Origin of the sequence: Nonlabens sp. YIK11 (assembly GCF_001413925.1) — a bacterium.
Lineage (GTDB): Bacteria > Bacteroidota > Bacteroidia > Flavobacteriales > Flavobacteriaceae > Nonlabens.
Genome location: NZ_LBMJ01000001.1, coordinates 576,717 through 634,387, shown reverse-complemented (window position 1 = coordinate 634,387; position 57,671 = coordinate 576,717). Strand labels below are relative to the sequence as shown.

Annotated in this window: 55 protein-coding genes and 1 tRNA gene (2 of these 56 cut by a window edge); 13 read left to right on the top strand and 43 right to left on the bottom strand. The window is 40.2% G+C overall.

Annotated features, from left to right (window positions below):
• Positions 1 to 915: the 5' portion of a phosphoribosylamine--glycine ligase gene (purD, locus tag AAU57_RS02920; protein WP_055411498.1), read on the bottom strand. Its footprint begins 357 nt before the window's first position; 915 of the gene's 1,272 nt are visible here — the first part of the coding sequence; the start codon lies at positions 913 to 915; the stop codon falls past the left edge of the window.
• Between the two features lie 125 nt (positions 916 to 1,040).
• Here purD and AAU57_RS02915 point away from each other — a divergent pair, with 125 nt between their 5' ends.
• Positions 1,041 to 1,331: a hypothetical protein gene (locus AAU57_RS02915; protein WP_055411497.1), complete on the top strand. Its 291-nt coding sequence runs from the start codon at positions 1,041 to 1,043 to the stop codon at positions 1,329 to 1,331.
• A 37-nt stretch (positions 1,332 to 1,368) separates the two neighbouring features.
• Complete coding sequence (locus tag AAU57_RS02910; protein ID WP_055411496.1) at positions 1,369 to 2,664, top strand: phenylacetate--CoA ligase family protein; 1,296 nt, start codon at positions 1,369 to 1,371, stop codon at positions 2,662 to 2,664.
• Here the strand turns inward: AAU57_RS02910 and AAU57_RS02905 are convergent.
• The 17 genes from AAU57_RS02905 to AAU57_RS02825 form a co-directional block, all read right to left on the bottom strand.
• Positions 2,661 to 3,440, bottom strand: coding sequence for a glycosyltransferase family 2 protein (locus AAU57_RS02905; RefSeq protein WP_055411495.1), 780 nt, complete (start codon positions 3,438 to 3,440; stop codon positions 2,661 to 2,663). The two genes, AAU57_RS02910 and AAU57_RS02905, sit on opposite strands and share 4 nt — an antisense overlap.
• Positions 3,441 to 4,832, bottom strand: coding sequence for an undecaprenyl-phosphate glucose phosphotransferase (locus tag AAU57_RS02900; RefSeq protein ID WP_231717757.1), 1,392 nt, complete (start codon positions 4,830 to 4,832; stop codon positions 3,441 to 3,443). It lies immediately after the preceding gene.
• Positions 4,795 to 5,784, bottom strand: a complete 990-nt coding sequence (locus AAU57_RS02895) for a UDP-glucuronic acid decarboxylase family protein (protein WP_055411493.1) — start codon at positions 5,782 to 5,784, stop codon at positions 4,795 to 4,797. The genes AAU57_RS02900 and AAU57_RS02895 overlap by 38 nt, the downstream gene beginning before the upstream one ends.
• 36 nt (positions 5,785 to 5,820) lie before the next feature.
• Positions 5,821 to 7,047 (bottom strand): WcaI family glycosyltransferase, encoded by a 1,227-nt coding sequence (locus AAU57_RS02890; RefSeq protein ID WP_055411492.1) that lies wholly within the window; start codon positions 7,045 to 7,047, stop codon positions 5,821 to 5,823.
• Positions 7,047 to 7,592 carry a putative colanic acid biosynthesis acetyltransferase gene (locus tag AAU57_RS02885; RefSeq protein WP_055411491.1) on the bottom strand — a complete coding sequence of 182 codons (546 nt, stop codon included), beginning with the start codon at positions 7,590 to 7,592 and terminating at the stop codon, positions 7,047 to 7,049. Before AAU57_RS02885 ends, AAU57_RS02890 begins: the two co-directional genes overlap by 1 nt.
• Before the next feature lie 95 nt (positions 7,593 to 7,687).
• On the bottom strand, positions 7,688 to 8,848 hold the full coding sequence (locus tag AAU57_RS02880; RefSeq protein WP_197275384.1) for a hypothetical protein: 1,161 nt from the start codon (positions 8,846 to 8,848) through the stop codon (positions 7,688 to 7,690).
• A 209-nt stretch (positions 8,849 to 9,057) separates the two neighbouring features.
• Positions 9,058 to 10,113, bottom strand: a complete 1,056-nt coding sequence (locus tag AAU57_RS02875; RefSeq protein WP_055411489.1) for a glycosyltransferase — start codon at positions 10,111 to 10,113, stop codon at positions 9,058 to 9,060.
• Positions 10,110 to 11,369 carry an O-antigen ligase family protein gene (locus tag AAU57_RS02870; RefSeq protein WP_231717756.1) on the bottom strand — a complete coding sequence of 420 codons (1,260 nt, stop codon included), beginning with the start codon at positions 11,367 to 11,369 and terminating at the stop codon, positions 10,110 to 10,112. The genes AAU57_RS02875 and AAU57_RS02870 overlap by 4 nt, the downstream gene beginning before the upstream one ends.
• On the bottom strand, positions 11,348 to 12,622 hold the full coding sequence (locus AAU57_RS02865; RefSeq protein WP_231717755.1) for an O-antigen polysaccharide polymerase Wzy: 1,275 nt from the start codon (positions 12,620 to 12,622) through the stop codon (positions 11,348 to 11,350). Before AAU57_RS02865 ends, AAU57_RS02870 begins: the two co-directional genes overlap by 22 nt.
• A 175-nt stretch (positions 12,623 to 12,797) precedes the next feature.
• Complete coding sequence (locus AAU57_RS02860) at positions 12,798 to 14,081, bottom strand: oligosaccharide flippase family protein (RefSeq protein ID WP_055411487.1); 1,284 nt, start codon at positions 14,079 to 14,081, stop codon at positions 12,798 to 12,800.
• A 33-nt stretch (positions 14,082 to 14,114) separates the two neighbouring features.
• Complete coding sequence (rfbD, locus tag AAU57_RS02855; RefSeq protein ID WP_082438519.1) at positions 14,115 to 14,963, bottom strand: dTDP-4-dehydrorhamnose reductase; 849 nt, start codon at positions 14,961 to 14,963, stop codon at positions 14,115 to 14,117.
• Positions 14,964 to 14,972: 9 nt separating this feature from the next.
• Positions 14,973 to 16,010: a hypothetical protein gene (locus AAU57_RS02850; RefSeq protein WP_055411486.1), complete on the bottom strand. Its 1,038-nt coding sequence runs from the start codon at positions 16,008 to 16,010 to the stop codon at positions 14,973 to 14,975.
• A 48-nt stretch (positions 16,011 to 16,058) separates the two neighbouring features.
• Positions 16,059 to 17,789 (bottom strand): DUF6909 family protein, encoded by a 1,731-nt coding sequence (locus tag AAU57_RS02845; protein ID WP_055411485.1) that lies wholly within the window; start codon positions 17,787 to 17,789, stop codon positions 16,059 to 16,061.
• Positions 17,790 to 17,862: 73 nt separating this feature from the next.
• A complete protein-coding gene (locus AAU57_RS02840) occupies positions 17,863 to 18,699 on the bottom strand; it encodes a diacylglycerol/lipid kinase family protein (RefSeq protein ID WP_055411484.1) in 837 nt (278 codons plus the stop codon).
• Positions 18,700 to 21,648 (bottom strand): sulfatase-like hydrolase/transferase, encoded by a 2,949-nt coding sequence (locus AAU57_RS02835; protein ID WP_055411483.1) that lies wholly within the window; start codon positions 21,646 to 21,648, stop codon positions 18,700 to 18,702.
• Positions 21,649 to 21,968: 320 nt separating this feature from the next.
• On the bottom strand, positions 21,969 to 23,474 hold the full coding sequence (locus AAU57_RS02830) for a GH3 auxin-responsive promoter family protein (RefSeq protein ID WP_055411482.1): 1,506 nt from the start codon (positions 23,472 to 23,474) through the stop codon (positions 21,969 to 21,971).
• Positions 23,474 to 24,334 carry a M23 family metallopeptidase gene (locus tag AAU57_RS02825; protein ID WP_055411481.1) on the bottom strand — a complete coding sequence of 287 codons (861 nt, stop codon included), beginning with the start codon at positions 24,332 to 24,334 and terminating at the stop codon, positions 23,474 to 23,476. Before AAU57_RS02825 ends, AAU57_RS02830 begins: the two co-directional genes overlap by 1 nt.
• A gap of 130 nt (positions 24,335 to 24,464) precedes the next feature.
• On the opposite strand from AAU57_RS02825, the gene tatA reads away from it, so the two are divergent.
• Positions 24,465 to 24,659: a twin-arginine translocase TatA/TatE family subunit gene (gene tatA / locus AAU57_RS02820; protein WP_055413647.1), complete on the top strand. Its 195-nt coding sequence runs from the start codon at positions 24,465 to 24,467 to the stop codon at positions 24,657 to 24,659.
• A gap of 86 nt (positions 24,660 to 24,745) precedes the next feature.
• Here the strand turns inward: tatA and AAU57_RS02815 are convergent, their stop codons facing one another.
• The 4 genes from AAU57_RS02815 to AAU57_RS02800 are packed head-to-tail and all read right to left on the bottom strand — an operon-like array spanning position 24,746 to position 29,279.
• Positions 24,746 to 25,585 carry a hypothetical protein gene (locus AAU57_RS02815; RefSeq protein WP_055411480.1) on the bottom strand — a complete coding sequence of 280 codons (840 nt, stop codon included), beginning with the start codon at positions 25,583 to 25,585 and terminating at the stop codon, positions 24,746 to 24,748.
• An 8-nt stretch (positions 25,586 to 25,593) separates the two neighbouring features.
• Complete coding sequence (locus AAU57_RS02810) at positions 25,594 to 26,562, bottom strand: DUF4837 family protein (protein WP_055411479.1); 969 nt, start codon at positions 26,560 to 26,562, stop codon at positions 25,594 to 25,596.
• A gap of 4 nt (positions 26,563 to 26,566) precedes the next feature.
• Complete coding sequence (locus AAU57_RS02805) at positions 26,567 to 28,063, bottom strand: LysM peptidoglycan-binding domain-containing protein (RefSeq protein WP_082438518.1); 1,497 nt, start codon at positions 28,061 to 28,063, stop codon at positions 26,567 to 26,569.
• 31 nt (positions 28,064 to 28,094) lie between these two features.
• Complete coding sequence (locus AAU57_RS02800) at positions 28,095 to 29,279, bottom strand: phosphoglycerate kinase (RefSeq protein ID WP_055411477.1); 1,185 nt, start codon at positions 29,277 to 29,279, stop codon at positions 28,095 to 28,097.
• Positions 29,280 to 29,356: 77 nt separating this feature from the next.
• Here AAU57_RS02800 and AAU57_RS02795 point away from each other — a divergent pair, with 77 nt between their 5' ends.
• Positions 29,357 to 30,484 (top strand): ATP-binding protein, encoded by a 1,128-nt coding sequence (locus AAU57_RS02795; protein ID WP_055411476.1) that lies wholly within the window; start codon positions 29,357 to 29,359, stop codon positions 30,482 to 30,484.
• An 80-nt stretch (positions 30,485 to 30,564) separates the two neighbouring features.
• The gene (locus AAU57_RS02790; RefSeq protein WP_055411475.1) at positions 30,565 to 30,972 is read left to right on the top strand and encodes a hypothetical protein; all 408 of its coding nucleotides are present in this window, start codon (positions 30,565 to 30,567) and stop codon (positions 30,970 to 30,972) included.
• Between the two features lie 116 nt (positions 30,973 to 31,088).
• On the opposite strand, the gene AAU57_RS02785 is transcribed toward AAU57_RS02790, so the two are convergent.
• Genes AAU57_RS02785 through AAU57_RS02770 form a run of 4 tightly spaced genes read right to left on the bottom strand, consistent with a single transcriptional unit; the run spans position 31,089 to position 37,768 of the window.
• The gene (locus AAU57_RS02785; protein WP_156339982.1) at positions 31,089 to 31,925 is read right to left on the bottom strand and encodes a class I SAM-dependent methyltransferase; all 837 of its coding nucleotides are present in this window, start codon (positions 31,923 to 31,925) and stop codon (positions 31,089 to 31,091) included.
• Between the two features lie 14 nt (positions 31,926 to 31,939).
• On the bottom strand, positions 31,940 to 33,811 hold the full coding sequence (gene mnmG, locus AAU57_RS02780) for a tRNA uridine-5-carboxymethylaminomethyl(34) synthesis enzyme MnmG (protein WP_055411474.1): 1,872 nt from the start codon (positions 33,809 to 33,811) through the stop codon (positions 31,940 to 31,942).
• Between the two features lie 2 nt (positions 33,812 to 33,813).
• A complete protein-coding gene (gene ybeY, locus AAU57_RS02775) occupies positions 33,814 to 34,233 on the bottom strand; it encodes an rRNA maturation RNase YbeY (protein WP_055411473.1) in 420 nt (139 codons plus the stop codon).
• On the bottom strand, positions 34,226 to 37,768 hold the full coding sequence (locus AAU57_RS02770; RefSeq protein WP_055411472.1) for a DUF4175 family protein: 3,543 nt from the start codon (positions 37,766 to 37,768) through the stop codon (positions 34,226 to 34,228). Before AAU57_RS02770 ends, ybeY begins: the two co-directional genes overlap by 8 nt.
• A 260-nt stretch (positions 37,769 to 38,028) precedes the next feature.
• Here AAU57_RS02770 and gltX point away from each other — a divergent pair, with 260 nt between their 5' ends.
• Positions 38,029 to 39,543 (top strand): glutamate--tRNA ligase, encoded by a 1,515-nt coding sequence (gltX, locus tag AAU57_RS02765; protein ID WP_055411471.1) that lies wholly within the window; start codon positions 38,029 to 38,031, stop codon positions 39,541 to 39,543.
• Between the two features lie 28 nt (positions 39,544 to 39,571).
• Here the strand turns inward: gltX and AAU57_RS02760 are convergent, their stop codons facing one another.
• Positions 39,572 to 40,204 carry a hypothetical protein gene (locus tag AAU57_RS02760; RefSeq protein ID WP_055411470.1) on the bottom strand — a complete coding sequence of 211 codons (633 nt, stop codon included), beginning with the start codon at positions 40,202 to 40,204 and terminating at the stop codon, positions 39,572 to 39,574.
• A gap of 69 nt (positions 40,205 to 40,273) precedes the next feature.
• Between AAU57_RS02760 and AAU57_RS02755 the strand changes: the two genes are divergently transcribed.
• Positions 40,274 to 41,257: an SPFH domain-containing protein gene (locus AAU57_RS02755; RefSeq protein WP_055411469.1), complete on the top strand. Its 984-nt coding sequence runs from the start codon at positions 40,274 to 40,276 to the stop codon at positions 41,255 to 41,257.
• Positions 41,258 to 41,337: 80 nt separating this feature from the next.
• On the opposite strand, the gene AAU57_RS02750 is transcribed toward AAU57_RS02755, so the two are convergent.
• From AAU57_RS02750 to AAU57_RS02735, 4 genes are all read right to left on the bottom strand, one after another.
• Positions 41,338 to 41,550, bottom strand: coding sequence for a DUF6327 family protein (locus tag AAU57_RS02750; RefSeq protein WP_055411468.1), 213 nt, complete (start codon positions 41,548 to 41,550; stop codon positions 41,338 to 41,340).
• On the bottom strand, positions 41,528 to 41,944 hold the full coding sequence (locus AAU57_RS02745; RefSeq protein ID WP_055411467.1) for a phage holin family protein: 417 nt from the start codon (positions 41,942 to 41,944) through the stop codon (positions 41,528 to 41,530). The genes AAU57_RS02750 and AAU57_RS02745 overlap by 23 nt, the downstream gene beginning before the upstream one ends.
• Positions 41,945 to 41,953: 9 nt before the next feature.
• The gene (locus AAU57_RS02740) at positions 41,954 to 42,325 is read right to left on the bottom strand and encodes a YtxH domain-containing protein (protein WP_055411466.1); all 372 of its coding nucleotides are present in this window, start codon (positions 42,323 to 42,325) and stop codon (positions 41,954 to 41,956) included.
• A gap of 293 nt (positions 42,326 to 42,618) precedes the next feature.
• Positions 42,619 to 44,304 carry a glutamine--tRNA ligase/YqeY domain fusion protein gene (locus AAU57_RS02735; RefSeq protein ID WP_055411465.1) on the bottom strand — a complete coding sequence of 562 codons (1,686 nt, stop codon included), beginning with the start codon at positions 44,302 to 44,304 and terminating at the stop codon, positions 42,619 to 42,621.
• Positions 44,305 to 44,551: 247 nt separating this feature from the next.
• Here AAU57_RS02735 and folB point away from each other — a divergent pair, with 247 nt between their 5' ends.
• Both folB and AAU57_RS02725 read left to right on the top strand, forming a co-directional pair.
• Complete coding sequence (gene folB, locus AAU57_RS02730) at positions 44,552 to 44,908, top strand: dihydroneopterin aldolase (protein ID WP_055411464.1); 357 nt, start codon at positions 44,552 to 44,554, stop codon at positions 44,906 to 44,908.
• Positions 44,909 to 44,993: 85 nt separating this feature from the next.
• Positions 44,994 to 45,064 (top strand) — tRNA-Cys (locus AAU57_RS02725).
• An 18-nt stretch (positions 45,065 to 45,082) separates the two neighbouring features.
• Here AAU57_RS02725 and AAU57_RS02720 read toward each other — a convergent pair.
• From AAU57_RS02720 to rnr, 5 genes are all read right to left on the bottom strand, one after another.
• Positions 45,083 to 45,982: a LysE family translocator gene (locus AAU57_RS02720; protein WP_082438517.1), complete on the bottom strand. Its 900-nt coding sequence runs from the start codon at positions 45,980 to 45,982 to the stop codon at positions 45,083 to 45,085.
• A gap of 69 nt (positions 45,983 to 46,051) precedes the next feature.
• Positions 46,052 to 46,723 (bottom strand): head GIN domain-containing protein, encoded by a 672-nt coding sequence (locus AAU57_RS02715; RefSeq protein WP_055411463.1) that lies wholly within the window; start codon positions 46,721 to 46,723, stop codon positions 46,052 to 46,054.
• Between the two features lie 75 nt (positions 46,724 to 46,798).
• The gene (locus tag AAU57_RS02710) at positions 46,799 to 47,179 is read right to left on the bottom strand and encodes a hypothetical protein (protein ID WP_156339981.1); all 381 of its coding nucleotides are present in this window, start codon (positions 47,177 to 47,179) and stop codon (positions 46,799 to 46,801) included.
• Between the two features lie 66 nt (positions 47,180 to 47,245).
• Positions 47,246 to 47,413 (bottom strand): hypothetical protein, encoded by a 168-nt coding sequence (locus AAU57_RS15190; protein WP_197275383.1) that lies wholly within the window; start codon positions 47,411 to 47,413, stop codon positions 47,246 to 47,248.
• Between the two features lies 1 nt (position 47,414).
• On the bottom strand, positions 47,415 to 49,616 hold the full coding sequence (gene rnr / locus AAU57_RS02705) for a ribonuclease R (RefSeq protein WP_055411461.1): 2,202 nt from the start codon (positions 49,614 to 49,616) through the stop codon (positions 47,415 to 47,417).
• Between the two features lie 812 nt (positions 49,617 to 50,428).
• Here rnr and rpiB point away from each other — a divergent pair.
• The 4 genes from rpiB (at position 50,429) to AAU57_RS02685 (ending at position 51,928) form a co-directional block, all read left to right on the top strand.
• Positions 50,429 to 50,857 carry a ribose 5-phosphate isomerase B gene (rpiB, locus tag AAU57_RS02700; protein WP_055411460.1) on the top strand — a complete coding sequence of 143 codons (429 nt, stop codon included), beginning with the start codon at positions 50,429 to 50,431 and terminating at the stop codon, positions 50,855 to 50,857.
• A gap of 4 nt (positions 50,858 to 50,861) precedes the next feature.
• The gene (locus tag AAU57_RS02695; RefSeq protein WP_055411459.1) at positions 50,862 to 51,140 is read left to right on the top strand and encodes a hypothetical protein; all 279 of its coding nucleotides are present in this window, start codon (positions 50,862 to 50,864) and stop codon (positions 51,138 to 51,140) included.
• 81 nt (positions 51,141 to 51,221) lie between these two features.
• Positions 51,222 to 51,482 carry a hypothetical protein gene (locus tag AAU57_RS02690; protein ID WP_055411458.1) on the top strand — a complete coding sequence of 87 codons (261 nt, stop codon included), beginning with the start codon at positions 51,222 to 51,224 and terminating at the stop codon, positions 51,480 to 51,482.
• 2 nt (positions 51,483 to 51,484) lie between these two features.
• Complete coding sequence (locus AAU57_RS02685) at positions 51,485 to 51,928, top strand: GNAT family N-acetyltransferase (RefSeq protein WP_055411457.1); 444 nt, start codon at positions 51,485 to 51,487, stop codon at positions 51,926 to 51,928.
• A gap of 17 nt (positions 51,929 to 51,945) precedes the next feature.
• On the opposite strand, the gene AAU57_RS02680 is transcribed toward AAU57_RS02685, so the two are convergent.
• The 7 genes in view from AAU57_RS02680 to AAU57_RS02650 are tightly spaced (at most 45 nt apart) and all read right to left on the bottom strand, a layout consistent with a single transcriptional unit that may run on beyond the window.
• Entirely contained in the window at positions 51,946 to 52,836 is an 891-nt protein-coding gene (locus AAU57_RS02680; protein ID WP_055411456.1) for a cation diffusion facilitator family transporter, read from the bottom strand.
• Between the two features lie 45 nt (positions 52,837 to 52,881).
• A complete protein-coding gene (arsB, locus tag AAU57_RS02675; protein ID WP_055411455.1) occupies positions 52,882 to 53,931 on the bottom strand; it encodes an ACR3 family arsenite efflux transporter in 1,050 nt (349 codons plus the stop codon).
• Between the two features lie 3 nt (positions 53,932 to 53,934).
• A complete protein-coding gene (locus AAU57_RS02670) occupies positions 53,935 to 54,540 on the bottom strand; it encodes a hypothetical protein (protein WP_055411454.1) in 606 nt (201 codons plus the stop codon).
• A gap of 10 nt (positions 54,541 to 54,550) precedes the next feature.
• Positions 54,551 to 55,048: a DUF6428 family protein gene (locus tag AAU57_RS02665; protein WP_055411453.1), complete on the bottom strand. Its 498-nt coding sequence runs from the start codon at positions 55,046 to 55,048 to the stop codon at positions 54,551 to 54,553.
• 11 nt (positions 55,049 to 55,059) lie between these two features.
• On the bottom strand, positions 55,060 to 55,392 hold the full coding sequence (locus AAU57_RS02660; protein WP_055411452.1) for an ArsR/SmtB family transcription factor: 333 nt from the start codon (positions 55,390 to 55,392) through the stop codon (positions 55,060 to 55,062).
• A 42-nt stretch (positions 55,393 to 55,434) separates the two neighbouring features.
• A complete protein-coding gene (locus AAU57_RS02655; RefSeq protein WP_055411451.1) occupies positions 55,435 to 56,448 on the bottom strand; it encodes an OmpA family protein in 1,014 nt (337 codons plus the stop codon).
• A protein-coding gene (locus AAU57_RS02650) for a S41 family peptidase (protein WP_055411450.1) crosses the window boundary here: on the bottom strand, positions 56,448 to 57,671 show its 3' portion. It continues 423 nt past the right edge of the window; 1,224 of the gene's 1,647 nt are visible here — the last part of the coding sequence; its start codon lies beyond the right edge, outside the window; its stop codon occupies positions 56,448 to 56,450. Before AAU57_RS02650 ends, AAU57_RS02655 begins: the two co-directional genes overlap by 1 nt.

Genomic DNA, 57,671 nt, shown 5'->3' with positions numbered 1-57,671 from the left:
CAGCGGTAGAACTACCTCAGTCTCTGGATCGCCCATTCTCACGTTATATTCAATCACTTGAGGCTCACCATCTACAATCATCAAACCAATGAAAATGAAGCCTTTATAGGTGATCTTTTCCTTTTTCAAGCCATCAACGGTAGGTTTGATAATGCGATCCTCAACCTTTTTCATCAAGACCTCATCTGCAAAAGGTACTGGAGAAATGGCGCCCATGCCACCAGTATTGAGACCTGTATCGCCTTCACCTATTCTTTTGTAATCCTTGGCCGTAGGCAAAACCTTGTAACTATTGCCATCTGTCATCACAAAGACGCTCATCTCTATACCATCTAGAAATTCTTCAATCACGACCTTGTTGGACGCCGCGCCAAATTTCCCACCAACAAGCATTTGCTCGAGGGATTCCTTAGCCTCATCTGCATCTGGGATGATCAGCACGCCTTTACCACCAGCAAGACCATCTGCTTTTAATACAAATGGTGGTTTGAGGCTGTCGATAAATTGCATTCCTTCCTTTAGTGTGTCTGCAGTAAAGCTTTGATATGCCGCCGTAGGCACCTTGTTGCGCATCATGAATTCCTTGGCAAACTCCTTGGATCCTTCCAATACCGCACCTTTTTTAGACGGCCCAATAACGTTGACGTGGTTGAGCTGCTCATCCTGCTGGAAAAAGTCATAGATACCTTCTACTAGTGGAGCTTCAGGACCAACGACTACCATTTCAATATCGAGTTCCAGCACTTTGGTCTTTATGGTGGCAAAATCAGTGACTGAGAAATCTAGATTGGTTGCCAATTGCGATGTACCAGCGTTACCTGGCGCGACGTAAAGTTTAGTAAGTAATGGACTTGCGGCAATGGATCTTGCAAAAGCGTGCTCGCGACCACCGCTGCCTAATATCAAAACATTCATAGGAAGGTTGTTAAGGTCGCAAAAATATAGAAAGCAGTTCGTAACTTAGAACCTAAGCCCGTGATATATTCGCAGGCAGTATAGAAAAACTACATGTCATTTTTAAACCACTAAAAATAACAACTATGATCTTGTATAGAAAAAGTCTGTTGAGAGCACTGCTTGCCGTTACCATAGTGCTTTCCATACCATTGATAGCGATGCAGTTTACTGCTGAGGTTAATTGGTCCCTATTTGATTTCGTTGTGATGGGATTGATGGTTTTTTGCCTGGTCATCGTCCTTGAATTTATAAGATCCCGATGGAGAAATAAAAAGCAACTGATTCCTTTTATCATATTAGCTCTAGCGGCCTTTCTATTGCTTTGGGCGGAGCTTTCTGTTGGGATTTTCGGATCGCCCATAGCTGGATCATAGACCAGATTCCCTAGATTTAGAAAAATTCAGATCACAAATGCCATTACCGCTGTTTAGAAAATCCCTGCAATGGCAAGGCTATGATTTGAAAAAGGCGCATCAGGTGTTGGAGACTTCTTTGAAGTGGACTCATGAGGATAGGTTAGGGCAAAGGGATCTTATTTTCAAGCACCACCTAAAAACCAACGCCTTTTACAATACACATGTCCAGAACAAAAGTGTTCCTTGGGAAGCACTGCCCATTCTCACTAAAGCAGATTTACAGCAACCGCTACACCAACGGCTTAGCAAAGGCTACTCGACCAAAAACGTTTTTAAAGGCAAGACCAGCGGTTCCAGCGGTCATCCATTCTCTTTTGCCAAAGACAAGTTTTGCCACGCCATGACATGGGCGGCTTTTGACCATGCCTACCAGCAACACGGCATCGACCTGGACCGCTCACTGGAAGCTCGGTTTTACGGCATTCCATCCAGCGGTTTGCCTCGATTGAAGGAGCAATTGAAGGATTTTGTGGGAAACCGGCACCGATTTTCCATTTTTGATATGAGTGATAGTGTGTTGAAGGGTTATTTAGATCGCTTTCGCGAAAGCGAATACCATTACATCAACGGCTATACCAGCAGCATTGTACTTTTTGCAAAATATTGCCAGCCACAAAATGTGGTTCTCAAAGAAATTTGTCCATCGCTGAAAGTGTGCATCGTCACTAGCGAAATGCTCTTTGAAGACGACCGAACCTTGCTAGAATCTGTACTGGGAATTCCAGTGATCAACGAGTACGGCAGTAGCGAGACCGGATTGATCGCCATCCAGAATGCAGATGGTGATTTTGCGCTTAACAACAAAACTCTTTTTATTGAGGTCGTAGACCATCAAAACCAACCTGTTCCAGATGGAACCGTAGGCAAGATTTTAATTACCGATTTGTTCAATAAAGCACACCCATTTATACGCTATGAGATAGGCGATCTAGGCAGCATATCAACTCATAATGGCATTCAAATTCTTGAGCAATTACAAGGTCGCACCAGTGACATCGCGAGATTGCCCAATGGTAAAGTCATCCCAGGACTGACCTTTTATTACGTCACTAAAAGTGTGATGAGCGACTCCAACAACGTCCTGGAGTTTATCATCATCCAGAAAGAAGCCTTGGTTTTTGAAGTGCAATATGTCGCGCAAAAAGAGCTCACCGCGCTGGAAAAAGAAAAAATCGCAAAGGCCATGGCTACTTATGCAGATGCTTCCATTGAAATTGTATTCACTAGAAAGGAGCGCCTGGACCGCAGTAAACGTGGTAAGTTGAAGCAATTTATGAGTGAGGTTTCCTAACCATTTATCTTGTGCCTCATTCTGTTTTTTACAAAAAACTGCTCAAAGAAAAACATTAGCATACACCAGCAGCTTTTCAGGAATCCGTAGCCTAGGTGATCTCGATACACGGCTAAGTTGTATTTGATCAAATCAAATTTTGAAGACGACAAACCATCTCCCAATCGGTAACTGGCGAGCGGTTCCTGGATGCCTATGGCAGGACCACCCTTTTTGAGAACATCCAGCCACATGGCCCAATCTTGTCGTTTTCGCATGTTGGAAATAGGGATTTTACCTATGACTTTTGCCTCGTAAATTCCCGTGAGATTTCCTAGATAGTTGGTTTTATGAAGCTTTTCAAAAGTCAATTTCTCAAAAACACGCTGGACGGCGATAGGTTTTGAAGAATGCTCATCAAAAATCTCATAAGCCGAATAACAGACAGACCTGTCGCTAGATTTCATCGCCTTTAACTGCGTCATTAGCTTATGGGGCTTCCATAGGTCGTCTGCGTCTAGAAAAGCGATGTAGCGGCCTGTAGCATGCTTTAAAGCTTCGTTGCGAGTGAAACCAGCGCCCATGTTGACAGGATTCTGTTGTACGATAAAGTTGATGTCTTGTTGTTGGTTTTGTTGGGAATACGCTTTCGCGAAAGCGTAACTACCATCACTACTCTGATCGTCTACAATTATAATTTCAATAGGCCGATAGTCCTGCTGCAGGATGCTATCCAGCGTCTGGTCTAGAGTTTTAGAGTTGTTGTAAACGGGAATGATGACAGAGACGAGATCCATCTAGTAGGCCTTTTCCTCACCGCTGAAGATGTTGAGTACGGTCCTGAAAATAATGCGCAGGTCCATCATTGTGCTCCAGTTCTCAATGTAATAAATGTCATTGCGCACACGGCCTACAATATCTTCATCGCTCTCGACCTCGCCACGGTAACCGCTTACCTGTGCAAGGCCGGTGATGCCAGGTTTTACAAAGTGGCGCACCATAAATTTATCGATACGCTCTGCATACATGTGCGTATGGCTCACCATATGCGGTCGCGGTCCCACGACACTCATATCGCCTTTTAAAACGTTGAAAAACTGCGGCAGCTCATCTATACTGGTCTTACGCAAAAACTTACCCATGTTAGTGATACGATGATCATTGCGCGACACCTGATGCAGGTGTGCCGTTTTGTTAGGCACCATGGAACGAAACTTATAGCACTCGAACTCTCTATAATCTAAACCATTACGTTTTTGCTTGAAAAAAACGGGTCCTTTGGATTCTAGTCGTATGAGAATGGCAAGTATAGGCGTGAGCCACGACAAAATCCCAATAATAACTACGAGTGAGAAAACGATGTCAAAGACGCGTTTTGCCAGCTGGTTAACTGGATCGTCAAAAGGGATCTTGCGTAAAGAAAGTATAGGTGTCTTGCCGTAGTAATCGTACTTGAGGTGTTTGGCAATAATGGTTTCTGGGTTAGGTAGGAATTTGAGGGTTCGCAGATTGTTATCGGCGTAATCTGTTAGTTCCAATAGTTCATCATTATTGAGCTCCTTAACGGAACAGAAAATCTCGTCCGTCTTGTTTTCTGAAATAAATTCTTTGATTTGGTCTAGATCAAATCCAGCAGATTTGACGTCAAACATGTTTTGGAGTATATAGCCAAAGTCAGGATGCTTCTCAAAAAACCTTCGCAATTCCTGAGTCTCTTTGTTGTCCCCAATGAGAATTATGTTGCGTAGGTTACCACCGAAATAGCTGCGGTAATTTTTGAAAACAAAATAGAGCACTATTTTTAAAATAGCGATGGTAGTAAAAACAGCACCTATGTATTTGAAGACATAACCGCTGGTACTATCGATCTGGTAATAGTATCCAAAAAAGGCGAACACCACCAAGATAAAAAACACCAATTGCTTAAATAGCTTACTGATGAGAGTTGCAACCTTTGTATTTCTATGTATTTGGTAGAATCCTAATTGCATGGACACCACGATCCAGCAAATTCCGATAAATATTGAAAAGGATAAGGTGTCAAAATTGGACTCAAAAAAGAAGGCAGATCCATAGATGATGATCGCCAGATCAATCATATATGAAATGGGCCTGATAAGACTGGAGTACCGGCCATCACGATAACTAAGGTTATCGTCTGCTATGCTTTCTAAAGTCTTTGTGTTCACTTTTTTTGAGTTCTTCTGGCGAGAGTTGTTTGAAATAGTCGTAAGTAAGCTTCATGCCTTCCTTGCGATCTACCTTAGGTTCCCATCCTAAAATTTCTTTGGCCCTTGCAATGTCTGGCTGGCGTTGCATAGGGTCGTCTTGCGGTAGTGGTTGATAGACTATCTTTTGGTCCGTTCCCGTCAATTCTATAATTTCCCGAGCAAAGTCCTTAATAGAGATCTCGTGTGGGTTGCCTATGTTCACTGGATCTGAATAATCACTAAGCAGTAACCTATAGATTCCTTCCACTTGATCGTCTACGTAACAAAAGGATCTTGTTTGGGATCCATCGCCAAATATGGTGATGTCCTCACCTCTCAAAGCTTGACCCATAAATGCCGGTATGACACGACCATCATTCAACCTCATCCTGGGACCATAGGTATTAAAGATACGCACGATACGTGTTTCTAAACCATGATATCTGTGGTAAGCCATAGTCATGGATTCTTGGAAACGCTTTGCCTCGTCATAAACACCTCGTGGCCCTATGGTGTTGACGTTACCGTAGTAGTCTTCAGTCTGTGGATGGACCAATGGGTCACCATAAATTTCTGATGTTGAGGCAATCAACAATCTGGCTTTCTTAGCCATGGCGAGACCCAATAAGTTATGTGTACCCAACGAGCCGACTTTCAACGTCTGAATGGGAATTTTAAGATAGTCTATAGGACTGGCAGGCGATGCAAAATGCAATATGTAATCAAGATTACCTGCTACATGGACATATTTGGAAACGTCGTGGTTATAGAATTCAAAATCTTCTCTAGGGAAAAGATGCTCGATATTTTTCAGGTCACCAGTAATGAGGTTATCCATGCCTATTACATGATAACCTTCCTTAATGAACCGATCGCATAAGTGTGATCCAAGAAACCCTGCAGCACCTGTAATGAGTATTCTTTTTTTCATAGAAAACAACGTCTAGTGTGTAAATATAGAGAATTGCTAAGGTACCAGCGAGGCTAGTTGATCAATCCACTGATCGAGTATTTGTGATCTAGAGAAATGTTTTTTGACATAGCTTCTGGCTTGCATGCCCATTTGATGAGGTACGTCTGGACGCTCCTTCCAGTTTAATAGGGTTGCGACAGCACCTTCTACTGTATAATCTGACGTGTAAACACCACCATTAGAATCCTCTAAGACATTGCGCACCTCAGATGCCGCGTTTCCCAATACTAGCGATGGCTTCCCGCTAGCCATCATGCCCAGTAGTTTTGACGGCATCACGGTGTCGATGACGTCTTCTTTTTGGAAGAGAAAATGGGCATCTGCGCTGGACAGTAGCCATGGCAGGTCTGCATAAGGAACTGGATCATAATAGTGAACATTGTCCAGTTGCACGTTTTCTTTGAGCCACTGCATTCTGGAACCGGCACCAACTACGATGATTTCAAAGTGTTGAGATGGTATCGCTTTCGCGAAAGCGAGGAAAAATTCCCAATCCTGCTTGTCTCCAACATTCCCGCTATATAAAAGTTTAAACTTTTTACTCTGTAAATAAGTGTGGTTTTCTCTGGAGTCATCTACCTGAAAGCTGGCTGGATCGATCCAGTTGGGCAGGTAATGGGTTGGGGTTTTGGTTTTTGATTGTAGCTTTTTGATCATGAGGTGGCTTATGGTACTCACCTTGGATGCCTTGTCCAGTATTGACTTTTCAATTTTGAACAGCTGTTTAAAAACTTGCTTCTTGCTCCCGCCAGAAACGCCAGATTGCAATGCGGCATCGAATTCAAAGTCTTGGATGTGGATCCAGTGTGGCACCTGGTGCTTACGCGCGTGCCTACCTCCTAAATATGCAGAAGTGGTAAACGGAATAATGCTGATGACAAGGTCTGTCTTTTTGATTTTTTGCAGATTGCGCCAGCTGCCATAGGTAAAGCTTAAGATATGTAATATGCGTTTTAAAAAGGTAGGAGTCGCTGGAACGTACTGTTTGTACCTATAAATGGTAATGGTTTCGTTCTGCTCGGCTAGATAATTTTCAGCAGTGTCATAAGGCTTCTGGATCTTCCATTGTGGATAGTAGGGCATCGCGGTAACCACATTCACATAAGCACCAGCTGCTGCAAATGCATCTACCATTTGGGTAGAATATAGCCCTATGGCCGTATCTTCTGGGGCATAGTTCAAGCCGATAAAAGTGATGGTTTTTCCCTCGAGTTGCATCATTATCGATCTTTAATCACAACTGCTGGCGATCCCATGCAAACTTTTCCTGATGGCAAGTTTTTAAAAACGCTGCTGCGCGCTCCTATCACCGTGCCACGGCCTATGGTCACTCCTGGTGCGACAAAGACGTCTGTAGCCAGCCAGCATTGATCTTCAATAATGATTTTATGACTGCTGATATCAAATGTGTGTTTGAAAGGATCATGAGTTCCCGTGCATATGTAGGACCGCTGCGAGATGACTACATCATCGCCTATCTCTATCTTTCCAAGACTGTACAGGTTCACCTCATCACCTATCCAACTATTGTGTCCAATGCTTATTTTCCACGGGAACTGAAATCTGGCAGTAGGTCTTACAATAACATTTCTTCCGATTTTAGCGCCAAAGGCCCTTAATAAAAACCTGCGCCAACCGTACATGAACTGCGGTGAGCATGCAAAGAGTGTGCTTTGTACAAGCCACCATAACTGTACCGTCAAAGCGCTTCTACCCCTAAAGTTAGTAGGTAGCTTGAATTGATCTAGTTTTTGGTAGGTGTTCAATTGCTTCGGCTTTTGCTCGTATCAAATGTAAATTTACATTGGTACGGTAACTAGGGTTTTCTGTTTTGATTGGGTTTGGAAGAAAAGTAACTGATTTAATTTACATTGACACAATCAAGCTGTTGAGGCTGATAGATTATCAGCTGGCTATTTAAGAATGCTCCACTAGAGTTGTTCAATTCCAGTATGTGCGATTCATTATTAGAAAACTGTAGCAGCGTGATTTCTTCACTATCATGCACCGTGAGATTATTTATATATGGATTCTTCACCTCAAATTCGATAGTAGATTCTTCAAGACTTGTTTCCTTTATTGGACCCCTAAATATGCTAATGTCTTCGTGTTTAAATGATATCTCTTTGTTAGCAGATGTGAAATCCTTGCCGCTTTCTCCTTTTCCCTGATATCCTGATTTATCGGCAAACACCTTAAACATGTAGGATTCATTTTTTACATCAATGTTGTAAAACTTGACCTTCCATACCTCATTCACAGGAGTAACAAGAGAGTTAAGTGATATTTTATTAATTGCTGGCCACCACTGTCCTGAAAAAGAGGATGGACGGGTCATTCTATATAATTCTGTTATTGCTACTGGTTTTTTACCGTCAATCCTTAGGTCTATTGTGCTACCTATTAAAATGCTATCCGGTTTTAAAACAACCTTGTTGCCAGTAAATTCAAATTTGATTTGATTTGATGATTTAATCTCGATGACCTTATGTGTTGATGGAAAATTCTTGTCTTTGTTAGCCGCTACTGCTTTAAATAGGCCTTCTAAAATTATATGCTCCAACAGTTGGTTTCCATAATCATTGGGATGGATGGTATCTTTCAATAAATCTTTGATGTTATATCTAGGGTTCAATTTTAAAAACTCTGCCCAGTATTTACGGACAGGAATGACTCCAAAGCCATATTTATTCGTCAGATCTCTAAGAACCTGTGATTCTCCATCTTGATAGATGTTGCGGCTTATTTGCTTTATACTATCCTCTTCATAGGAATAGTGATGGTCAAAAATCAAGACGTCACTGGTTAGTCGGGACTTGATATTGCATAGAATTTCTTCAAGATCTCCATTCTTCGTCCCGCCGTAGACATGAAAAATAAGTAGGTCAGGATATTCAGGATACAAGTCAAAATGAGCCGTTTTTTTCAATACGGGCGCCTGGTAACCTCCTATGGAGTTTTTAAGTATTTCAAAATTCACTCCTGGAAATCTTTCGTTTAATTTTTCTTCAATTCGCTCCATGTTTAATCCCGAAATTATAGACTGGCCATAAAATTGAATTTTAAACGGTCTATTATGAACGTCAATATCATTAAGTAAAGTAGAGCTCTGTTCAAGTCTAGTGGGTAATTGCTCGGATATTTCTATTGACGGGAGATTGAGGTTCTTAAAGGCCTGAGAATGAACAACGCCATACTGAATAAATAGTAGAAAAAGCAGCTTGTTTTTCATTATGACATAGATTGATAAAGAGATTTCCACATAGGACCAATAGCGTCCCAAGAATAATGCCTTATTACGAACTCCCTTAATTTCACTCCCATTTCGTTACGTTGTTGGTCGCCCAATTTTGATAATTCTTTTATAGATTGTGCCAATTCTTCTTTATCAGGATTTATTAAAACGCCTCCATTATTACTCCATTGCTTCAAGATACCGGTCTGATGGGTAGTGATGACTGGAGTAGCCATCATAGCTGCCTCTAAATTGACCATGCCAATCACTTCAGAGTAACTGGGAGCAACGAAAGCGTGCGCATCACGATACAACTGGTTTTTTTCACTGCCATGAACGGCACCTATGAATTTAATATTTTGATTACTATTAGAGGCATATTGCTTTTTGAGCCTATTGGAGTATTCATTTTCTTTCCCGGCAATTAGTAGGTCAAAGTTCTCAAGTTTCAGTTGTTCAAACACTTCCAGTAGCACGTCAAGCCCCTTCTTTGGATGAAGCCTGCCCAAAAATAGGAAATAGGGTTTTTTATGGCTAATTCTCTCTGGTAGAACCGGCGTGTCGATGGCGTTGGGAATACAAACTACATTAGATTTAGGAAATAGCTTTTGTAAATTATCTTGTTCGTCTGGTGTTATGGCATGTATGTAGTTCGCTTTCGCGAAAGCGGAACTTGTCAAAAGATTAAAGTAAAGTTTCTTTTTGAGTGTACCTTCCTTCCATAGCCACGGCTCGTACATACCATGTGGACTTAAGATGAATGGAATGTCGCTATTATGGGCAGTTGTTGCCGCTGTAAATTGTGCGTGCATCCAAACGCCATGAATATGGAAAAGGGAATCACACGGCAAGGCTTTGAGATGGTCTTTAAAGTCCCCTGAGTAAAGCCATGGCCCTTTGTTTTTGAAAGATTTTATATGGTAGTCTGCTGGATCTTTCTGTGTTGTTAGAATCGTCGATTGTGGGAAATGTCTGTGTAAGTCTTCAACTACCGTGCGTATGCCGCCGCTAGCCCTTGAAACATCCTCTGTCACGTGGTATACATTTCTCATGCTGACAATAGATTATCAAGAGGTTTATCGTCCTTATTTTTTGTCGAAAACTTGTAATCCAGCATCAAAAACAAATTAATGAATAGGGAAAAATAGAGCACACCATTTTCTCTTTCCAGAATGTTTTCAGATAACATTACAATACAATAAAACAGCAACGTGGCAATAAATAGGTGATTCTTTCTATTAAAGGCTCTTATCAAATGGTATAAAAGGAATATGCTAAATAAGGCGAGACCCAAATAACCAGCGTTTAGGATTATTCCCAGAAACTGGTTGTGAGAGTTGTAGCGATTTACTGCAAGAAAGGTTGCATTATCCTGATAGCACTGTATTAATTCTTCTTTACCATCACCTACTCCAAAGCCTAAAAAACCAGCCTCAGGCATTACTTGTGCGGCACACTGTAATATGGAAAACCTGATGTTTGTTGAATTTGTCAAATCTTCTTTAGTGTTTTGAATTTGAAGCAGTTCTGAAAAGCGTTCATTTACTTTGGGAACAAAAATTATAGTAGCAAGTATTCCTATGGCGGTCAACCCAAAAACCAGATATAAGCTTCTATTTTTAAACATAAATACCAAATACCCTGAAACAATTACAAGGGCAATGATTGGTCCTTTTTTAATTAGAATAAGTAAGAACGCAAGGAAAATTATATTAATGGTGATCAGTATTAATATCTTCTTTAGCTCTAAACCTCTCTGTACTAAAAACAAAGAAAAGATCATCGATATCCCAATATGCATGCTGAGATAAATAGGGTGAATTTTAAGCCCTGGTATATCAGACCTAATGATATTGACAAAATGAATTATGACTTCTTCAAAGCTATATTGTAGACTAAAAATCGAGAAGGCTAATATGTTAAGCGCTAAGGTCGCGATGATAAAAAACCACATAAGAACATAGCGCCTGTCGAGAATATACTGCACACACCGCTTGCTCATGCATGCTATAATCAAAGGAAAAATCAAAAGTGAAGAAGCGGCAGCTATCTTACGAATACCGTACGATAAGTCTTCTGTATACAATAAGCTAAAGCAATACAGCACAAATAGCCCTGAGTTAAGTAGAAAATATTGCCATTTAAACTTTTCATTATCTACAAAAAAACTCACTATAGAAAGTAAAAGAACCACACCTATTAAAAAAGGTCTTATGCCACGAGGAATTATGGGCATGGCGAATAAGATAGCCATAGACCAAAAAATGAGCCTAGGTAAATAGTCTATTAAGCCTTTTTTTGAATCCATACATTGCTATCTATAAAGAGAGATGACGTGTAAATAATTAGTTTTGGTAAAATATAAAGCCCTATTAGAGTGCCAACAAAATAGGAGTAGCCATTGGTAAAATCTCCTCGTAGAAGAAATAAAAGGTGGACGGCAAAATAAAATGCTGTTGCACGCTTTAAAACATCGTTGCTCACTAGCCAAGTCATGAAGTACACAATTGTTACAGCCAAGGCAATTGCCATAATAACAACCCCAACAATTCCAAAATTCATATATCCTTCAGAAACAAGCGGGTTTGATAGGTTGGCAAAATAATAGTCATAATCCTCAATTAAATAGTTTCCAACAATGAGCCCAGAAGAGTCTGGCTTACCTGGCCATAGTCCTCTAGGGATAAAAAATAAAAACGCACTAAGTAGCTGCTCGCCCCAAAACAATCCTCGTTGCTCAACTATTTCTATAACAATCCCAATATTACAAAAGGCATCATAGTTAAGAGACATAAATCCCTTACTAAGCGAACCTTTATCGATAACATTTGTAAACAGACTAGGGTTTTGAATCATTTCTCCTAATCCATAATCTGAGTGTGTGATAATTTGCAGTAGGGGAAAAAACACAATCATTATTACAAAAAAGGTGAGGCTCATCTTAACGTTGCTATTCAGTATTCTTGGGAAGAATAAGAATATCAATAAAAAATAAATAGGCCCCAATGCGTTTCGCTTTTCTACAAGGGGATTTTTAAAAAAGAATAATGCTAGCAATAGCGCCATTAAAGTGACTGCCGCAATAAACCAGCCTTGCGTAGAAAGTTGTCTTCTATCAAATACCGTTTTAATTAAAACAATACCAGCAAGTGGAATTACAAACAGGATTTTTTTCAACACAAGTTGTACACCTGGCGAGTAGGTAGATGTTATATATTCTGGTCTAGCATATTCATCTAAAAGAAATGGAAAGCCGATGATCGCGATAAAAACAGAAATTATTATTATTATAAAACTTGTTCTTAATTCTTTTCCTTTACGTTTCTGCAAATTAACCTGTGATGATCTAGGCTTATTCTTAATATACCCCTTGAGAGCAACATAAAACAAGAAGAACACAATGTGGAAGATGGCAACTAAACCATTGGTTTTAAGAAATAGATCTTCTTTATATGGAAAAAAATGATCGAATTCACCATTTGCTAGTGGAGCAAGAACGCCTGCTTGAACTATGGGTGCCACTAAGAAAAAAAGATAGCTGAATACAATGTAAGTACTCAAAAAAGGACTGTATTTCTTCTCAATAAAAATATGGTAGTATGTTATAAATGTGAGAATTATTGCATTTCCAAAAAACGCGAACCACAATTCAATTGTTGCGTCAAATGTTGCAAACAAAATTAAGGTCGACAATAAATATATGAAGATGAAAATATTGCGTAGCAGCATAGAAACCCTATCGTTTATTCAATTGTTGATTTTCCTCGCTATTCGATGAAGCATCACCCCAATAATAATATGCTGCAATTATTACCATCAACAACTCAGTAAAGATAGTTGTAACGATAGTTCCTGTTAAGCCTAACTTGGGAACCAGCAAAAAACCTAATATAAGATTAAAGACTGTCGCACTTGTCAGTATCTTAAGCCGCTGGTGAAAAAGTTTTCTTGCCGGCGCGTACAGATTTGTGAAAAGTAAACTCAACCCTACAAATAATACTGAGATTCCCATCCACTTTAATAAATAATCATTCGCAGCTATAGCAGGATCAGCGTATAAAATGTTTAAGATGAAAGATCCAAAGAACACCAATATAAGCATTCCAATTGTACCTATAGTCAAAGTGCCTAGCGCTAGTTTCTTCATCATGCTGCGCTTTTCTTGATAAGGCTTTCTAGATAAATAAGGGTAAAAAGCCTGGCTAATAGGTATATACATTTTTCGTGCTGCCAGTATTAATTTATCGAATGCACTAAAAATCCCGACGACGCTATCACCCGCAAAAAGTCCTAAAACAACACCATTTGCAGCATATGTGAATTGAGATGAAAGATCAGAAATGAAAATTTGAAAGCTGTCGCGATAAAAACCGTTGGTATTTCTAAAATTAGGCCATTGCCATGAAACATACCTAAAACTTAGACCGAACATGATGACACCAGCAAATAGATAGCCAATAGAATTAAAAATTGGGACTAATATATAGTCTGATGGACTACTTATAAACAAAAACAGTAGAAGGGTGAACAGTATCTTAGAAACAGCATTTACAGCGGTCAAAATTCGCATACGTTCTATACCTTGAAAAAACCAATCACCCAGCATCGTTTGGCCAACAACCATTCCATAGCTTAGTAAATAAACTTCCCATTCCTTAGCAAATCTAGGGATGGTAAATACAAAGACACAAAGAGCTGCAAAGACCAATACCAGCAGAATTGCACGAGCCCAAAACACCTTGAAATATATCGTAGAATAGTCCTCGCGTTTAGATTTGAGAACTGATATTTCTCGAACTGCGGTAGTACTAAACCCAAAATCTGTTGCAGCGATGCAAAGTGCCATTAGATATTGGGCGAGCATAACAAGACCAAATCGCTCTAACTCGAGGGTTCTCTCTAAAAATGGAATTATTACAAACGGCAATACATAGTTTAAGCCCTGTAGTATCATCAAGGCGCTATAGTTTTTTGCTACCGTTTTTTGTTCATCATCAAGCCTTTTAAGATGCCTCTTCATAATTAGTTTCTCAATATTTTGGAAGAGGATTTCTTAGGAAGCTATTAATTCTCTGTAAGCATCCAGCACCTTATTCATTGCTCCTTCCTGTATAGAGATTTGATAATCAAAAACACTCAATATATTACTGCAATCCAAAACGCTGTATTCTGGTCTCTCCGCAAGGCTTGGAAATGTTTTTACTCGACTTATTTTCTTCTGCAACCCAGCTTTTTCTGATATCGCTTTCGCGAAAGCGTACCATGTCATACTACCTTTATTGCAAAAGTAATAGGTCCCGTATCTTTCTGGATCTGTATTTATTAAATGCCGTATAAAGTCTGCCACATCAATGGCGCTCGTAGGACAGCCCACTTGGGTATCCACTACCTTCATCTCTTCTTGGTCGTTCTCCATGACCCAACGGAAAAAATTTTTGCCGTGCGGCGCATACAGCCATGAAGTTCTCAAAATGTAATGTTTGACACCACTTGACACTATAGCTCTTTCTCCCAACCATTTACTGCGTCCATAAGTATTGATGGGATTTACAGGGTCATCAGGCTTGTAAGGTGTCTTTGAAGATCCATTGAAAACATAGTCTGTCGAGAAATGAATGAGTGTGGCGTCGATCTGCTTTGCCATAGAAGCAAGCATTCCTACCGCACTTGCATTTATTTTATAAGCTGTTTCAGGCTCAACCTCCGCTTGATCTACTGCGGTGTAAGCAGCACAATTAATGATGTAGTCCGGCTTGTATTGATAGAGTTTTTGTCTGACTGTTGAATAACATGTGATGTCAAGTTCTGATCGATTGAAGGCCACAAGATCACATCCCGTTAAGCCATGAACCATACTCGTGCCTAGCATACCGCGGGCACCTATAATCATTACTTTTTTCACATGAGCCTTTTAAGATACCTGTTGCGAGTATGACTTTAAAAACCTCCAAAGAACTGGAATAAAAGCTACAAGAACACCTAAGACAAATAATATGAGTGCCCATTTAAGCAAGGTATATTCCTTTTTGACCGTTCCCTGAACGGAATATTTCGATACAATATTTACTGTGTTTTCAGATGAATATTTATCTTCTCGCAAGTCTTCAAGGTCCTCCAACAATGATTGTTTGAGGTAAAATAAATTAGCCAAGTTATCGGAAGATCTTTGGTCTCCCACGAAAAGGTTCGTGTTACCACTTGAAGACTGATTTGTAGCAATCATCTTTTGATAGGAGGTAATCAATGAGTCTATTTCAGATAGTTGGTTTTTTTTTGAACTAATATTAAAATCTGTATTTTCTAGAAATGATAATCGTGCTGCCTTAATGCCAGAATTTTCTTTTACCTCTACAATTTTGGGGACCACCTTTTCCAAAATTGCCCTGCTTTCTGCTCTAGCAACAATCTCATAAAACTCATAATCAAACTCTCGTTTTGCTTCCTTAAAGCCTTCAAATGTAAAATTGTCCAGTGCCATGGTATCTGCAGATCTTGCAAGTTGATCATACTCTTCCAATAGCTCCGTATCATTGTATATAGGCTCTATCTCAAATGAACTGAGTTGTTCTGCTTCTTGAGTTGTGATTCCCAATTCCTTGGCAAGGCGGTCATGTTCCTCTTCAGATGCTAAAGCCCTATAATAATTAATATTTGATATAAGTTGAGATGCACTATTAAAATTAGGCTGCACTCGCAATTGTGCAGAATAGCTACCCTTGGATGCAGATTCCATATAATAACCTAAAACGATTCCCAAGACAACGAATGCGCCTATAAGAATGATGTTCTTTTGTAAAAAGATCAAGAAGAGAATAAATGCATGCCCTATCGCCTTAAAGAAATTCCCGATCGCTCTAAAAAATCCCTTAATTCCATCGCCTATCCAGACAAAAACAGGAACCAGGTCCACTTCCTGCTCCTCTCTATTTTGAGGGTCGTTTTGATTCATATCTACTTTTGTTAATGAAAACCCAAATATAACGTAACTAGGCGCGTTTTATTGACTTGCCTTTTCAGATTCCGTTTTGGGTAGGCTTTCCTTAAGGATCTGCTCCAGAATCTTTTCTGTAATCACATAAACGGGTTTGACACCGGTTAGACCCAAACCGCCGCTAGCAAGCGTATGGCCTGTTTTTAAAGGATTATCACTCGCATAGTACGCATATCTTACTCGCACCTTTTTGGAGATGCTACGGCGCACCTTAGAGGCTGCTTGAATGGCCTTTTGATAATGTGCACCTTCCATTTCAAGACCTATCACGCGCCAGCTTGAATTATAGAAATACTCCAGCACATCCTTGTTTTGTAATGATGTACCCAAAACTGTGACCATAGAACCAGAAACCACGTTAAGTCCTTCAGTGGCGAGATCCTTTTTGGAAAGTCGGTTTTTGAACGGATAATTATCTGCCGTTCCCTCAAATACGTGGGCATCTGGCACCATGATATCACCTTTCTCGCCTTCAAGTATTCCAGCCTTACCCATGATACTGACGCTTTTGATATTCATGTGTCTAGGGTTACTACCGTCGTTGTAAGGCTTTAGCAATTCGTCCAATGTTTCATAGGCCTGCTCACCAAAAGCGTAGTCCATAACGATAAGAACGGGCTTGTGGTTGTTATCGCTTTCGCGAAAGCGATCTTCACAAAAGCCTACGTGCTCAAAGGTTGTTTTTGCCGTGTCAAAAATCTGCACATCAATGTTGGTCCCACTTTGATCCTGAAGCTCCTGCATTCCATTTTGCAAGGCATATTTCTTAATGGCATCACGGTTCTTTTTACCGGCGGCCTCACTCAACGAGGCAAAAACCTCCATGCGCCCTTTTTTGCTTATCTGTGCCGCAAGTACCTTAGGTCCATAAACAGAATTCATAACCGAGTGCAAATTTGCACTGATGATGTGTAATGGACGGTCAAATAAATTGTTGTCTATCAAATGTTTCTTGATGCGCATGGCCCATCGATCACCATGGATATGGTGTCCCAATCGCTCCCGCAACACAGGAGAGAATGTAATAATGCGCTTTTGCTCATCCATGATCTCGTGTTTACCCAAAAGTCCTAGGTAATAAATCGTACTCAAAAACTGATTGGGGTTCTGGGGCGTGGCAAAGGAGCCGTACACCTGCATGACCTCATCAAAGGTTCTTCCCAGAATGTTTGCGGTATGAATTACCGCAACTTCCTTCTCTTCTTGGGTAAGTTCATCTTTAGCTACAGCATCTTCCAGGCACTTCCAGTCCCTTGTGGTACTGCCGTCGTCGTTGATAATCACACGCTTCATGATCTTGTGGGATTCTACCATCAAGAAGGTAAGGTGTGTCAGTATATCGTAGATCTCTGAGCGACCGCGAGTGATCTCGATATTCATCTGGTGTTTATCAATGCGATAGCAGTTGCGACGGCGCTTTTTTGGTATGATGGCCTTGAAATGCGAACTGCTATAGCCTTCATCACTGGTTAGGTTGATATAGGTACATTCTTCAATTCCCATGGGTAGCCTATCCATAACGTATAATAAACCGCTCAGCTCAATCTTGTCCTCTGCAATAGAACCATATATTTCTGGTCGTATCGTCAGCAAAGATTCTCTCAAGGACTCACCGCTCACGCCCATGGGCTTATAAAAACCACGGTTGAATAAGTGCCGCATGGTAATGTACATACGTTCAATAGCATTGGTGCTTTCTTGAGCTCTGGTTCTGGGTTCTACGTTAATAATGGGCATAAATGTAATTTCTTTACAAAGATAGAATTCTAACGGTGTTATTTGAAAGAATCATACGATGCTAGTAAAATAGCTAGGCAATCACTTTAAGCTTGCTAACATGGGATGAAATAACATAAGGTGGCCGCAGCTGGAGAGGCTCTCCATCGATTTGAGCTGGAAAACCATAAGGCACTTCAATTACAGTACTGTCTATAGTCTGTGCATGATTATTCCCTAGTAATAACGTAGAAATCATGATTCTGATTAACCCTAGACGTGAATTTGCATGCACTAACTCTAATTTACCACTATCTAATTTGGCTCCTGGCGTTAACGATAAGTCATAGCCCATGTATTTAGTGTTTGAGATCAGAACGCTGTAGGTCTTCGTAAAACGTTCAAGTAAACCTATCTTTTTTCTGCGAAAGGACAGAAAAGACAAAACACTATGTTTAAAATATGTGATAAAGCCTCGACTATTGTCTTTGTCGTATCTTTCTATAACATCTGCTGGATAGCCTAAAGCAAAGTTGGAAAAGAAATAAATACCGTTGACTGAACCACAATCTATTAGTTTGTATTTCGACTTTGAAATATTCTCATGTAGTCTAGGTAAGGAATGTTTAATATTTAAATGGGTCGCTAAGCCATTACCCGAGCCTCTAGGTAGGACAGCTAGGGAAACGGATGAATCAATCAAATGATTTGCAATTGTATTTATGGTACCGTCTCCACCACAAGCTACAATAATTTCCACCTTATTTTGAATACAGCTCTGGGTTAAATATTCAAGATTTTCTTTTGAAGAAGAATATTGTAGCTGGATTTCAAAATCCTGTTCGCTAAAAATAGATTTTACCTCTTCTATGGTTAGGACGTTTTCTTGTCTTCCAGATATGGGATTCACTAAAAACGCTATTCTAGTCACTTATTCTGGAGTTTTAAAATCCCACTCATCTGCATAAAGTCCGTAAACCTGACCTAGTTCATATTCTACCACATATTTTTCGTCCTTTCCTCCTTGAAAGTTGACGTGGTAAACATAGGATTTAATACCGTTTTCCTTAGCCATTTTCAAAACACCCTTAAATTTTGAAATTGAATTCCTTGAGAAAGTAATATACTTAAAATCCCTGTCCTTCATAAACGGGACTAAATTTAAATTCATGCTGGCAATAATGCTCTCTGATAGAATAGGTTCCACCCTATAAACTGATGCGAGTTCTGCATCCTCAACATTGAACACTTCCATTATCAACCTGCTCTTGTCTAAGAATTCTGTACTAAACCTCTTTATTTCCCTGGTTTTGTCGGTAACAAGTATTGCATCCTTATGAGTTTCAAACCAACTATTTATAGCTGTCATATCAAGCGGTGTATACTCACCAAAGAGTTTTTGTGAGTTAAAAATCTTAAGGGTAACTGGTGTCTCCCCTGAATAATTAGATAGCCTCTTCCAAGTGTCCCAATCATGAGCAGCCACAAAATGCCCATCGCTAGTTTTGATTATGTCAAGCTCAAATAAGCGAAATCCTGCTTGATAGCTCTTATTTAGGGCCTCTAAAGAATTTGTGTAAACCTTACCATCAATTTTACCTCCAGCATGTGCTATGAACCTATCTACTTGTTTACTATAAGTTGTGATTTCATCATCAGTATTTCTTTTTGCTTCTAGCTTTAAATTAGGTACCGCATATTTTTTTTCTATTGTAAAGTCATCCAAATATTCTAAGAAACCACCTTGTTCATAGGAAGCTATGTAAGCCTGGCGATTTTTAATATCAATTAATTTAAAAAGTCCTATCGCATTAAGTTCTTGTTCAAATTCTCCAAAAACCTCTCCTGCAGTATCATGAACAATAATAAAACTTCGAAATTTTGATTTTTTTATTTGTTTCAAGTAAGTCAAAAGTTCATTTCTAGCTTCATAATTTGCATAGGTGTCAAAGTTTTCCAGAGTATAACTACCCTTAGAATTAATTGAAATTACATTAACTCCACGTGAAAATCGATATGTGTTACCACCGTATTGATAGTAACTTGTTTCCTTGGAGTTGAAACCAGAGCTACGTATAACAAGAAATTGAAGTTTTTTGTCTAATTCTTCTTCATTGGAAGAAGGTTGTAAAAATTGAAACTTAGGAATCAACTCAGTGTTTTCAAAAACTACCCTATTTGCATCCTTTTTAAAAGAAACCAATCCATCTTGATCACTATAATAAGTGTGTATGGTATCATTAACATAAATGATGTTTATGGTATTTGGCTTTTTAACGGCAGTCTTTATATCTGCTATAGGTATATGCCTAGAGCTATAATATCTGAAGTATCTATCAACATTAATTTGGAAAAGTTTTTTAGAAGCTTTGGTTAAATCTGTTTGTGCAAAAATGAGATTTGAATCATTTTTGTATGCCACAGAAATTAAGGAGTCCATACGCACAACATTAAAGCCATCTTTCATAGTGATAGTGTTGAGTGATGCGATATTGACATCCCTGAGTTCTTTTTTATAATTGTATACGAATTGGTTTTTATTTCCTTGAATCAAATCGTCAAGAAAAACAGCGTCCGTTTCAATATCTGCCACATCCAAAACTATGTTGGGCATAGATACCTGCGACAGGTTTTTTGTTTCCATTTCATCAATAGGAGTAGTTGATAGAACAAATAAACCCCTGTCTTCTAAATCATCAATCACCTTATGTTTACCCATAAATTGATGATCAGGAACAATAATTACAGTTGTATTTTCAAGAAGGTTCTTTTCTTTCAATGTGGAGAATAAATTGCCAATGTAATAATCAACAGCAGCTACCATGAACTCTAATTCTGAGTTTTTTGGTGCTATCAAACTTTCCATTCGGCTGTCATAGATACCATCAGGGTAGTGAGTTGAAATAGTACTGGCAAACAGAGCAAATGGTCGTTCTTTCTCACTTAGAGCAATAGCTTCTTTTTCTATTTCATCAAATAAATCTTTGTCATGTATTCCCCAGGGAATTTTTTCATATTTAGTTTCAAAATCATCCTCTGATTTGACATTAAAACCTAGCGTCTCTAACATATCCTTCATACCAGAAAAGTCCTTGTTCGCAATTAGATACTGCATATCATAACCCGCTGTTTCAAGCACGTTACCTATGTTATTAATCTGTATTTTATTGCTTCCTTGAAATATATCATTGTACTTATTTCCAAAATAAGCCGGCATTCCTGTCAAGGCCATGTATGCCGATGCGCTAGTCCAACCTCCACCAGATGAAGGGAGCAGGTCATAATAATGATATTCCTTCTTGAGCTGATTGAGGTGAGGCGTTAAATCAGGCCGCTCATTAATAAATCCTTTTTCAAAAGATTCCAGTGACAAAAAAATGATGTTTCTCCCAGCAGAAGCACTAACATCTCGGTTAGTCAACAATTCCGCTTTTTGTAAAGGAAGTTTACTAATTGCTTTTGTTAAGGTATATGAGTTGCCACTTTTTAAAGAAATGGTTTCATACAAATTATAGAAAACATGAGAGTTAAGACTCAAAAGAATTGTACAAATGATCGATGTAGGCACACTAATCTTACTGGACAATTTTGATAAAATACTTGATAACCAGTATAATATAAATGTAATAATCACTAAAAAACAAACAGCCAATAGGAACTCTGGAAGAAATTCTTGGTAGATATTTGAAACAACACTCCATTTGAAGTGCTCGTAAAATTTATAATCGCCTATGTTATTAGTAAGATAGATCGAAACTACTTGAAGTGATATAAAAATTCCACCTAAGAGTGCACCTATCGACTTAAACATCTTGTTCTTTAAAATAGTTAACAAGCTTACAAACAATATGACCAATAAAATAATTTGAAAATATAGCATTTTGAAATTTTTAATCCTGCGAAAACATGAATTCAAAAATAGTGTCTAGAGTGCCAGTATTAATGCTTTTATTTAAATTCCGTCATTATTGAAACTAAACATTAAGAATTGACATCAATTCAAAACATTTCCTATAGGAAGTAAATGTTCTAATTAATCCTATTCTTCAGGGATTGATAATTTCTCAACATTCAAATAATGCAGGCTCTATCTAAACATTTCAAATAGTAATGAATATAAAATTCCTACTGAGCGTAAACTATAATAGGCAATGTTAAAATACCCATTTAAATTCAACATGGAATGCGGAAAACTTATCGTTAATTAATTACTTTTCCTGTTAGCAATCCAGCAATCTTCCTATCGTTGGATAGTCTCGGCAGTTTGTTTTGACCGCCTAATTTGCCGATGCTTTTCATATACTCCTTGAAAGCACCTGTTTTGAGTACTTGAATCTGTAGCGGTTGTAGCACTTTTCCTTTAATAAGGTCGTCGTAATAACTGTTTTGCTCACGCATTTCGCGGTCTAGCTGGGCGGCAAATGCTTTAAGTTGTGCTTTATCTGGTGCGGTGTCCATCTCGACAAACCACTCGTGAAATGGCAGCTCACCAGCTGGTGGATCCAGTTGTGGTGCTACCGTAAATTCATTAACGACTAAGTTTGTATGTGATATAGCAGCTTTCATCGCTTCTTCTACCTCTTTCCCTATCACATGCTCACCGCTGGCACTAATGTAATGCTTGATTCTTCCTGTTACCACTACCCGATACGGATCTGTTGAAGTAAAAGCTATGGTGTCACCTAGATCATACGCCCATAAGCCTGCGGTAGTTGATATGATCATCACATAATTGACACCAATTTCTACTTCACCAATTGTTAACCTTAGTGGGTTCTCGTCGTGGAATTGATCTGCTGGGATGAACTCGTAGAAAATTCCCGCATCCAGCAGTAGGAGCATTCCTTTTTCGGTTTGTTCGTCCTGATAGGCAAAAAACCCTTCGCTGGCTGGGAAGAGCTCGATACTATTTATAGGTCGTCCTATTAGAGAATCAAATTTTGCTTTATAGGGCTCAAAGTTGACGCCACCATAAATCAATAATTCTAGATTTGGGAAAACCTCGCCTACTTTCTTACCGGTTCTCGCCACGATACGTTCAAAATACATTTGCAACCAGCTGGGAATTCCAGAGATTACCGTCATGTTTTCCCTTAAGGTCTCGTCAATCACGGCCTCAACCTTTGTTTCCCAGTCCTCAATGCAGTTAGTTTCCCAGCTGGGCATGCGATTGCGTTGCAGGTAATCTGGTACAAAATGAGCGACGATACCGCTTAAGCGTCCCAGTTGTATTCCGTTTTTTTCTTCAAGTTCTGGGCTGCCTTGAAGAAAGATCATTTTTCCATCCACAAACCTCGAGTTGCCAGTCTCATGAATGTAACTCAAGATCGCATTGCGAGCGGCCTTTATGTGCTCTGGCATGGATTCCTTGGTCAGCGGTATGTATTTGGCACCGCTGGTAGTTCCAGAAGTTTTAGCAAAATAGAGTGGCTTGCCCGGCCATAAAACGTCTTCTTCTCCGGCCACTACTCGATCGACAAAGGGCTTCAGCTGCTCATAATCGCGTATGGGTACTTGATTAATGAAGTCTTGATGTGTTTTTATGTTGGAGAAAGAGTGCGCTTTCGCGAAAGCGGTATCTCCAGCCATTTTGAGCAAATCATGAAAAACCTTTTGCTGTGATTTGACTGGGTTGCTCGCCCATTTTTGGGTTTTTTTGTGGACAGTAGCCGCAAAAACCTTTGCTGCAATGGACTTAATGGACATTACTCGAAATTTATAAAGTTGATGGGATCCAGCGCATAGCCATCACTCCAAAGCTCAAAATGTAGATGCGGACCATTTGTGAGTTCGCCGGTATTGCCCACACTGGCAATGACCTCACCGGCCAGGACTTTATCGTTTTGGCTTTTAGTAAGAGTACCGCAATGTTTATAGACGGTGAGCAGTCCATAGGAATGCTCCAGCAAAATGGTGTAACCGGTTTCTGCGCTCCAGCCTGAGAAGATGACCGTTCCAGCTGCTGCGGCCTTGATAGGTGTATTGACCGCTGCGGTGACGTCAACACCGTAATGTTTTTCTTTTGGGTTGTAACCGTTTGAAATCTTACCCTTTAATGGATTAAAAAAGACAAAGTTGGTTCTGGCTTTTGCGCCTTCAATCAGGTTGTATTTATCCTCGCGAGCGACTTCTTCCCGTAGCAGGCTATCCTCTTTGCTAGGTGCAAAATCTGATAAGGATATGGTAGTTTCCACCTGTGCAATGCTGTCAATGCGAGCATATTCCTCGCTGGTGATATCACCACTCAACACCATTTTTATACGGCTGTATTGCTGCTCATTCAAGGCCAGCTTTGCTTTAAGGGAGTCTGTTTCTCTAAGCAGAGCGGTGGTTTCATTGCGCACCTCACTGCTGGAATAACCTGGAATAAATTCACGGATAGGTGTAAATGCAATAAAAAAGGTGGTAAGCCCTACTAGCAAAACGGCGCTTACTAAAGTTACCGTGAATACATTAAGCCTGGTAAGCTTAAGGCTAAAACGCTCTTCAAAGGTATCGTCATTAAGCACCACAAGCCTATAATGATTGCGCCACTTGCCTTTGTATTTCTTTTTAGGTTTTTCCATGAGTCTTTACAAATATAACAAACGCACCCATCGATAATGGATTGTTTAAGCGGTCCAATTATTGAATGTTAAGGGTAATGATTAGAAGTAGGTCGTTTTGTATCTTTGTAATCTATAAAAAATGGAAATTATGATAACTGGTTTTATTTTGGGAATGTTCGGCGTGTGGCAGGTAGTTCTTATCGTGCTGGTTTTGGTACTGCTTTTTGGCGGTAAAAAAATACCCGAATTGATGCGCGGTCTAGGCGGCGGTATCAAAGAATTCAAGGATGCCACTAAAGAAGATGAAAAAGAAGATTCTACTAAAGGAATCAATTCTAAGTAAAATTTCATCTCATAACAATATTTGAAAAGCCCTAGAAATAACTTTCTAGGGCTTTTTTACGTTGGAAACGATTCTAACAAGATGAGTTATTTTGAAAGGGTATATTCTATTAGGATATTTCTCTGCTCATCAACTAGAGACAAGCTTCCCTCAGAGCCATAAACATAAGTCCACCCAAAAGGCTCATTCACTAATCTGAAGATCTTTTCATTGATCCCAGTTTCTATTAAAATAAGTTTTTCAATTCTTCCATTCCTCTTCAAATAAACCTCATTATCAGACATGGTTACGAATGAAAATATGCCTGCACCAGTCGTTCCTTTAAATGATTGTCGCTTCCAATTATGTAATATATTTATTTCTGATAATTCCTTAAGCCTTTCTAGATTATTAAAAGACTTTATAAGTGAATCAACTATATAATCGCTCTCATGCTCTTTAAGTTTCTTCATTAAAGATGGATATTTTGATTCTTGACCAACTAAAGAATAATCGTAAAATGATAAGGAAATACTTTCAAGTTCATAGGCCGGATATTTGCCGCCAAAACTTTCTATAACACCACCTACTTCTCTACATTTTTCAATAATTGGCCAAAATGCAATTTGGGATTCGTTTACCCAATTGTGTGATAAATTTAGGATAGGGACCACATTATTCTGATCATAAGCTTGATTCCCATGAATCTCAAAAATTAGTGCGGTTCTTATCATATTACTTATGGAAAGACTATCGCTTTCATGGATATCATTCATAAACACAAGCATTTCTTGGTCTATTTTCTCTAATCTATTCCAATAATCATCAATTTGCTTTTCCGTTTTAAGGTTTTGGATTTCTTCCCTGTACTTTTCTACTGGAATTTGAGAAAAGCATAAAGAGAAGGAAATGAAAATTAGAAAAGCAAAAAGAATAAGTTTATTCATAATAACGCTTACTCTAGGTTCACAAAATCAATGCTCTTCAATATGGCATCCAGCTCAAAAAGATAGTTGCGCTGTTCTGCATTAGGAGCAGATACGTATCCTTCTATAATAAGCCAGTTCTCTTTGGATTCGTTGTATACGGCATAGTTCACAAAAGGACCCGCCATAAATTTATTTTTGACATACCAAGTTCCCTTAGTTTCAAAGGCAAACTTGCCATCGATCTGCGTTTCATTTACAAAAGGAGAAAACGCAGGCTCTGTTAGAAACGTCCCGTTATCTACTGGAATTTTTCTACTGCCTATAGAGTCTCTTACTCTAACAATATCCTGTGCTACTGTGCTGTCTCTGTTAATTTCATTTAAAGGAACTTCATAAATCATGATGTCCATGGTTCCTTCCGGTATCGGACGTCTAAGCCAAACAAAATCAGGATCTTCTCGTTTTGCTTCAAAATACGCTTGGGGTACAGTAATCACAATGCCAAATCGATCTTTAATACCGTCTGTATTTAGTTGCACTTGCTTTATAAGACGCTGTTTTTCCGCAATCTCGCTGTCATTAAAAATGTTGATGATATCGTCTGCATTGTCGCTTATAGCCGTAGCAATGGCTTGTGTGTTGGGTCCTCTAACGATAACGCCCAACTGAGGCATCGCATATTTATCCTTTCTTATCGCAACACCAGTACTGTCTGATTTTTGAATAAACAGGTAGTTACGGGATTTTTTAAGCATGCCGCTAAACGACTCTGGTTTTACCTGATTGAGCGTAAACATAGGCTCCTCACGTACAATACCATCAATAGGTCTCGCGAGAACTGCTCTTATGCTGTCGCCTATCTGACCGTCCCAATTATCACTGTCAATAACGACCAGTATATCGTTAAGTTTACCGGCACTGTCATTAATACGTACCGATTTCTCATTACAAGAAATCATGATTAAAGACAATAATAAATAGATATAATATTTCATGCTGTTACTTTAAGTTGAGAGTCATTCCAGGCTTAAGGGTTGATGTTTTGTCAGGGTTGAGCTTTTTGAGCTGCGCCACACTAACACCGTGCTTCTTACCTATTTCCCATAGACTATCACCACTTTTAACCTTGTACGTGCTGCTAGTCGATGCCGTTGTGGCGACCGAGCCACGTGTCATGATCTTAAGGCGCTGGCCTATTTTCAGATTATTGCTGCGTAAACCGTTCCATCTTTTGATTTGGCTCACGTTTACCCTATATTTATTGGCGATTTTACCCAAATAATCACCCTTTCGCACCGTGTAAGTAATGCTGGATTGAGGCACCAATAGATTAGGGTCTGGCTTTTCTGCTTTTTCAGATTCCGCTTTCGCGAAAGCGTACACTTTCTCCTCATTGCCCACAAACGAAGCGATTTGATCCTTAGGAAGTCTTAAATAATGCGGCTTTCCTTCAATCACTGGGATGATATCCAGTTTATAACTCGGGTTGTAATATTGAATCATTTCTGTATCCACATCCAAAGCCTGTGCAATGTGGTCAAAGTGAATCTTTTTCTTGACCAGCACTGTATCAGTTCCCATCATCAATCTGGATGGACGTTGTGGCTTGAATCCATGTTCTGCAGCATAGGTGTACAAGTACATCATCGCTTGAAACTGTGGCACGTAGTCTGCCGTTTCACGTGGTAAATAAGGTCTCAGGTTCCAATAGTTCTTGCGGCCACCGCTGCGTCGTATCGCCTTGTTGACATTTCCAGCACCGCTGTTATAGGCGGCAAGCGCCAGATCCCAATCCTCATAAATGTCATAGAGCTTGTTAAGATATTTACAGGCTGCAATGGTAGATTTCATAGGGTCCATACGCTCATCCACGTAAGAATCAACCTCAAGACCCATCAAGCGTCCCGTAGGCAACATGAACTGCCACAATCCTGTCGCTCCTACCCTACTTTTGATCTTAGGGTCCAGAGCGCTCTCTACAATCGCGAGATACTTCATTTCTAGAGGCACATCAAATCGATCCAGCTGTTCTTCAAACAGTGGAAAATAATAATCGCTCAAGGTCATGATGCGTTCTAGGTAAACACGATTATACTTGAGCTTTTTCTTGATAAGGTTCTCAAGTATAGGGTTGTAATCTATCTGGAACGGTGTGCCCTGATTGATACGCTGCAACCTAGCCTTAAGCGTGTCCGTTGACAATTCAACATCACTCAAATCCATGTCCTCAACCTCGTCTTCTCGGTCAAACATATATTCAAAACCATCGTGACTGTACAAGAGTTCTTGAAATCGCTGGTCATAGGTGTCAACCTCTGGGAACGTTGCCATTCCCAAGGTATCACTGGCTTTTACCGGTTGGATCTCAAGGTTACCTTCCAGTTGTTTTATTTGAATCGTGTCCTTGAGTACGGTTTCAACGGCCGGCTGTTGTGCGGTTGCCGCAAACATGGAACAGCCCAAAACGCATAGAGATACTTTTTTGATTCTATTCATGAAACTTGATTGATCAATGTTCCTGCCATTTTTACTCTTGGATGGCTTTAATTCCTGGTAAAGTTTTTCCTTCCAGCATTTCTAGCATCGCGCCGCCGCCGGTAGAGACATAACTTACCTTGTTTTCAAATCCAAATTGCTTTACGGCACTCACCGAATCACCACCACCTACGAGAGAAAACGCACCGTTTGCGGTAGCCTCTGCTACGGCATCTCCCAATGCGATCGTTCCATGAGAAAAAGGTTCCATTTCAAAAACACCTGCTGGACCATTCCACAAGATGGTCTTGCAGTTTTTAATTACTTCAGCAAATTGCTTTCTGGATTGCTCGCCTATGTCCAGTCCCATCCAACCGTCAGGAATGTTGTCGATAGGTGCCACATCGCGAGTGGCCTGCTCAGAAAAGGCATCTGCTGTAATAGAGTCAACCGGCAAGTGGATTTTTGTATTCAGCTCTTCGGCCTTTTTAAGAATTTCTAACGCTAGTTCCTGCTTGTCTTCTTCCACTAGCGAGTCGCCTATATTTCCACCTTTGGCCTTGATGAATGTATAAGCCATACCACCAGCAAGAATCAAGTGATCCACTTTTTCCAAGATGTTTTCAATTACCGTGATTTTAGAAGAGACCTTGGCACCACCTAAAATGGCAATTACTGGTTTTGTAGGTGTTTCAAGTACTTTATTAAGGCTATCAATCTCTTTGGACATGAGTTTACCGTAACATTTTTCTTCAAAAAACTGTGCTACAACGGTGGTCGATGCATGTGCTCTGTGAGCCGTTCCAAAAGCGTCGTTGATGTAAACATCACCTAATTGAGCAAGTTGTTTTGCAAATTCTTCATCACCGTCTGTTTCCTCTTTATGGAATCTTAGGTTTTCAATCATCAAAACCTCACCAGGATGTAGGTTTTTAGCTTTTTCCCTTACCGCTTCTCCAGTGCTTTCTTCAATAAATTGTACTTGTACACCTAAAATATCAGATGCCGTGTCCACAATATGTTTCAAGGAATATTTATCCTGAACCGTTCCATCCGGTCTTCCCAGGTGTGACATCAGAACTACAGATCCGCCATGTTCCAACACATGGATGATGGTGTCTTTTGCAGCCTGAATACGAGTGGTGTCAGTCACCTTTAAGTCCTCATTAAGAGGCACATTGAAATCCACTCTAATGAGTGCGGTTTTATTTTCGAAAGATATTTGATCTATTTTCATGTTTAAGTCGTTTTTATGCGTCTCACAAATATAACCGATATGGCTCAACCTGCTTTCCAGACTTCTATATTTGCATTATGCAGGAGCACGATATCATAGGACTGGAACATCTTAAAAAACACTTGCAGACCACTGTTGCAAACAACCGCATTGCACATGCGCAGCTGTTTGTGGGACCTTCTGGTAGTGGTGCGTTGCCATTAGCCCATTATTATGCTAATTTGATTTTATGTAAGCAAGGTGATCAAGTATGTGACAAAAGGGTGCACGATCTTTCACATCCAGACCTTCACTTTGCCTATCCAGTCGCCAGCACTTCAAAATCTTCTACAAAACCGGTTTCTGATGACTTTGCTTCGGAATGGCGGCAATTTTTACAATCCAATCCCTATGGAGCTATGGAGGATTGGTACCAATTGGCAGACATTGAGAAGAAATCCTGTGAGATTAGGGTGCATGAAGCCACTGACATAAGTCGTAAACTGAGTCTTAAATCCTATGAAGGTGGCGCCAAAGTCTGCATTATTTGGGGTGCAGAGTTCCTAAATACGGCCGCTTCCAATAAACTATTGAAGCTCATTGAAGAACCACCAGGTGGCACCGTTCTTATTTTATTGACTGAAAATGAGAATCTTATACTTAACACCATTAGGTCTCGCTGTCAGGTGTTGCACATTCCAAAACTATCTACTACCGCTATTGCGAAAGCTTTACAAAACGAAAAGCAGATTAGCGAAAATCAAGCCTATATTGCTGCTAGACAGTCCAATGGCAGCTACGGTCGCGCGCTAAAACTCGTTGAAAACGATAGTGAAGACGTGCTTTTTGAAGAGTGGTTTGTCCATTGGGTACGCACCGCATTTAGTGCCAAAGGGAAACCTAGCGCAATTACAGGTCTCATTGAATGGGCCGAAACGATTGCCGCGGTAAACCGAGAAACACAAAAGCGCTTTTTAAACTTTGCCCTAGAATTGTTCAGGCAAGCGATGTTGCTTAATTACCGTGCAGAGAGTGCTGTATATTTTGAAACCAAAACCGGATTTGATTTGTCAAAATTCGCTGCTTTTATTGACGGTCATAGACTAACCGAAATAAGCGAGAGTTTTGAAACGGCATTAATGCATATCGATAGAAAAGCTAATGCAAAAATTGTATTCACGGATTTGAGCATAGGTATGACTAAAATCCTACACAAAAAGGCCTAAAATCGACAAACGGTAACATTTGTGTCATTTTGCTATGTATTCATCTGTAAGGCAATAGATTTGCGGCAATTACTATATAGATGAATATATCTCACGCAGGACTGATCCTTATCTTGTTCTTTCTATTGATCACTTACATCATATCTGCATATGAGAAGATCAATGGCTGGAAATCTACTCAAGAGAATTTCAAGTTGATGTATGCTAAAACGCTAATAGGAAAAGCAATTATTCCCATCATCACGTTTATTATCGCGTTTGAAATAATTATTGTCACATTGGCCGCATTAGGAATATGGGATATTATTTATGCAGAGGATTTTGAAATTGCCAGAAGCACATTTTTAGGTTCTAGTATTCTTTGCTTGATATTTCTAATTGGCCTTAGAATGATTGATGATTACAAAGGCGCATCCAGAGTTGGGATTTACTTTCTTATTTCCATTTTTGGCCTATATTGGTTAGAATCGATAATATCTATCACTTGAAAGATCGCTATAAACGCCTTCAATTAAATTTGGCTTTAATATAAAGCGCTTGTCGAAGATTCTCGCTTCAGGCAGCAAATTGTACGCTGCAGCTCGAAAAACAGCTTTAAAGCGCTTTATTTTGATTTTTTGAAGACGTAAATCCTTGAAGAAGGCTCTGAAGAGAGTAAGCTCATGATATTTGAGCAGATTCCAATAAAAATCCCACATAGAAACGCCAGCGGTAGTCTTTTATATCGTGCCGAAAGTATGGACACGTAAAAACTATCGAACCACATAGGTCGCTTTTCTATAAGATTGAATTTTGATGAAGTAAAATTGGAAATCCCTTTTTCATTGAAATGATATAAGTGTCTGGGAACATCATATCCTGCCCAAAAGCTTTTAAAAATCTTTGCGTCCAGACTTTCATAGTTGGGCAATGCAATTATTAAAATGCCGTCATCGGTCAACATCGAGTAAAGATCTTCCAATAATTTTTGAGGATCTTTTACATGTTCCAGTACATGAAACATTTGGATGACCTGATAATGTTGTTTGTTACGAACCGGCAAATGGTCTAATAACCGCACTCCTTTTTGATAGGCAACTTTTCGAGCTAATTCACTTGGCTCATAGCCTTGAGCGTCTAGTCGTTCTTGAACTAGATACTTAACCAGCTCTCCATTTCCTGCACCTACATCGAGAATACGACCACCAGCATCAAATTTAGAAATGAGTTTAAATTTTGACTTGATGTTCAGTTTTCGCGCAAAGCGATATAAACTTGCAAATAATGAATTATTGGAATCATCATGGGATAAGTATTCTGAGGTGTCATAATACTTATCCAGATTTCTAGGTTGTGGCGTTGTGATTAACAAACCTTCTATGGAAGTTTTACTTATTTCAAACCTCTTTTGGGTTAAGAAATGATCACGCGTCTCTAAATATAAATCGGTTTTTTTAATCATTGTTTCACGTGAAACTATCGGCCCATGTGAACCAATAAAACTGAAATGTCATTAGGGTTTACGCCAGAAATTCTAGAGGCTTGAGAAATAGTTACGGGCTGAACCGCCTTCAACTTTTGGCGCGCCTCTATAGAAATAGACTGAATTTTGCTGAAATCAAAGTTCTCTGGAATCTTGATATCTTCTAGTCGATTCAATTTATCAGCGTTCTCTTTCTCTTTATTTATGTAACCAGAATATTTGACTTGTACTTCTACTTGTTCCAGAATATCCTCACTAAGATCATGCTCTTGAATATAATTCTCGACCTCATCAAATCTTCTCAAGTCATCCATGCCGATTTGTGGACGTGCAAACACCTTAAATAACTTGTCGTCTTGAGTCACGGTGGCCGAGTTTTTCTCTTCCAACAGTTCATTCATTTCAGGATAACTGTAGCTGGTATTTCTAAAAAACTGAATCATTTTTTCAGTTTCCTCTTTTTTGCGCTCTACTGTTCGTAGTCTATCTTCTCCTACGATTCCTAATTTGTAAGCAGATGGAGTCAGACGTAAATCAGCATTATCCTGACGCAAAAGCGTTCTATATTCTGCTCGCGAGGTAAACATTCTATAAGGCTCTTCCGTTCCTTTAGTAATCAAGTCATCAATAAGAACTCCGATATAGGCATCATCCCTACGTAAAATAAAAGCTTCCTCTTCCCTTATTTTACGTACCGCATTGATACCGGCCATCATTCCTTGAGAGGCAGCCTCTTCATAACCGGTAGTGCCATTGATCTGACCTGCGAAATACAGGTTCTCGATAATCTTGGTTTCCAGCGTGTGCTTTAATTGCGTAGGTGGGAAATAATCGTATTCTATAGCATACCCAGGACGGAAAAACTTCACTTTCTCAAAACCTACGACAGAACGTAAGGCTTTAAACTGGACATCTTCTGGCAACGACGTACTAAAGCCATTGACATATACCTCAACGGTATCCCAACCTTCTGGTTCAATAAACATTTGATGTCTATCCTTAGTTGCAAAACGGTCAATTTTATCTTCGATGGATGGACAATATCTAGGACCAACACTTTTGATTCTACCATTAAACATTGGACTGCGATCAAAACCTTCCCGCAACAAATCATGGACTAATGGACTCGTGTAGGTCATGTGGCAATCTCGCTGTCGCGAAAGTTTACTAGAACGGTCCGTATAACTAAATTTGGAAACCACATCATCACCAGGCTGAACGCTCATTTTTGAATAGTCCAACGACCTACCATCCACACGTGGCGGCGTTCCCGTTTTCATTCTACCCGATTCAAAACCTAAATCAATGAGCTGTTCTGTTATACCAGTACTGTTACGTTCTCCTGCTCTACCTCCACCAAACTGCTTTTCACCAATATGGATAAGCCCATTTAAAAAGGTGCCGTTTGTCAACACTACAGATTTAGCTCTTATCTCGATTCCCAAGGAAGATTTAACACCTACCACTTTACCTTTTTCGATAATCAATCCAGAAACCATCTCTTGATAAAAATCCAAGGTTGGGATAGCTTCCAATTCTTTGCGCCATTCCTCGGCAAATCTCATACGATCATTTTGGGTGCGTGGAGACCACATCGCTGGGCCCTTGGATTTATTAAGCATCTTAAATTGTATCGCACTGTTATCACTAACAATACCGCTTAGTCCGCCTAAAGCGTCAATTTCTCTAACGATTTGACCCTTTGCAATGCCGCCCATAGCGGGATTGCATGACATCTGCCCTATCGTTTGAAGATTCATGGTAACAAGTAGTGTAGTTGCACCCATATTAGCCGCAACGGCCGCAGCCTCGCTACCAGCGTGACCAGCACCCACAACAATTACATCATATTTATCTTGGAACATATCTATTGTTTCACGTGAAACATTTGTAATGCTTCATTTTCTAAGGCTCGCATTTTTGCTTTCTTTTCTACGGTGTCATCATCATAACCTATCATATGAAGCAGACCATGACACATTACTCTGCGCAACTCAGTATCAAAATCCTCCTCTAAATCATTAGCATTATCTTCTACTCTATCAACACTGATGTAAATTTCACCTTCAAGGACAGTATCTGTTCCATAATCAAACGTGATAATATCAGTATAGGTATCGTGGTTTAAGTGTTGCAGGTTGATGGAATGAACGTACTCATCATCACAAAAAACATACCCTAAAACATCAACAGTAGCATCATGAAAATCGGCAACTTTATTAAGCCATCGAACGTGATCCTGCTCATGTTTTAACTGGAACTCTTTCTGGTATGAAAAATCAATCATCTGTCTTAAAGTACTCCTTTACCTTACTGCGGTAATGTGGCTGCAAAGGTAATACCTGTCGGTTGAGAATCTCCTTATTATTAAAGTATCGCTGTATAAGCTCTTCATCTAGCTTTAAAGGATTTTCAAACTGATTGAAATTGGTTTGAGATTGGCGTTGATTCTCCTCACCTTGTTCTGCATTGGCATCCTTCAACTTCAAAAGATCATGAATGATTTCACTCATTTGTTGTTGAACTTCTCTATTAAAGCCTTGATCCAGTAACTTTCGTTCAACACCTTTCATGGCGCCTGTAATCTCATCTACCTTCTTTTGAAGACCTTCATGAATGATCATGTCCTCAAGCTGATTGCGCAAATCCTGTTGCTGCTTGTAGATTTCATAAATACGTTGGCTTTCCTCCTCGCTTTCTCTATAAGAATTTTCTTCCTCATCACCATCATTGGATCCATTTCCTGACCCTTTTCCATCACCTTCCTTTCCGTCGCCTTTAGCTCCAGTTCCATTTTGACCTTCGCGACCTTTACCTTTAGATTCACCAGACTTACCTTCACTGGTAGAACCTTCACCAGATTTGCCGTTAGTTCCTGTCGTTCCGCTTGAACCTTGCTGCCCAGCTTTACCCGATTGACCTTCCTGCCCAGACTCACCTGCTTTTCCTTGACCCGGTTTATTACCTTGTTCTCCCTTGTTGCCTTGCTTTCTTTCCTTTCCTTGTTGACCTTCCTTTCCTTTGTTTCCTTCCTTGCCCTCTTCACCTTCCTTTTGGAGACTTTCCTGTTGACGAATCAAATCGGGTAACTGGAATCCTGCTCCTTGACCAGATTTACCTGGTTTTCCAGGGCCAATATTAGGATTGTTGGCACTATCCAGAACATCACTAAGTAAGACAGCTAGCGTATTAGCGCTTCCTAAGGTGAACTGCTGGGAAACCTGACCTTGATTAAGGTCAAACTCTGCGAGCTGTTCCATGGACTTATCCATGTAATAATAGATATCTACGACTTCTTCGTTAATTTCCTTACCAAGATCTGCGTTGCGTGATGAAAGGGTGAAAAGACTATCATCGACGTGTTTGAAAGCGAGCTCCAACTCCTTTTGAGATCTAAGGCTCTTGCCCAATCTTGGACTGTTGGATTTCAAAGATTTTACATCCTCTAAAACGGTCTCTTGGGACTGAGAAAACAACACCAAATTATCCAATATTTGTCTTAACATTTCCAGATCCTCTTCCATTTGCTCGCCTTCCATGGAATTCATGTCCTGTTCCATGGCAGCGGCTTGCTTTTTCATCTTATCTGCTGCACTTTTTTGTTTAGGCTTGGCTTGTTGCGCGTTCTTATTTTTCAAAGATTCTGAGGCATCTTTTTGATCAGACTTTATATCATCAGATTCCTGTGGATCAAATTCTAGGTCCATAGGCTTCTGTAAGTCGTTATTCTCTTTCTCTAATTCACGCAGCTCTTTCTCCCATTGTTCATATTCTTGATTAAGTTTGTCTTGATCTTGCTTGGTATTGCCAGCAGCATCCTTCTTGGATTGTTCTTCTTGACGTTCAGCCATCTCCATAAGTTTGCGACCCAATTGCTCATACTTTTGGGCTACGTAATAACGTTTGGTCAATTCCAGCAACTGTTTTAAGCTTCGTTGTTGTTCCCTGGTTTTCTTTTGGGATTTTTCTAATTGCTCTTGAAGCTCCTCTTTAGAAAGCTTGTCTTGATACTCCTCTATTTGTTTGAGTAACTCTTCATTCTTCTTGGATTCTGCGGCGGTTTCTTGAAGTCGTTCCTGCAGTTTTGCCTTTTTGGGATCATCCTTGGGAGCTGTCTTATCCAATTGATTCTCCAGACGATTGAGCTGTTTTTGAATGTCCTGTTCCTTCTTTTGCTGGTTCTTGACCGCTTGATCTAATTTACGCTTATCATTAAAGCTGCGATCGTCCTTTTCAATCTGGTCTTGAGACAACTCTTTGATAACATCTTGTTCCTTTTGTTGTTCTTTTAGCGCCTTCTCAAGATTGGACAAAGATTCCTTTTGTTCTTGAAGCTGCAAGTCCTCTTCTTGGTCCATAGTGGCTTTATTAAAGCTATAAACCTCTGATTTCGTGGATTTAAAACGATTAACAGCGTCATTATCAATGACTTCAAAATAAAAGTTATAGGTGTTGCCTGGTTCTAAAGCGAGATTCCCAGGAAAAGATTGCACAAATTGCTGGTACGTACCGCCGGAGTTAGGCAAGGCAATCACCTTCTTGTCATTGGCTTCGTTATTCTTATAATACACTAGTTGCAAGAATCGAATTCCATAATCGTCGGCAGCTTGACCTTTAAAGTACATGATGCGGTCGTCTAGGGAATCGCGCTTCATTTCCATGGAAAGTTCTGGATACTCGTCTGCAACCACCTCGATCTTGAAATCCAATTGTTCATGATCTCGTACTTTGTTGTTTGAAGTCACAATGGAGTATGATAGCGGTTGTGATATCGCTTTCGCGAAAGCGAACAAACCACCAGCCTCATTTTCAAAATTGGAGTTTTTGTCTGCTGTTCTAAACTGCACTAGATCTGTGGCAGTAGTGTTAACACGCCAGATTATATTGGTACCTTGAGGCACCAGCGCATTTCCGGTACTTTTTAAAATCTCATCTTTCTTACCCGTGTAAGATGGATAGTCCATTTGCAGCTCAAATCCTTGTATGGTAGGCACCTTATCTACATTGAGGACATAATCTGTACTACGCAACTCATTAGCCATCAAGTAAAACGATGTGTTGGAAGTCGGTCGCTCAAATGTGAATGAATATGTTTCTAAATCCTGCTGATTCAAATAAAAGCTCTGACCATCTACTACGATAGATGCGTTTTCTGGCAATCGAGTACCGGCAACCTTTACGTTTAATATAAAAGGAGCGTTTTCCAGAGCATCTAGGTTCTCATTAGTTACTTCAAAGCGAAAAGGTGCTGGCGGTATGTAATCGGTTTTATAATCTGCCACTCTCGAGGCACTTGTAATCACATCATTGTTTCCCGTGGCGATAAGCGCGCCTATGATGATAATGGGAACAGCTAGATATTTGAGATACTGCTTGTTATTATTAAAATCGATCGCGAGGCTAAAAGGAATGGGCTTAAGATCCTCGCTTTTTTGATTGATACTTGCCCATGTGAGTTCGTCATCGCCACCATTGGCATGCAGCTGTAATACATTAACCAGCTTATCAGAAACTTCGGGAAAATGATTGCCTATCATCTCGCTAGCGTCCCGGAAATCTATACCTGAGAAAAGCTTGACCAATCGCGCAATAGGAATCGCAACAAACTTGAAGAGCAGTCCCAACTCTACCAGGATAAACGACCAAAACAAAATGGTACGTCCCAACTTATTCAACCAGAAAAAATATTCTACTACCGCAACAGTAATGAAATACAACAAACCTATCGCTAGAAACAAGATCACACCACGTATCAATTCATTCACATAATACTTGCGTATGAAGCGGTTGAGTTTTTGTTCTATGATCTGGAAATTGGTCATTCCTTAATTCGATTTTCTGTTGGTGCCAGTGTTACACAAGTATAGCGCATATCTAGCTGGCATACAATACGCTATTACAGTCGTTTTAGTAGTGAATTACTTAAATGCTATTAATCTTTCATCTATTTGAGCTACCACATGGATAGCTTCAAATATCTTACCGATTATGCATTTGCACCGACCGTTCTTTACACGCCATGAAGTTTGATTCCTTTCCATCTCTACTGCCTATCTTTGCAACCTCAAAAATTGCCTAAGTTATGAGTACCAATGTACGTGTAAGATTTGCTCCTAGTCCAACCGGACCTTTACATATAGGTGGTGTACGCACTGCCCTATTCAACTATTTGTTCGCGAAAAAACATAACGGAACCTTCATACTACGTATTGAAGATACCGACCAGAATAGATATGTTGAAGGAGCCGAAGATTATATCGTTGAATCTCTTAACTGGTGCAACATCCCTTATGATGAAGGACCAGGAAAAGATGGTGGCCACGGACCGTATCGTCAAAGTGAGCGCAAGGACCGCTATAAAAAATATGCCCTGCAACTCATTGAAAATGGCGCTGCTTATTATGCCTTTGACACTGCAGAAGAACTCGCAGATGCCAGAACCACTGCTGAAGCGAACAAAGAGACCTTTATCTATAACCATCACAATAGACTACAATTCAAAAATTCCCTAACACTTACCGAAGGTGAAGTACAGGAAAGAATAGATCGTGGTGATGATTATGTGATAAGGTTCAAGCCAGAGATCAAGACGCTCTTTATGTTTGACGAGATACGTAAGGGCATTGAGATCGATACCAGCTTGTTGGATGACAAAGTGTTGTTCAAAAGTGACGGCATGCCTACCTATCACCTGGCTAATATTGTAGACGATCATGAGATGGAAATCTCGCATGTGATTCGTGGAGAAGAATGGTTGCCTAGCATGGCGCTACACGTTTTGCTTTACGAGAGCCTAAAATGGGAAGCTCCTAAGTTTGCGCATTTACCATTGATCCTTAAACCTACCGGTAAAGGAAAACTAAGCAAGCGCGACGGTGATAAAATGGGCTTTCCCGTATTCCCATTGGAATGGAATCCAGAAAACGGTGAGAAGAGCAGCGGTTATCGTGAGGACGGCTACCTACCAGAAGCCGTCGTGAACATGCTGGCCTTTTTAGGTTGGAATCCTGGAACAGAACAAGAGATTTTCTCTTTGGAAGAGCTGGTACAAGCGTTTTCCCTCGAACATGTCAATAATTCTGGAGCAAAGTTTGATCCAGAGAAAACCAAATGGTTCCAGCAGCAGTGGTTTGTACAGCAGGATGATGCTGTTGTGGGTGACGCTTTCGCGAAAGCGTTACAATCCAAAAACATTGATTACGGTTCGCAAGATTATGTCAACATCGTCGTTGGGCTGGTAAAAGAGCGAGCCGTGTTTGTGGAAGATCTTTTTGAACTGGCCGGATTTTTCTTTATTGCTCCCAAAGAATTTGATGAGAAAGCCGCTTCTAAATCTTGGAAAGAAGACACTTCAGGAATCATGAAAAATGTCATCGAAGTAATCATTAATACAGACGACGATAGCGCGGTAGGATTGAGTGATGCCGTAAAAGGATGGATCAAGGAACAAGAAATGGGTTTTGGCAAAGTGATGATGCCGTTGCGTCTATCCCTTGTGGGAAGTCTTATTGGACCTGATGTTTTTGAAATCGCAAGTCTGATAGGAAAGCAGGAAACCGTTTCTAGAATTTCCTATGCTATTGAAAAGCTTGGGTAAACTTCTGTCCTTTTTTAAATAGGAAGATTTAGAAGTAAACCCTTACACCAGCGCTTAAGTAACCTAAATTACCCTCAAGCTCGTTCCCTAAGGTATCCACACTATCCAACGCGTCAAAAAAAGCGTAATGGTAATGTGCGGTAAGTCTTATGCCGTTCGTTCCTGCACTAAAACCAACGACACCATTAAGATTGATAGGATTGGTTTTCTCAAATTCTTCCAGTATTACTGGTACATCTGTTCCTACTAACCTAGAGCTATCGACATCGTCAAATTTGAACTCACCATTAAGCATCAATGCTGGACCAGCTTCAAGTGTGAAATATTCGGTTTGAAAAGGCCTAAAAGCAGCTAAAAGTTTGACTTCTGCGCCTAGCATGCTGGACGAAATCGTCTGGCCAGTGCCAAATTCTTCAAAATCGATATTATGATTGAAGATCCCGATGGAATACACCACATCAAAAAACCTGTTGAATTCCCCACGAGTATCAAAATAACCCGAGTAGCCTACTTGAGTTTGACTGGCTACCTGATCGCTATCCAATTGTAAAAAGGTCGCATCTGCACCTAAACCTAGACGGTTGATTTTACTAGAAAAGCGTTGGGCATTGCTTTGATTTAAAGCAAGAAACGCGATGATCAGGACTAAATAGGGCTTCATAAAGTGTTACTATTTGGGTAAACATAAGACTAATCGTATGTATATTAACGCTAATCAAATCTAATTTCTATGGACTTATTTATTTTACCGGTCATTGTCGTCATCGGTATTTTTTTATTATTCAGCGTGTTTTTCACGGTGAAGCAGCAGACGTCTGCCATCATTGAACGTTTTGGAAGATTTACTAGCATTCGTAATTCTGGACTGCAGTTAAAAGTACCACTCATTGACAAGGTAGCTGGACGCATCAATTTAAAAATTCAGCAACTGGATGTTATTGTAGAAACCAAAACTAAGGATGACGTATTCGTCCGTTTGAAGATTTCTGTACAATTCCAGGTACGTCGCGAGAAGGTTTATGATGCCTTCTATAGACTACAAAATCCACACGATCAAATCACAGCTTATGTATTTGACGTGGTACGTGCCGAGGTTCCTAAGATGAAACTGGATTATGTTTTTGAAAAGAAGGATGATATTGCGATTGCCGTAAAACGTGAATTGAACGAAGCCATGATGGATTATGGTTATGACATCATTAAAACGCTTGTAACAGACATTGATCCTGATGTACAGGTTAAGGCTGCCATGAACCGTATTAATGCCTCAGAACGTGAAAAAACAGCTGCAGAATATGAGGCAGAAGCAGAACGTATCAAAATCGTTGCAAAAGCTCGCGCCGAAGCAGAATCCAAGCGTCTACAAGGTCAAGGTATCGCAGACCAGCGTCGCGAGATCGCTCGTGGTCTTGAAGAGTCCGTAGATGTACTGAACAATGTTGGTATCAATTCTCAAGAAGCCAGTGCGCTTATCGTTGTTACCCAACATTATGATACGCTACAATCAATCGGTGAGCATACGAATTCCAATCTTATCCTATTACCCAACTCGCCACAAGCCGGTAGTGACATGTTAAACAACATGATCGCCAGCTTTACAGCAAGTGCCCGTATAGGTGAAGAAATGAAGAAAGAGAACAGCAACAAGGGAATTGAGGCCAAGCCGAAACGCAAGCAGCAACCACCAGCTGAGGAATCTGGATATGATGACTAAATAAATATGGTCATTTCTTATAAACAAAAAACCGCTGATCTCTCGATCAGCGGTTTTTAATTTTATAGTAATTAAAAGTCCTATTTACCAATAAGCTTATTGGTCAACTTAAGAATCAAAGCATTTTTACCTATGCTTCCCAAAGCATTTGTGACCATGGTAATAGGTGAAAAACTCCTTTTAACGTCATCAATATCCATCTTCATCTTCTCAAAATCGATCTTACGTTCAAGTTCAAGAATTTGTAAATCCCTATCAATCTGTTCAAAATTATCGTAGATCTTCAAGCTCATTCGTTGGTTTTGGAAATGGAGAAATATCGTCAATACCTACTTCTTTCTTATCGTTGAAGTAAGCGATACTTGCTCTCGTTAAAATTAGTTTTCTAAGAACTGGTTTAAGGAAAATGGCACAAAGTATCATAATACCTACATACAAGATCCCAATAATCAAATACCCTAAGGCCTGACTGTTGAGTAATACACCTAGATATAATGCTCCAGCCACACTCATGAATAAAAGTGCGATCAATAGGAAAAATGCTAGTACAAACTTGTGAGCACCATCAATTGCAAACTTCATGCTTTTCTTAAAAAAGTCCAGCCTGTAATAAGCAATCGACGACTCAATATAAGTTTGAGCCGTCGTTGTTAAATCCTCAAAATTTTCTTTAATGCTTTTGCTCAAATCGATGGCTTATACGTTAGCTTTTACCTTGTCTACTGCTTCTTGTACAGTACCTGGCTTTTGCAACTTAGCGTTTTTTGCTCTTAATTGTTCTAGTTTGTCTTCTAGAGCAACAATAGCATCATCTGCTTTGTAACTAGCGCTAGATAAAGCACTGTCGATGCGCTCGCTTACGGTTCCTTTCAATTCAGTTGCCTTGTGGGTCAAACTGTTGTAAGTCTCACGAGTTTTCTTCTCAATGTCAGATTGAGTCTTTTTTGCTTGTCTCGTTAATTTTTTTCTGGTTTTCTCACCACTATCTGGTGCGTATAATAAAGCTGCTACTGCTCCTATTGCAGCACCTGCTGCTAATGCTATAATTGCGTTTCCTGACTTTGCCATTTTTGTAATATTAAATTGATTAATTGTTGATTACAAAGATAAAGCAGACAAATGCGAGGTTCGTTAATGGGTCGTTAACCTTACAGGCAAAAACTATTAAATCAATCCCAAAATTCAGAATTACCTAAAATTCTTGTTAAAACCCAGCGGATTTTATCACAGGTTATCATCAAAAGCCTTGTACCGCAAGAGCTAGAGAATGACAGAATGAAGAATTCAACGCTTTTAAATCGTGAAATGTTTGAGTATGTTTCGCTTTCGCGAAAGCGAACTCACTTTCAACAATAGCTACATTAATCAGCGTTCTCGACTTTTGCCCAAGTATCCCGCAAGGTCACCGTACGGTTAAATACCATATGGTCTGCAGTGGTGTCTGGATCCACACAGAAGTATCCCAAACGCTGGAACTGGACCGTTTCTCCTACTTTGAGGTTCTTCATGGCAGGTTCTGCCATTGCGGTGATCGTTTCTAGAGAATCCTTATTGACAAATTCCATAAAATCCTTTTCCTTATCGGTATCTGGTGACGGAACGGTGAATAATCGATCATACAAGCGAACCTCTACTGGCACGGCATGTTCTTTACTTACCCAGTGTAAAGTTCCTTTCACACGGCGCATGCTAGCCTCAGTACCGCTACCGCTTTTAGAATCTGGATCATAGGTAGCATGGATTTCTGTGATGTTACCATCAGCATCCTTGACACAGGATTCTCCCTTGATAATGTAGGCATTTTTGAGCCTGACCTCTTTACCTATGGAGAGTCTAAAATATTTCTTGTTGGCACTTTCTTTAAAGTCCTCACGCTCGATGTAGAGCTCTTTGGAAAAAGGGACTTCGCGGTAACCGCGAGACTCATCTTCCTGGCTGTTCTCTGCGTCCAGCATTTCAGTTTGTCCATCTGGATAGTTGGTAATGACCAATTTTACGGGATCCAGCACACACATCACGCGATCTGCTTTTTTGTTAAGGTCTTCCCGCAAATGAAACTCTAGGTGATTCATATCTACAAGGTTCTCTCTTCTTGCAATACCAACAGATTCTGCAAAGTTCTTGATGGCATCTGCCGTGTAGCCACGTCTTCGCAATCCACTAATAGTGGTCATTCTAGGGTCGTCCCATCCATTGACAACGCCTTGCTCTACCAACTGCTGCAACTTGCGCTTGCTCGTTACCGTATGCGATACGTTGCGTCTGGCAAACTCACGCTGCTTAGGTCTTATTTTATTAGGATCTACCAATTGATCGAGAAACCAATTATACAATTCTCTATGTGGTAAAAACTCTAGGGTACAAAAGGAATGTGTGATCTGCTCTATGTAGTCGCTCTCACCATGCGTCCAGTCATACATAGGATAGATTTTCCAATCTGTTCCCGTACGATGATGTGCACGGTCTACCACACGATACATGATGGGATCCCGCATGAGCATGTTGGTGGATTTCATATCGATTTTGGCACGCAGCACGTGTTCTGACTCACCATACTCGCCATTCTTCATGCCTTCAAATAGCTCCAGGTTTTCTTCTACGCTACGGTTTCTATATGGGCTGTCCACACCAGGTTCTGTAGGCGTTCCTTTTTGTTCTGCAATGGTGGCGCTGGATTGGGAATCTACATAGGCTTTTCCATCCTTGATAAGCTGTATCGCCCAATCATATAACTGCTGAAAGTAATCTGAAGCATAGCATAGATTGTCCCATTTGTAACCCAACCATTCCACGTCATTCTTGATGGCGTCGACAAATTTGGCTTCTTCCTTTGCAGGATTGGTATCGTCAAAACGCAAATTGACTGGCTGGCCATATTTTTCTCCCAACCCAAAGTTGAGGCAGATGGCACTGGCATGTCCTATGTGAAGAAAACCGTTAGGTTCTGGTGGGAATCTAAACCGTAATTTTTCTTTTTCAAGGCCATTTTCTAGGTCCTCGTCAATGATGTCTTCTATAAAATTGTTGCGCTTTACCGTATCGCTCATAACCGTGACGTTTAACTTACAAAGTTAAGGATTAGCACATTGATATTAGAGCGTTTCAACCATCACTTCAGCGACTCTTTTTGAGGTTCATTTTTATAAAATGTACGTAAGTTTCAGAGAAAACTATATCTTTTCTCGTGTGTGGTTGATGGAGAAATAGTTCGCTTTCGCGAAAGCGGACCACTTCTACCCTATTTCCATTCTTGTAAGGCTATTGATTCTCATTTCTTGATTCTATCTTTACCACATGCATAAAATTATCCTGAACAACGTTCGCGTCTATACCAATCACGGCTGTCTGACCGAAGAAGAACTGATAGGCAGTGAATATCGAGTAGATCTTGAAGTTACCACAGATCTTACCAAAAGCTCGCAAACAGACGACTTGAACGATACCGTGGATTATGTATACCTCAATAAAGTCATCAAAGAAGAAATGGCGGTGCGTTCCAAACTACTGGAACACGTGGCCCAACGCATCATTGATCGAATCTTTACGGATGAAAACATGGTGAAGGAAATACAGGTAAAGGTCTCAAAATTGAATCCACCACTAGGCGGTGATGTGGAGATGGTCACCATACAAATGGAGCAATCGCGTTAGATATTTGAGGTATTTAAAAATATCTATCTCAAGCCATCACGGTACATCTATATAATTTACTACTTTTGCAGTCCCAATAATTTAGGGCGTCATGGCCGAGTGGCTAGGCAAAGGTCTGCAAAACCTTGTACAGCGGTTCGAATCCGCTTGACGCCTCTACAAAAATCCCTAGTCTTACGGCTGGGGATTTTGTTTTGTACTATCTATGAGTTTTAGGATATCGTCCTCTTCCTCCAGCGGGATTTCTGGTTTATTGCCTTGAGAACTAGGATCAAAAACAGATTCTTGATCTGTCTTGGTTTCTGGGACTTTGGAAGCTGGTTTTTTAACCTCTTGCTTTTGTTCTAGTTCTTCTTTCATGGCGTCCTCGATATCATTCAATTTTTCAGGATCCACAATATCTGGCATGATGTGAATGCGATCTTCAAATTGTTCTGTGGTTTTAGGAAAAACACCTTTGAATATCAATACGGCACCGCAAACCATCATAATGATGGCAATGATGCGCTTTAACCAAAAAATGCGCAATGGAGTGAGGTATCTATTTAGACTTTTGGCGAGTAAAATCTTGAAGATGTCCACAATGAAATAGACAATCAATGTCGTTGAAAAGAAGATCAAAATTCTATCACCATCACCTTCCAACTGCGGACTAAATACCACAATCAATCCCAACCAGAAACCCAACACACCAACGTTGATAAAGTTGAGTAAAAACCCTTTCATCGCTAATTTGAAATAGTTGTTGTTCTGCACAATGAGAACATTGGGATCTACTTCTTTGAGATAGGATTTACGGGTTTGGGCAAAGGAGATTACACCATAGGCAGCGAGTATACCGCCACCAAATATGAATAGACTAGGGTCATCCTTGAGTTTTTCCAATATGGAAGATGTCATGAAATAAGCGACCATCAAAAAGATGATGTCTGCAACGATGACGCCTATATCAAAGGCAAGCGCAGCCCTAAAACCTTTTATGGCGCTTGTTTCCAACAATGCAAAAAATACCGGACCTATCAGGAATGCGATAACAAATCCTAACGGTATAGCGCTAATAATATCTTCTACCATGTAGTCATAAGGCTAGACTACCAAAGGTATGCAATAGCGCTTAAAATGAAGAAAGCTATGTGTGCTTATCTATTTGATAACGATATCACCACCAAATGTGGTCTTCTTGTTGACGTTTGTAGGATTGCCATACACAATAATATCACCACCAGCACGAACCACAGCATCTATGGATGCACTGGCATAAACTTCAACCTCACCACCAGCTTGTACCTTAACATCTGTAGTTTCTGATTTGAGATCTCTATTCTCTACAATACCACCAGTATTGACGACTACATTTTGCTTGATGACTTTTCCTGAAAGCTCGACAATACCACCAGTTACCGCACGTACATCTACCTTATTGAGATCGATACCTGCCACTACTCGTGCGCCTTCTTGAGTTCTGATTTCTACTGCGTCCTGTCCAGAAATATCTTTAGCATAGATCTCTGCACCTTCATTAGCATCAATGGTTTTGATGTTAGTGTAATAAACCGTCACGTAGGTATTGTTACCATCAAATATCTTGTCTGTATCCATGCGTAGTTTGAGCAATCCATCCTTAAAAACATAGGTCACATTCTCTGAATCCTTTCCTTTTATTTCCAACTTATTGACATCAGATTTTATCAATTGAACATTGATAAGATCAAAGGCTTTAATTGTGTGAAAGTTGTCGATGTTGATTTCTCTTTCGCCTTGAGCGTTAACCGCAAATGAGATGGTTAATGCTAGTATGGCAAGTATGTTTTTCATGATAGGTGTTTTATTAAAGATGTAACTCCTGGAAAGTTGTTACAGTCAACGCTATAAATTCATGGGAAATTTGAACTATAGCTTCACAAAGCTAAATTCGTTTTTCTCTCCATCATTACCAACAGAAGCCCTAAGAGTATCATTTTGAATCCAATAATGGATTTCTTTTGGAAAATCATGATCAGGATTGTAGACTGAAAATGAGTTTGGTATATTTTTTTGAGCTTTGAAAAGTGTTAAGCCATTTTTATCATTGACTTCTATATTCCACTTACCATCGTAGTAAAACAATCGCTTTATTTCCTTGTATATCGTGTCGTTCTGAGACAATGTATAACTTTTGCCATGGTAAAAATTACTATTCCATTTTTGCCAAACCTCAAAAGTTCGTTTTCCGCTACGGTCGTTAGTTCTTTCCCATGAACCTAGCAACCAGTCGTAAGAGTATTTCTTCATTGGTTGATTACTAACTTTACACGCAGTAACTACTATGAATAGTAGAAATATATAATACTTCATATCTCAATGCCTATAACCTTTCCAGGTGCCGCCATATCTATAATCTGGTAATGCCTGATGGCGCTCTGTACACAACTTGCAACAAAAAATCCACTCGCCACCTTTGATGATCTGGATGCGATACAAAGTAGTATGCTCTTGATGACAGGTATGGCAGGTTTTAGTTTTCACACTACTTCTCCACCTCAGCTCTTGATCCTACCATCCAGAAATCCAGATGCTTCTTCACAAGATCTGCATTCTTGACTTTTACATAGACTTCATCACCTAGACGGTAAGCGTTCTTGGTACGTCGACCTATCACGGCATATTCATCTTCTACAAACTCATAGGAATCATCGTCTAGATCGCCCAGACGTATCATTCCTTCACATTTGTTGGAAAGAATTTCTACGTAAATTCCCCAATCAGTCACGCCAGAAATAACGCCTAGGAATTCCTCATCGGCATGGTCTTTCATGAACTTGACCTGCATGTATTTGATGCTGTCGCGTTCTGCCTTAGTGGCAAGAATTTCCATCTCAGTAGAATGCTGGCATTTCTCTTCATACTGCTCTTCACTCACCGATTTCCCACCATCCAAGTAGTGCTGCAACAAACGGTGCACCATCACATCAGGATAACGTCGTATAGGACTGGTAAAATGTGAATAGTAATCAAAGGCAAGACCGTAGTGGCCTATGTTATCTGTAGAATACACGGCTTTAGACATCGTCCTGATCGCAAGTGTATCGATCATGTTTTGCTCTTTTTGACCTTTGACATCATCCAATAATTTATTTAAGGATGAGGTTATTGTCTTGCGATCGCGCAGGTCCAAACGGTGGCCAAATCGGGTTACAAACTTTGATAACGCACCTAGTTTTTCATCATTAGGCTCGTCGTGAATCCTGTAAATGAAGGTTTGTTTAGGATTACGTTTACCGATAAATGCCGCTACTTTTCTATTGGCCAGCAACATAAATTCTTCAATGAGTTTATTGGCATCTTTTGACGTTTTAAAATACACGCCAGTAGGCACCGCATTGTCATTGAGCTCAAATTTGACTTCCGTCTTATCAAAACTTAAGGCTCCATCACGCATGCGCTGGTTGCGCATTTTCTTGGCAATAGAATCTAGCGTTAAAGTCGCATCGACGATTTCAGGTTTGATGGTAGTTCGCTTTCGCGAAAGCGATATATCCTCAGGTATTTCTCCTTTACCGGTTTCAATGATGTGCTGCGCTTCTTCATAGGCAAATCGCTGGTCTGAATGGATGATCGTACGACCAAACCATTCTTTATACACCTTGCCATTATCGTCCATAATAAACACGGCCGAAAAGGTCAATTTATCCTCATGCGGGTTCAACGAACAAACACCATTTGAGAGTACCTCTGGCAACATGGGCACCACACGATCTACCAGATAAACCGATGTAGCGCGATCGTAGGCCTCTTGATCCAACACAGAGTCCTTATCTACATAATGCGAAACGTCTGCGATGTGAATTCCTATCTCGTACTTACCGTCTTCCATTCGTTTGAAAGAAAGGGCATCGTCAAAATCCTTTGCATCTGCTGGATCAATCGTATATGTGAGTGTATCACGCATATCGCGACGCTTGGAAATTTCTTGATCGGAAATAGAAGTATCCAGTTTTTCTGCATATTTCTCTACTTCTGGTGGGAATTCATACGGTAAGCCATATTGTGCTAGGATGGCGTGGATCTCTGTGTCGTGCTCGCCAGGATCACCTAGAATGGATTTGACTTTTCCTGTTGGTGAATCTTGTTTATCGTTCCAGTCCAGGAATTCTACCAGGACTACTTGACCGTCTTTGGCACCATTGATATACTTTTTGGGTACGAAGAAATCAGTTTGGATTTTATGGTCCGTAACGTTTACAAAAGCAAACTTTTCATGGATTTGAATGGTTCCTACAAACTCGGTTTTGGCACGTTTTATAATTCTGGTAATCTCACCTTCTGGTTGTTGACCGCGACGTCTATGATAAACAAAGACTTCTACTTCATCACCGTTAAGTGCTTGTCCCAACGACTTGCGTGGTACCATGATATCTTCCTGTAGCTCGTTGGTAACGACATAGCCAGTACCTCTAGAACTCACATCAATCTTACCAGTATAGTGATCGATGGCCTTGATAAGCTTGAACTTACCACGGTCGATTTCTTCAATCTTACCTTTGGACTTGAGTTGGTGTAATTTCTTTATGACTTGATTGCGTGTGCTGCTATCTGTAATTCCCAGCCTTGAGCAAATCTGCTTGTAGTTATAGGTAGTATTCTCATCAGACTTCAAAACGTTGATGATGGACTGCGTAAGATTTTGAAACTTAGTCTTACCGCTTTTTTTCTTCTTCTTGTTATTCATACGATAGCAAAGTTAATCTATTCAAACTGGCATAGTTAATAAGAAGATATTAAAGCATTTTGGTAAAGTATTGTTTACCTTTAATTAACTTTATTTTAGGAAATTATCTTAATTTTGTTAAGCTTTTGTTTAAAGCCTCAAAGGCGAGCACCAACCATGAGAACCAAGAATCTATTTAGCATATCTAATCTAGCGATAGTCTTATTTGTATCCATTTTGATTCTAGGAGTACTCGCGTTCTATTTTGTGAGCCTGAAATCTATCTAGCTAGACACTCATCCATTATTCAATACGATACAGTCTCCTTATCAAGGGGACTTTTTTGTTTTCAACATTTATATATATCATATTTTCTTTTTCTAATTTTTCAAAATAAAAATGATGATGATGATGTAGTGTGGATAGCGGTATAAGTTTGTGCCCTAATTTTTGCTTTAGTCTTTCATATGAGTTTATGAGCAGTTATACACAGTTTATAAGACGCATACACTTATAATTTTCAGTAGATTACTCATTTTCATCCACAGTTGTCAATAACTGCTATTCACTGTTTATTGTTTACAAATCTGAAAAAATACCGTTGTTAACTACGATCATTTTACCGCTGAAAACTCACTAGAAAAAACCAAGGTTATCTTAAGGTTATCTGGATGTAAATTTTCATATGCTTTTTTAATTGGATAAAGCAAGAACTTTCTTTTAGTTTTTCTTAACAAGTAATGCAAGGGTTGTTGCATCCTGTTAATCATTCGTTGTTAATAACTGTAAAACGTTGGCCAGCCCTTATTTTTGTGGCTTAAAATGAACAAGACATGAATATATCCATAGGTAACGATCACGCAGGACCAGACTATAAAAAGGCTATTGTGGCATTTCTTGAAGAGAAAGGCCATGTGGTAACAAATCACGGTACAGACTCATCAGACAGCGTCGATTATCCAGACTTTGCACATCCAGTAGCTCAAGATATCGTTAATGGTAAAGCAGATCTTGCCGTAGTTATTTGCGGTAGTGCACAAGGTGTATCCATGACAGTGAATAAGTATGCAGAAGTACGTGGCGCGGTATGCTGGTCTAAGGAAATAGCATTTCTAGCCAGACAACATAATGATGCTAACATCATTTGTATTCCAGCGCGATTTACATCCATACCACAAGCAGTAGGCCTGGTAGAAACCTTTATCAACACTCCATTTGAAGGTGGAAGACACGATCGCCGTGTGAAAAAGATAAGCTGCTAGTGTCATGAAGCGAAAGGATCTGGAGCAACAATACAAGGAGTTGGGCAACCAGCTCCCAATGCAGTATCCAGACCTTAACTTCAAAAACCATTGCTACTGGCGCATCGCGCTAGATCAGGCAGTAGGTGACCAATGGAACCGGCATATTTCCAGTCCAGCTTATAAGAATTTGAGTGATCAACAATTGGAAGATGTGGTAAGTCATTTGAAAAGCTATCAGCAGGATGAGAAGCTGCTTGACCAGCATAATCGCGACAGTTTAAAATGGCGTGGAAAATTATAGATCTTGACATGCCGGTCCAGCATAGAAAATAGACACACCACACTTTATAAATGAAAATCGCCGCTACCGCGGCTGCCAAAGATGAAAAAAGAAGCCTCCATCATTATACACCAGCTGCGCACGGCTGTACATCCTGAAAAAAAACTCATGGAAATCTGGCGAGAATTGGAGCTCTATGAAGATGATGAGAAAGAGGAAACTCTAGCCGATCTGGACACGAAACGCCAGGAATTCATGGCGCAAGGCGATGAGGAATTTGGTAATATGCTGGAAAAGATCATCACTGATATAAGAATAGGCATCAAGCCGCCGCAGCCTAAAAATGTCCCAAAACGCTTCTAGACATGGACATATCCATTAAATCTTTTGACCAACTCAACACCACAGAATTATACGATCTCTTGCGATTGCGCAGCGAGGTTTTTGTGGTAGAACAAGACTGTGTCTATCAGGATGTGGATGGAAAGGATCAAAAAGCCATACACATCTTGGGTCATGAAGGTGATCAGCTTGCTGCATACACGCGCGTTTTCAAGGCAGGCGATTATTTTAATATGGCGAGTATAGGTCGCGTGGTGGTGAGCCCACAACATCGACGCAAGGACTATGGCAAAGAGATTATGAAGGCTAGTATGGAGTTCGCTTTCGCGAAAGCGAAACAACCCATAAAGATATCTGCACAGGTCTATCTCAAGAAATTCTATGAAGATCTAGGCTTTGAAGAAACTGGGAAAAGATACCTGGAAGACGGCATCCCACACATGCAAATGATTGCAAATCCTGAGTAGTTTTGATACCAGTATAATTACTTTTCTAAGATTCGCACACTACAATCCTGTTGATTTACTTCTATTTCAATGGTGAGATGTTCAAAGTCGTAAGCGTCCAAAGATTCTAAAATCTTTTTCTTCACGCTTGACATCTGCTCAAGCGTTTCCACGTTTTCTAAAATCACGTGTGTGCTAAAAACGTGATGCTGGCCATCTTGGGACCAGATATGTGTGTGGTGTAAAGAGCATACGTGATCAAGATTAAGCAACCCAGATTTTATTTGTTCCAGATCCACATCCAGTGGTATTCCTTGTAGAAATAGGTACACCGTTTCTCGCAGTCTTTTAAAGGCATTGAACAAGATATAGGCCGTGATTAACAAGGATAAAACAGGATCTATGTATTGATTTTCATAGAAATAAAGAACGATTGCTGCTATGAGTATCGCAGCCCAACCCAGTACATCCTCGATCATGTGCCATGACATAACTTTCTCATTCATGGATGTACCGTGAGTCAATTTATATGCGGCATATCCATTGACGACAACTCCTATTAAGGCAAAAATGATCATGCCTTGGGCATCACTAGGTTCTGGATTTTGCAGGCGTTTGACAGCTTCATAAATAACATAAGCGCTACCTAAAATCAGTACTACACCATTGATAAAAGCTCCTAAAAGGGACAATCTGCGATATCCATAACTGAATTTTTGGTCAGATTTCTTCTCGCTTTTATGTTGTAGATACCAACTGCTGCCCAGCGATAGGGTATCGCCCAGATCGTGAACCGCATCACTTACTATAGCGATGCTATTGGTATAAATACCACCAATAATTTCTAAAATGGTAAAGCCTAAATTGAGGAAAAAAGCAAAGCGTATGTTGCCGGTAGAATTGTGATCGTGCGCGTGGTTGTGACCCATTGTTTAAAGGTAACATTTGTACGCAAAATGGATTCTAAACTTAATTTAAGTTTTGCTTATGGGGTAATATTTCCCTTTCAACCAAAATGAAAACCTTACCAATAAAATTAGCGCAGGAACCTCTACTAAAGGTCCTATCACGCCTGTAAACGCTTGCCCAGAGTTGATCCCAAAAACGGCAATCGCTACAGCAATGGCCAGCTCAAAATTATTGCCGGCTGCGGTAAAGGAAATGGCAGCATTTTCATCATAAGTAGCGCCGTTCCATTTACTCACAAAAAAGCCAATCAGGAACATGATCGCAAAGTAGATCATCAACGGTATGGCAATCAACAACACATCAAACGGAATTTCCACCATCATTTTTCCCTTCAAGGAGAACATTACAATGATGGTAAACAATAAAGCGATCAAAGTGATAGGACTAATAAATGGCAGGAATTTCTCCTCATACCAGGTTTTTGAAAATGCGGGCACCAAAATTAATCGGCTTAAAAAACCTAATGCAAAAGGTATCCCTAAATAAATGAGAACACTCATGGCGATGGTAGAAAGTTCTATATCCACAATTGCTCCTTCCATTCCAAAATAGGGCGGCAACACCGTTATAAACAGCCATGCATAAAAGGAATAGGCAAACACCTGAAAAATACTGTTGAGCGCCACCAGCGCTGCGCCATATTCCTTGTTACCATCTGCAAGATCGTTCCAGACGAGCACCATGGCAATGCAACGGGCAAGGCCTATCAGGATCAAGCCTATCAAGTATTCTGGGTGATCTTGAAGGAAGATCATCGCGAGAATAAACATTAAGACAGGACCTACAATCCAGTTGAGCACGAGAGATATGCCGAGTATCTTGAAGTTGGTAAATACTTTAGGAAGCAGTGCATAATTCACTTTGGCCAGTGGTGGATACATCATCAATATCAAACCAATGGCAATTGGAATATTGGTCGTTCCATAGGTGAACTGGTTAATAGATGCTTCGATTTCTGGAATGATATTGCCCAGTAGGACGCCCATCACCATCGCGACAAAGATCCATAGGGTCAAATACCTGCTTAAAAAGTCCAGCTTTTTTAATTGCGCCATTTCTTATTTGATCTGAGAGAAGACGTATTTCATTTCGGTAGCGATTTGAAGGCTACGTTCCAGATAGGTTTGCTTTTGATGATCTGTGCCATCAGAGACTTTTGGATCATCATAGGTAATCGCGATCCTTTGGTCTGCTCCTACAATAAGCGGGCAATCTTCATCGGCTTGTGAACAGGTCATGATGGCTGCAAAATCTTCGGTGGGATTACTTTCATCATCGTACGCTTTAGAAAAAAGGTATAAAGCATCGTCCTTGCCATAGGCCGCTTCGTATAAAGGATTCTCAGATTCGTCCACCATGGTAACCTTAAAGTGCTGAGACTCGAGCGTTTTAATAATCATAGGGAAAACTGCGGTAGTTTCGGTTCCTCCAGAGAAGGTAAGCACGTCCGGAATTTTATAATATGAAGCCATGACTTGAGCCCAGACTTGTCCCAAATGACTGCGTCTGGAGTTGTGGGTGCATATAAAATTGAGGTTGATAGGTTTATCTTCCTTCTGTTGATAGATTATGTAGGCCGCCAGTTGGTCTAGAACCTCTTTACGGTTTTCTGGAACTGTATTCGCACCAATCTGATCGATATACTGTTTTAATGTTGGAAACATAGGTAGGATCTTAGCAACAACCAGAGCCTGGTGCGCAGGAGTTGGCTTGTAATTCAGAGAATTTGATTTTTGGTTTTTCACTTCGGCCTGGCTCAGTGACTGCTGTTTTTTGATTTGGAATTCCGCAGGCATCCTCGGCAAGGCAAGCTGTTTGTTTGTTGGTAAGAACAAAACGACCTTCTTTAAATTCAAGACCGTATTTGCCTATGGTACCAGCTTGATACTCTACTTCTATTTCGGCATCTGGTAGGTTCAAACGCTCTTTTGACAATGCTACAATTTGAGCCAGCTTCTCTGGATGTAATCTATGATCATAATCATTAGCGTTCCATAATTGGAAATTCACCACCGTTTCCTCACGTTCCTTGCCACCACAATCGATAAAATGACGGTGCACTTTACCAACTTCGGTTACATGAAAATGACCAGGAACTTCTGTTCCATCTTCCAGCTGAAAGCTGATACGGTTAAGATTACTAAGTTGTTCTGTAAATTGGGATAGTTTCATGGTTTTTGTCTTTAACAACAATCAATAGAGCAATGCTCGACGCTTAATAATTGGGACTCCAGCTGACTTTTTAAAGCGTTCCAGCGTTCCATATTCATGCAATAACAAGTGCTGGTACCTTCTACGCTTCCTTTAATGATGCCTATTTCCTTAAGCGCCTTGAGGTGTTGCGAGATGGTAGCTTGAGCAAGATCAATCTCATCCACAAGATCGCCACAAACGCAGGTCTGTCGACTTAATAAATGCTGAATAATAGCTACACGAGCTGGATGTGATATCGCTTTCGCGAAAGCGGCCACCTCATTAAGCTCTTTAGAAAAAACGGATGTTTTGGTAGTTCCCATATTGATCGTAATATTACGATGAATAATTCTAAAAAAAGGGTTTTAGTCCACTTTTGTGATATACAATTCTACACGACGGTCGTCCTTATCGCTACCACCTAAAGGTTTTGTGCGGCCATAACCCGCAAATGACATGCGACTGGGATCGACTCCATATTCTGACAGAATATTGTAAATTAATTTTGCCCTAGCATATGACAAGTCTGATCTCATGGTGTTGCGATCCAGTGCGTCGTCAAACATGGGATTGATGCAGCACACATGGCCGCGTATCTCAAAATGGATGTTTGGACGCGCTACAAGTATCTCAATCACTCTCTTCATCAATGGGATGGATTCTGGATTCAATGTGGATCTACCTCTCAAGAAATGAATGTCTTTAAGAATGATGACCTCGTCAGTCTCAATGTTCTTGCGTAATAATGACCTAAAAGGTTCTTCCCTACCATTCACTGGCGGACTTATACTTGTGGGAACCTCAATGTATTCTTCCAGATCGTCAATGGTGATCAAGTCAGCACTACTCTTTTTCTTGCGCACTTGATAAATTACTTTTTCCTCATATTCATCAATCACGGCTTTTTGATCTGGTGTGAGTTGGCTCTTTTGAAGGGTACGCATGGCAAGCCTACTGGCTGCAGGCTCTTGAAGTGTAAAAGTTACATCTACTCGCCTGTTGCGAGCTCTGGTCTGGATGATTTCCATGCGATTGCTGGCATCTGCCAGCGCTACCTCACCTTTTCCAGCCACCTGCTTGTAGATGTTCATCATGTTGATATCGTGATCCAGCAGCCACATGGCTACGGTTTCCACTCTATTTTCTGATAGCTTTTGATTGTATTCCAGTGTGCCGCGATCGTCACAATAGCCTAGAATCTCTACCTCTAGAATAGGCAGATAGATCAAATCATTGAAAAAGGATTCAAATGCTTGAAGCTCGCTGCTCTTGAAATCATATTTATCAAGATCAAAATAAATGCTGTGCTGCACGGTGAGTTGAGCCGCAGTGGTTGCCACAAAACATATGGTAAATAGATATGTGGCAAGGTGTTTCATTAGCTCAAAATCTTGCGGTATCTGGTCTCGTCATTCAATACTTTAATGGCCTCTTGAATCTCTGGACTAAATTTTAACTGGTAGTTGTACAATCCTTCACGATAGAAATAGCGCTTCACGATTTCATCGGTAAGAAGGGACATGAGCTCTTCTTTTTTGTCACGCATGTCTTTCTTTTTGGCGTTTTGAATGGCCTGCATCATGCCTTTATAACTGGTGGCAATGTCGTCATCAAGTTCTTCATTGACAGCTGTTTTGTACGCTTTCGCGAAAGCGGACTCCGTAACCGTCTCAAAGTCAAATCCACGAGCTTCTACCCAAGCGATAAAATCATTGAAATCTGCATCAGTAAGTTGGATCTTTTCAAGATCATCGTATTGATGAGCGTAATAATACTGTGTGGCGTAGTCAAAAATGGCATTTTCACGCAGTAAGGATGTGGTAATAGGTGAATAGGCGGCACTTGCTAATTTGATATCTGGATCCACGCCACCACCATCATAAACGGTACGACCGCTGTTGACCGTTTTAAAAGCTTTGTAGTCTTCTTTTTTAGTTCTTACCGCATTGCCATCTGCATCGCGGTTCCAGTAATCCAAAGCCTGTATGCAACGACCGCTGGGCGTGTAATATCTAGAAATGGTAATTTTCACTTGCGTTCCATAACTCAATTCTTTGGGACGCTGGACGAGACCTTTTCCAAAACTGCGCGCACCTATCACCACTCCACGATCATAATCCTGGACGCTACCACTCACGATCTCACTGGCACTCGCACTGCGGCCATTGATCAAAACAGCTAGCGGTATGTCTGCATCAAAGGCGTTGCGTTTTGTGAGGTACGTCCTGTTGAATTTCTCTATACTGGATTGCGTGCTGGTGATGAGCTTGTCCTTTTCAATAAAAAGATTGGAAACATTGACCGCTTCGCTCAGCAAGCCGCCTGGATTACCTCTTAAGTCCAGGATAATTTTAGTCGCGCCCTGTTCTTTAAGCTGTTTGATGGCCTCTTTAGTCTCTCTGGAAGCTTTTTCGTTGAATTTGGAAAGCACAACATAGCCTATGCTAGGTGTAGCCATCTCAAAAAACGGCACTGCTTTTATTTCTACCGCAGCCCTTTTGAGGGTGGCCTTCATCTCCTTGCCTTGTCTTAAATAAGTTACTTCCACTTGAGTATCTGCAGATCCTTCTAACAATTGGCCTGCGTTCTCGTCATAATCCGA

Bases quoted from the DNA above. Each gene is read 5' to 3' on its own strand.
- AAU57_RS02915 (WP_055411497.1), top strand. From the start codon at position 1,041: ATGATCTTGTATAGAAAAAGTCTGTTGAGAGCACTGCTTGCCGTTACC.
- AAU57_RS02910 (WP_055411496.1), top strand. From the start codon at position 1,369: ATGCCATTACCGCTGTTTAGAAAATCCCTGCAATGGCAAGGCTATGAT.
- AAU57_RS02905 (WP_055411495.1), bottom strand. From the start codon at position 3,440: ATGGATCTCGTCTCTGTCATCATTCCCGTTTACAACAACTCTAAAACT.
- AAU57_RS02895 (WP_055411493.1), bottom strand. From the start codon at position 5,784: ATGAAAAAAAGAATACTCATTACAGGTGCTGCAGGGTTTCTTGGATCA.
- AAU57_RS02890 (WP_055411492.1), bottom strand. From the start codon at position 7,047: ATGATGCAACTCGAGGGAAAAACCATCACTTTTATCGGCTTGAACTAT.
- AAU57_RS02880 (WP_197275384.1), bottom strand. From the start codon at position 8,848: ATGGAGCGAATTGAAGAAAAATTAAACGAAAGATTTCCAGGAGTGAAT.
- AAU57_RS02875 (WP_055411489.1), bottom strand. From the start codon at position 10,113: ATGAGAAATGTATACCACGTGACAGAGGATGTTTCAAGGGCTAGCGGC.
- AAU57_RS02870 (WP_231717756.1), bottom strand. From the start codon at position 11,369: ATGGATTCAAAAAAAGGCTTAATAGACTATTTACCTAGGCTCATTTTT.
- AAU57_RS02860 (WP_055411487.1), bottom strand. From the start codon at position 14,081: ATGAAGAGGCATCTTAAAAGGCTTGATGATGAACAAAAAACGGTAGCA.
- AAU57_RS02850 (WP_055411486.1), bottom strand. From the start codon at position 16,010: ATGAATCAAAACGACCCTCAAAATAGAGAGGAGCAGGAAGTGGACCTG.
- AAU57_RS02845 (WP_055411485.1), bottom strand. From the start codon at position 17,789: ATGCCCATTATTAACGTAGAACCCAGAACCAGAGCTCAAGAAAGCACC.
- AAU57_RS02835 (WP_055411483.1), bottom strand. From the start codon at position 21,648: ATGCTATATTTTCAAATTATTTTATTGGTCATATTGTTTGTAAGCTTG.
- AAU57_RS02830 (WP_055411482.1), bottom strand. From the start codon at position 23,474: ATGTCCATTAAGTCCATTGCAGCAAAGGTTTTTGCGGCTACTGTCCAC.
- AAU57_RS02825 (WP_055411481.1), bottom strand. From the start codon at position 24,334: ATGGAAAAACCTAAAAAGAAATACAAAGGCAAGTGGCGCAATCATTAT.
- tatA (WP_055413647.1), top strand. From the start codon at position 24,465: ATGATAACTGGTTTTATTTTGGGAATGTTCGGCGTGTGGCAGGTAGTT.
- AAU57_RS02815 (WP_055411480.1), bottom strand. From the start codon at position 25,585: ATGAATAAACTTATTCTTTTTGCTTTTCTAATTTTCATTTCCTTCTCT.
- AAU57_RS02810 (WP_055411479.1), bottom strand. From the start codon at position 26,562: ATGAAATATTATATCTATTTATTATTGTCTTTAATCATGATTTCTTGT.
- AAU57_RS02805 (WP_082438518.1), bottom strand. From the start codon at position 28,063: ATGAATAGAATCAAAAAAGTATCTCTATGCGTTTTGGGCTGTTCCATG.
- AAU57_RS02800 (WP_055411477.1), bottom strand. From the start codon at position 29,279: ATGAAAATAGATCAAATATCTTTCGAAAATAAAACCGCACTCATTAGA.
- AAU57_RS02795 (WP_055411476.1), top strand. From the start codon at position 29,357: ATGCAGGAGCACGATATCATAGGACTGGAACATCTTAAAAAACACTTG.
- AAU57_RS02790 (WP_055411475.1), top strand. From the start codon at position 30,565: ATGAATATATCTCACGCAGGACTGATCCTTATCTTGTTCTTTCTATTG.
- AAU57_RS02785 (WP_156339982.1), bottom strand. From the start codon at position 31,925: ATGATTAAAAAAACCGATTTATATTTAGAGACGCGTGATCATTTCTTA.
- mnmG (WP_055411474.1), bottom strand. From the start codon at position 33,811: ATGTTCCAAGATAAATATGATGTAATTGTTGTGGGTGCTGGTCACGCT.
- ybeY (WP_055411473.1), bottom strand. From the start codon at position 34,233: ATGATTGATTTTTCATACCAGAAAGAGTTCCAGTTAAAACATGAGCAG.
- AAU57_RS02770 (WP_055411472.1), bottom strand. From the start codon at position 37,768: ATGACCAATTTCCAGATCATAGAACAAAAACTCAACCGCTTCATACGC.
- gltX (WP_055411471.1), top strand. From the start codon at position 38,029: ATGAGTACCAATGTACGTGTAAGATTTGCTCCTAGTCCAACCGGACCT.
- AAU57_RS02760 (WP_055411470.1), bottom strand. From the start codon at position 40,204: ATGAAGCCCTATTTAGTCCTGATCATCGCGTTTCTTGCTTTAAATCAA.
- AAU57_RS02755 (WP_055411469.1), top strand. From the start codon at position 40,274: ATGGACTTATTTATTTTACCGGTCATTGTCGTCATCGGTATTTTTTTA.
- AAU57_RS02750 (WP_055411468.1), bottom strand. From the start codon at position 41,550: ATGAGCTTGAAGATCTACGATAATTTTGAACAGATTGATAGGGATTTA.
- AAU57_RS02740 (WP_055411466.1), bottom strand. From the start codon at position 42,325: ATGGCAAAGTCAGGAAACGCAATTATAGCATTAGCAGCAGGTGCTGCA.
- AAU57_RS02735 (WP_055411465.1), bottom strand. From the start codon at position 44,304: ATGAGCGATACGGTAAAGCGCAACAATTTTATAGAAGACATCATTGAC.
- folB (WP_055411464.1), top strand. From the start codon at position 44,552: ATGCATAAAATTATCCTGAACAACGTTCGCGTCTATACCAATCACGGC.
- AAU57_RS02720 (WP_082438517.1), bottom strand. From the start codon at position 45,982: ATGGTAGAAGATATTATTAGCGCTATACCGTTAGGATTTGTTATCGCA.
- AAU57_RS02715 (WP_055411463.1), bottom strand. From the start codon at position 46,723: ATGAAAAACATACTTGCCATACTAGCATTAACCATCTCATTTGCGGTT.
- AAU57_RS02710 (WP_156339981.1), bottom strand. From the start codon at position 47,179: ATGAAGAAATACTCTTACGACTGGTTGCTAGGTTCATGGGAAAGAACT.
- rnr (WP_055411461.1), bottom strand. From the start codon at position 49,616: ATGAATAACAAGAAGAAGAAAAAAAGCGGTAAGACTAAGTTTCAAAAT.
- rpiB (WP_055411460.1), top strand. From the start codon at position 50,429: ATGAATATATCCATAGGTAACGATCACGCAGGACCAGACTATAAAAAG.
- AAU57_RS02695 (WP_055411459.1), top strand. From the start codon at position 50,862: ATGAAGCGAAAGGATCTGGAGCAACAATACAAGGAGTTGGGCAACCAG.
- AAU57_RS02690 (WP_055411458.1), top strand. From the start codon at position 51,222: ATGAAAAAAGAAGCCTCCATCATTATACACCAGCTGCGCACGGCTGTA.
- AAU57_RS02685 (WP_055411457.1), top strand. From the start codon at position 51,485: ATGGACATATCCATTAAATCTTTTGACCAACTCAACACCACAGAATTA.
- AAU57_RS02680 (WP_055411456.1), bottom strand. From the start codon at position 52,836: ATGGGTCACAACCACGCGCACGATCACAATTCTACCGGCAACATACGC.
- arsB (WP_055411455.1), bottom strand. From the start codon at position 53,931: ATGGCGCAATTAAAAAAGCTGGACTTTTTAAGCAGGTATTTGACCCTA.
- AAU57_RS02670 (WP_055411454.1), bottom strand. From the start codon at position 54,540: ATGTTTCCAACATTAAAACAGTATATCGATCAGATTGGTGCGAATACA.
- AAU57_RS02665 (WP_055411453.1), bottom strand. From the start codon at position 55,048: ATGAAACTATCCCAATTTACAGAACAACTTAGTAATCTTAACCGTATC.
- AAU57_RS02660 (WP_055411452.1), bottom strand. From the start codon at position 55,392: ATGGGAACTACCAAAACATCCGTTTTTTCTAAAGAGCTTAATGAGGTG.
- AAU57_RS02655 (WP_055411451.1), bottom strand. From the start codon at position 56,448: ATGAAACACCTTGCCACATATCTATTTACCATATGTTTTGTGGCAACC.